The organism is Quatrionicoccus australiensis (assembly GCF_020510425.1).
Classification (GTDB): Bacteria; Pseudomonadota; Gammaproteobacteria; order Burkholderiales; family Rhodocyclaceae; genus Azonexus; species Azonexus australiensis_A.
The window spans coordinates 1770344-1826935 of the sequence record NZ_JAHBAH010000001.1 but is presented as its reverse complement, the minus strand read 5'-3'; the positions used below and the strand labels follow the sequence as shown (position 1 = coordinate 1826935).

The window sequence follows — 56592 nt, the reverse complement described above, 5'->3', positions numbered from 1 at the left end:
CCGGCATCTGGATGCGGATTTTCGTTGCCTGATTTTCGGTCGACCGGAGCGGCCGGCCTGTTGCGGCGGCTTGCAGCCGTCGGTGGAAATGTGCGGCGAATCGCGTGAGCAGGCACTGCACTGGCTGGCGAATCTGGAGGCGGCAACCCGTCCGGAATAGTAGAATGCGGCCTCCCAACACTGGCTGCATCCCATGGACGCGATTCTTCTCCTGAAAGCCCTGATCCTCGGCATTGTCGAGGGGCTGACCGAATTTCTGCCGATTTCCTCGACCGGGCACCTGATCCTGGCCGGCGATCTGCTCGATTTCAACGACGATCGCGGCAAGTTGTTCGAAATTGTCATCCAGTCCGGTGCCATCCTGGCGGTGGTCTGGGAATACCGGGCGCGTCTGCTCACGGTGGCGCGCGGCGCCTTGAACGAAGCTGCGGCACAGAAATTCATCCTCAACCTGTTTGTTGCCTTCCTGCCGCTCGCCGTGCTCGGGCTAGCCTTCGGCAAGGCGATCAAGGCCAATCTGTTCAACCCGTATGCGGTGGCGACGACCTTCATCCTGGGCGCCTTCGTGATTCTCTGGGCGGAAAAGCGCGAGCATAAAATCCGGGTCCAGACGGTAGACGAAATGAGCCTGCTCGATGCGCTGAAGATGGGGCTGGCGCAGGCGGTGGCGCTGATTCCCGGCACCTCGCGCTCGGGCGCGACAATCATCGGCGGCCTGCTGTTCGGGCTGTCGCGCCAGGCGGCGACCGAGTTTTCCTTTTTCCTCGCGATCCCGACCCTGAGTGTGGCGACGGCCTATCAGCTGTACAAGGAGCGCGCCCTGCTCAATGCCGACGATCTCGGCATGTGGGTGGTCGGCTTCATTTCCGCCTTCGTTTCGGCCTTCCTCTGCGTGCGCTGGCTGCTGCGTTACATCTCCAGCCACGATTTCACGGTGTTCGCCTGGTATCGCATCGTTTTCGGCATTGTCGTGCTGTTGACCGCCCAGTTCGGCTGGGTCGAGTGGTCGGCACATTGAAATCGCCCGGCATCATCTATCTGCACGGTTTTTGTTCTTCGCCGGCCTCGTGGAAGTCGCGCCTGCTCGAAGCGGAGATGGCGCGGCGCGGGCTGGCGGAACACTTTGCCTGCCCGCAACTGTCGCCGGTGCCGGATGAAGCGATGGCTGCCGTTTCGGCGCTGATCGAAGCCGCCGATGGCCCGTTGACGCTGGTTGGCTCGTCGTTGGGCGGGCATTACGCCAATCATCTGGCGGAGAAATACGGCTTGAATGCCGTGCTGATCAACCCGGCAACGGTCGACCGCCTGGATCTGGGCAAATTCGTCGGCGAGCATGCCAACTTCCACAGCGGTGAACCCTTCGTTTTCACGGAAAACCATGCGGCACAACTGAAGGCGCAGGTCGGCCGGCCAACGCCGGCGCGCTACTGGGTGCTGCTGGAAGAGGGCGACGAGGTGCTCGATTACCGGCTGGCGCAGTCCTTTTACGCCGCTTGCCGGCAAACGGTCTTGCCGGATGGCGACCACGGCTTCACGAAGTTTCCTGATTTCGTGCCGCAAATCATTGAATACGCTGGGTTATAATCCGCCGATGAATGTATTGTTCGAAGAAGATGGCGGCTTCAAGGCCGGCAATGTGATGGCCGACAACGACAGCTCGTTGCAGGTCGAGTTGCCGACGGGCAAGCGCAGCAAGATCAAGGCGGCAACCGTGTTGCTGCGGTTCGAGAAGCCCTCGCCGGCGGCCCTGCTGGAGCAGGCTGCGCCGCTGGCCGAAGAGATCGAACCGGATTTCCTCTGGGAGTGTGTCAACGATGGCGAATTTTCGTTTCTTGATTTTGCCCGTGATTACTACGGACACGAGCCCAACCCGGTCGAAGCGACGGCGGTGCTGCTTGCCGTGCACGCCGCGCCCGTCTATTTCCATCGCAAAGGCAAGGGCCGCTTCCGCAAGGCGCCTGCCGACATTCTCGCAGCTGCTCTGGCCAGTCTTGAAAAAAAGCGTCAGCAAGCGCTCACGGTTGAAAGCTGGATCGCAGAACTGAAGGAATTCCGGCTGCCGGCGGCGATCGGTGCGCTCACCGATGCGCTGCTCTACGCGCCGGACCGCAACAAGCCGGAAACCAAGGCTTTCGAGACGGCCTGCGCCGAACTCGGTCTGTCGGCGGCGCAGATGCTGTTCAAGTGCGGCGCGATCAAGTCGGCCTACTTCCTGCACTACCGCCGCTTCCTGCACGAGCAGTTCCCCAAGGGCGTCAATTTCCCGGCGCTCGATGCGCCGAAATTGCCGCGCGACCTGCCGCGCGCCGACGTGCGCGCCTTCTCGATCGACGATGCCAACACCACGGAAATCGACGACGCGCTTTCCGTCGTCAAATTGCCCGGCATCGGCTCACGCATCGGCATCCACATCGCCGCGCCCGGCCTGGCCATCGAACACGGTTCGCCGCTCGATGGTGTGGCGCGTGCCCGCCTGTCCACGGTTTACATGCCGGGCAACAAGATCACCATGCTGCCCGATGCCGTGGTCCAGAACTACACGCTGGCCGGTGGTGTCGATTGCCCGGCGGTGTCGCTCTACCTGACGGTCAACGACTCGCTGGAGATCGTTTCGCACGAATCGCGGCTGGAGATGGTGCACATCGCCGCCAATCTGCGCCATCACGAAATCGAGCCCTGGTTCAACGCCGAAACCATCAACGGCCCGCTGCCCGATGCGCCGTTCAAGGACGAACTGGTGCATCTCTGGCATTTCGCCAATGCCTGTGAAGGTCGCCGCGGCAAGCCGTCGGCGATGCAGGGCATCAACGACTACAACTTCGAGATCGTCGGCGATCTGGCCGATCCGGACGCGTGTACCGTCGGCATTTCCGAAAGGAAGCGTGGCAGCCCGCTCGACAAGCTGGTTGCCGAACTGATGATCGTCGCCAACTCGACCTGGGGCGGCCTGCTCGCCGAGAAGAACGTCGCCTGCCTGTATCGTGCCCAGACGCAGGGCAAGGTGCGCATGACGACCTCGCCGCTGCCGCACGAAGGTCTGGGTGTGCCGCAATACGCCTGGATGACTTCGCCGCTGCGCCGCTACTGCGATCTGGTCAATCAATGGCAGCTGATCGCCTGTTTGAAGGGCGAAACCCCGGCTTTTGCCCAGAAATCGGCCGAATTGTTCGGTGCCATGCGCGATTTCGAGCTGACTTATGCCGCCTACGCCGATTTTCAGCGTCAGATGGAGCGTTACTGGTGCCTGCGCTGGCTGCAGCAGCACGACATCACGGAAATCGACGCCACCGTCCGCCGCGAGCAGAGCGTCAAGCTCGACCATCTGCCGCTGCTGTTGCGCGTGCCGTCCCTGCCCGGCGATTTGCCGCCCGGCCAGCGCGTGCGTTTGGCCGTGGAAAGCATCGACCTGCTGGCACCGGAAGTGAGCTGCCGTTTCGCCAGTTTGCTGGGTGATACGACGGCTGCCGAAGAGGCGGTGGAGGACGAGGCGCCGTGAAAGCGCGCAACGCCAGCCTGCGGCAACGTGTGACCTCCGTGTTTTCGGATGTGTCGCCGTTGGCGCTCGGCATCGGCGTGTCCGTTTTCCTGCACGCCGCCGTGCTGGCCGTGCAGTTCCAGTTTCCGGATGCCGCCAGCGCAATGCGCGAAAAGGCGCTCGATATCATCCTGGTCAATGCCAAATCGGCGAAGAAGCCGCACGATGCGCAGGCGCTGGCGCAGAGCAATCTCGACGGCGGCGGCAATACCGATGAAAACCGGCGCGCCAAGACGCCGCTGCCGCCGACGCAGCAGCAAGTGGTCGGCAACGATATCCAGCAGATGCAGCGCCGCGTGCAGGAGCTGGAAGCGGCACAGCAGAAGATGCTGGTCCAGGCACGCAGCCTGCACAAGGTGGCGACCGGCCAGACGAGCAGCGAGCAGCCGACGCCGGTGCCCAGCCTGAGCGGTCTCGATCTCGCCGAGTCGGCGCGCGCGATGGCCCGCCTGGAGGGCGAAATCAACAAGTCGGTCGATGAGTACAACAAGCGGCCGCGCAAGAAGTTCATCGGTGCTCGCGCCGAGGAGTACCGTTTTGCCCAGTACATCGAGGACTGGCGGCAGAAGATCGAGCGCATCGGCACGCTGAACTATCCGGATGCGGCGCGCGGCAAGTTGTACGGCACGCTGGTGCTGACCGTGATCATCACCGCCGATGGCCATGTTTCACGCGTCGATATCAACCGTTCTTCCGGTCACAAGCTGCTCGATGACGCGGCGCGCCGCATCGTCCAGATGGCTTCGCCCTATTCGCCGTTCCCGCCGGATATCCGGCGCGATACCGATGTTCTCGAAATCACCCGCACCTGGTATTTTGCCCAGGGCGATCAGCTCTCCGCCAAGTGAGCGCCGGCCGCCGGGCGCGTCCTGCTGCGGTCATCCAGTCAATCAACCTTGTTAGTTACCGCTGATGCCTGATCTCTATGCTGTCTTCGGCAATCCGATTGCCCATTCCAAATCGCCGGCCATCCACACTGCCTTTGCCGCGCTGACGGTGCAGGATTTGCGCTACGAAGCCCGGCTCGCACCGGTCGACGCCTTTGCAAAGGCAATTTTCGATTTTGTCGCGGCCGGCGGCAAGGGGGCCAATGTCACGGTGCCCTTCAAGGAAGAAGCCTTTCGCCTGAGCACCCGGCTTAGCGAGCGGGCGGCGCGGGCGGGGGCGGTCAATACGCTGCAGTTTGCCGGTGGCGAAATCTTCGGTGACAACACCGATGGCGCCGGACTGGTTCGCGACATCACGCACAATCTCGGCTGTTCGCTCGCCGGCAAGCGCATCCTGCTGCTCGGCGCCGGCGGTGCGGCGCGCGGCGTCATTGCGCCGCTGCTGGCCGGGCGGCCGGCCAGCCTGTGCATCGCCAACCGCAGCGCCGACAAGGCACTGGCGCTGGCGGCGGCTTTTGCCGATCTGGCCGTGGTCGACGCCGGTAGTTTTGGCGAAACGGCGGGCAAGTCCTTCGATCTGGTAATCAACGCGACGTCGGCCAGTCTGGCCGGTGCCAGCCTGCCCTTGCCGGCCGGTATCTTCGCGCCGGGCAGCCTGGCTTACGACATGATGTACGGCAAGGGCGAAACGCCTTTCCTGGCATTGGCGCGTGAACAGGGCGCCGTGCGTCTGGCGGATGGTCTCGGCATGCTGGCCGAGCAGGCGGCCGAAGCCTTTTTCGTCTGGCGCGGCGTGCGGCCGGAAACGGCCAGCGTTCTCGCCGAACTGCGCGCCGGGCTGGCTGCATGAAAACCCTGGGCCGCTGGCTGAAATACGGCCTGCTCGGCATTCTCGGCCTGTTCACCCTGTGGCAGCTCTGGCTGCTGTGCTGGGTGCTGCTGTGGGGCTGGGTGAATCCGGGCACAACGCGGTTCATGGAGATCCGCCTCGCCGAGCTAAGGGAAAAAAAGCCGGATGCCCAGTTGAAGCAGCAATGGGTGCCGTACGAGCGAATTTCGGTGCATCTGAAACGCGCCATCATCGCGGCCGAAGATGCCAAGTTCGTCGATCATGAAGGCTTCGACTGGGATGGTATTCAGAAAGCCATGGAAAAGAACCAGAAGAAGGGGCGTTTTGTCGCCGGCGGCTCGACGATCAGCCAGCAACTGGCGAAGAACCTGTTCCTGACGCCGAACAAGTCCTATTTCCGCAAGGCCGAGGAAGCCATCATCACCCTGATGCTGGAAAACCTGTGGAGCAAGGAACGGATTTTCGAGGTCTATCTGAACGTGATCGAATGGGGCAACGGCGTTTTCGGGGCCGAGGCGGCGGCACGGCATTACTACAACATCGGCGCGGCCCAGCTCGGGCCGGAGCAGGCGGCCCGTCTGGCCGGCATGGTGCCCAATCCGCGCTACTACGATCGCAACCGCGGCGCCCCCGGATTGGGGCGCAAAACGGGGATCATTCTCGGCCGCATGCCGGGTGCCGAAATTCCTTGATGGTCAGCTTGGCGGCACCTTTGCGGTGCTAAAATCGCGGTTTTGCAGCGCAGCATTGGGTCGCCATGAACGACGATATCGCCCTGAATGAAGTTGATGAACTGAAGGATCAACTGGCCGAGGTGCAAAACCTTCTGGGCAAGCATCGACTCGTCGAAGACATGGTGCGGCGCCAGGAAATGCCGCGCCACGACATCGTCGAAGGCATGGTGCAGAAGCAGCATATCGCCGAGTTGCACATGCTGTTCGGCCGCCTGCCGACTGTCTCGGTCGCCCTCATTCTTTCCGCGCTCTCCGAAGAGGATCGCCTGACCGCCTGGAAGGAAGTCGGCGAAGAACACCAGGACGACATTCTCGAATTGCTCTCGGACGAAGTGCGCGAAGCGCTGGTCGGCGATGGTCACCGGCCGAGCCGCAAGATCATGGTCAATGCCTTCAGCCTGCAGGGCGGGCGTCTGAAGCAGATCACCGTCGAGCGTTCGACCGATTTCGCCAGCATCAAGCCGATCTGGGTCGACCTGGTGGCACCGACGCCGCGCGTGCGCGAGTGGGTCGGCCAGCAGTTCGGTCTCGAACTGCCCGATCCGGCCAGCCTGACCGACCTTGAGGCGAGCGCCCGTTTCTACATCGAGGACAACGGCGAACTCCACCTGCACTCCGACTTCCTGCTCGACATGGCCGACGAGTCGCGCAACGTCGCGGTGGCCTTCATCCTGCACGATGACATCCTGTTCTCGGTGCGTTCCGAAGAACTGCCGGTTTTCCGCCTGCAGCGCCACCGGGCACGCACGCGGCCGGGTTACGTGACCGATGCCAAGGACGTGCTGCTCGACCTCTACGCGGCCGATGCCGAATACTCCGCCGATGCGCTGGAAGACGTCTACGCCTCGCTCGAGTCGGTCGCCAAGCACGTGTTGTCCACGCATCTGCCCGACGAGGAAGCCGGTTCCATCCTGGCCGAAATCGCCCGCCAGGAAGACTTGAACGGACGCATCCGGCGCAATGTGCTGGATACCCGCCGTGCCGTCTCCTTCCTGATGCGCGGCAAGTTGCTCGAAGCTGCCCAGCAGGAAGATGCGCGTCAGATCATGCGCGACATCGAGTCGCTCGATGGCCACACCTCCTTCCTGTTCGGCAAGATCAACTTCCTGATGGATGCCGTCGTCGGTTTCATCAACATCAACCAGAATCAGCGCGTGTCGAAGCTGACCAAGCTGTCCATCGTCTTCATGCCGATCAACATCGTCGCCGGCATCGGCGGCATGTCCGAATTTTCGATGATGACGCAGGGGGTTCCCTGGCCGATGGCTTACGGCGTGTTCACCATTGGCATGGCGATCGTCGGCTGGCTGACCTATCTGGCACTGCGCCAGGGCGAACAGCGCGAAGCCCGGCGCAAACTCAAGGAAGCCAGCCAGTTGACCGGTCGACCGGCGTCGACGAACTGATTTCAATGGTCGGCAGACAGACAAAAGGCCAGTCATGCGACTGGCCTTTTTGTTGTTCACCGTAGCCGGGGTGGCGTTCAGTATTCCTGCAGGATCGCGATTTCGCTGTCGGCGTGGCGCAGGCGCAATGCCAGCGAGCGGGCGAGTGACTGGAGCAGTGTCAGCGCCAGCCTCTTGTGCTCGTCGGTGAGACGGATGAATTGCACCTGCGACAGGATGAAGAATTCAGTCGGGGTGGCTGCCACGGCTTCGTTGTCGTGCGGCAGGCCGTCGAGGAAGGCGAGTCCGCCAAAGAAGTCGCCGCGGCCAAAGGTGGCGATGTGGCGGTTTCGTCCGCCGCCGAGCGGGGCAAAAATCTTCACCGTGCCCTGGCGGATGAGGTAGATCGCATCACCCGGTTCGCCGCAGGAATAGACGACTTCGCCGGGCTTGAAGGAGCGCTTGACCAGGCAGGCTTCGAGATCGGCCAGGGTTTCGTCCTTGCGCTCCTTGAACAGCTCCATTTCGTGCAATTCGAGCGGGGTTTCCTCTTCCGGTCCGGCGAGCTCGCTTTCGCCGAGCAGACGGTCTTCGACCCATTCGATGGCGTTGTCCAGTTCGGCGAACAGGCGGACGGTTTCGGGGTTTTCGGTGACGCCTGTCTGTTCGAGGAATTTGCGCAGGTTGCGTTTGTTCGGCAGGTTTTCGCGGACGCTGGAGAGCAGCAGCTGGGCGCCGCGCTCGGCCAGCGCATCGCGCACCTGACAGAGCATGTGGGCGGCCGTGACATCGACCGATTGCACGCGTTTCAGGTCGAGGATGACGAAACGCCGGTCTTTCAGTTCGGGATCGATCTGGGCGTAGAGCTGCTGCGTCGTGCCGAAGAAAAGACTGCCCTGCAGTTCGAAAATCACTGCCTGATCACCCTTTTGTTCGAGGATGCGGGTTTCGGCTTCGGGGCGGTGCCAGTTCGACGACATCTGATTGACGTAGAACTTGTGACGGATCACCGAGCCGCCGATCTGTTCGCGCAGGAAGAGCAGGATGGAGAGCGCGACGCCGACGCCGGAAGCGGCGATCAGGCCGATGCTGAGCGCGACGATGACGACGGTGACGACGACGCCGAAGTCGAAGACGGTGGCCGATGACTGCACGAAGCGCAGCGGGTCGCGGTCGATCATGCGGACACCGACGACGATCAGGATGCCGGCAAGGGTGGCGACCGGAATCCAGGCAATGAAACTGCTCAGCACCAGCGCGAAGACGAGCGCCGAGATACCTTCGATCAGCCCCGAGGCGCGCGTCGTGGCGCCGCTCGACAGGTTGACCAGGGTCGCGCCCATGGTGCCGGCGCCGGGAATGCCACCGACGGCGCTGGAAGCGACATTGGCGATGCCCTGGGCGACCAGTTCGCGGTTCGGCTCATGCTGCGAGCGGGTTAGCTGGTCAAGCACGACGCAGGTCTTCAGTGTGTCGATCGAGAGCAGCACGGCCAGCGTCAGTGCGTTGCCGAGCAGGGCGGCAACCTGGGACAGGCGCAGGTCGCCGATCTCGTGCCAGCGCCCGGTGATTTCCTTGAGATAGCCTGCGCTGCTGGCGCCGAGCGGGCCGATCACGAGATCGTTGCCGGTCAGTTTGAACAGGCTGTCATCCTGGCTGGCGAGCAGGAAATAGCAGGCGATGCCGGCGGCGATGCCGAGGATGGTGCCGGGCAGACGGCGGGTCAGCAGCGGCGCGACCAGCATGACGACGATGGTTGCCGCACCGATGGCGAGGGCGCGCCAGTCCCAGAGTTCGGGAGAGCTGGCCGCCTCGTACCAGTGCAGTTCGCCCGGCGTGCTGAGCAGTTTGCCGAGCTGGCTGCCGATGATGATCAGGCCGACCCCGGTCAGGTAGCCGCTGACCACCGGGTAGGGAATGTATTTGATCAGGCGGCCGATGCCGACAAAGCCGAAGAGGATCTGGAAGAGTCCGGCCAGGATGCCGAGCAGAAGCAGCATCAGGATGATGTTGCCGCCCGGCACGCCATCGTGCACCAGTTCGATGGCAAAGGCCGAGAGCAGTGCGGCGGCCGGGGCGCAGGGGGCGCTGATCAGGCGGTCGGTGCCGCCCAGCATCGAGGCGAGCAGGCCGATCACGGCGGCGCCGATGATGCCGGCCATGGCGCCGAGGGCGGCATGCATCGGCGCGATCGCCGAGTAGATGGTGACGCCGAAGGCGATCGCGGCCGGCAGGGCAACCAGCATGGCGGCCAGGCCGCCCCAGAAATCGCCGCTCTGGTAAAGCTTTCTGAATATTTCGCGCATGCTGCGTCTCCCCTTTTTCCGGGAATATTACAGCGCTTTTACGTGCCCGGGCGCTTGCTGCAGCCGCTGTACGGCATGAGCGGCGGCTGGCCGTTCATGCCGTGGTGGCTCTCAGGCTTGCGTGGCAAACCAGGCGTCGGCCGCGGCGATCGTCGCGGCGATGTCGGCATCGCTGTGTGCCGCCGAGACGAAGCCGGCTTCGAAGGCCGACGGTGCGAAGTAATGTCCGGCCTCGAGCATGGCGTGGAAGAAGCGGTTAAAGGCTTCCTTGTCGCAGGCCAGCACTTCGTCGTAGGTGCCCGGGCATTTTTCGGCGAAATAGAGGCCGAACATGCCACCGACGTTCTGCGCGCTGAAAGCGATGCCATGCTTTTTCGCGGCAGCAACCAGTCCGTCGCATAGCGCCTTGGTCTTTACGGTCAACGCTTCGTAAAAGCCTTTTTCCTGGACCAGCTTGAGCGTAGCGAGGCCGGCCGCGGTGGCGATCGGGTTGCCGGACAGCGTGCCGGCCTGATAGACCGGGCCGAGTGGGGCGATCTTTTCCATGATTTCGCGTTTGCCGCCGAAGGCGCCGAGCGGCATGCCGCCGCCGACCACCTTGCCGAAGGTCGACAGGTCGGGCGTGATGCCGAACAGGCCCTGGGCGCTCTTCAGGCCGACGCGGAAGCCGGTCATCACTTCGTCGAAAATCAGCACGGCGCCGTACTGCGTCGTCAGCTCGCGCATTGCCTTGAGGAATTCCGGCGTCGGTGCGATCAGGTTCATGTTGCCGACCACCGGCTCGACGATCACCGTGGCGATCTGGTCGCCGTAGGTCTTGAAGGCCTCGACCAGCGCCTGCGGATCGTTGTAGGGCAGGACCAGGGTGGTGGCGACGGTGCCGGCCGGCACGCCGCTCGAGGACGGGTTGCCGAAGGTCAGTGCGCCCGAGCCGGCCTTGACCAGCAGCGAGTCGGAATGGCCGTGGTAGCAGCCTTCGAATTTGACCAGCAGGTCGCGCCCGGTATAGCCGCGCGCCAGACGGATGGCGCTCATCGTCGCCTCGGTGCCGGAGGAAACCAGGCGGACCATTTCCATCGACGGAACGAGTTCGCAGAGCAGGTCGGCGATATCGACTTCGCGTTCGGTCGGCGCACCGAAAGACAGGCCGTCGACAACGGCGGCCTGGACGGCGGCGATTACGTCGGGATGGGCGTGGCCGAGAATCATCGGGCCCCACGAGCCGACGTAATCGGTGTACCACTTGCCGTCGGCATCCTGGACGCGTGGGCCGACGCCCTTCTGGAAGAACAGCGGCGTGCCGCCGACCGAGCGGAAGGCGCGTACCGGCGAATTGACGCCGCCGGGAATGTGTTTCTGGGCACGTTCGAACAATTGCTGGTTGCGTGAGGTCATGACTGGGCTTCCTCGAATAGGCGTTGATAGGCGGCGGCACGGGCAGCGATGTCCGGCGCGTTGAACAGGTCGGTGATGACGGCGAGCAGGTCAGCGCCGGCCGCGATGAGCGGCGCGGCATTGGCCAGCGTGATGCCGCCGATGGCGCAGGTCGGCACGGTCAACGCCGTTTTTGCCTGCAAAAACAGGTCGACCGTAGCGCGCGCGGCGAGCGGCTTGGTCGGCGACGGATAGACGGCGCCGAAGGCGATATAGTCGGCGCCGGCCGCGGCGGCAGATTGCGCGGCGCTGAAGTCGGCATAGCAGGAGGCGCCGAGGATTTTTTCCGGGCCGAGGATGGCACGTGCCGCCGCCAGATTGCCGTCATCGCTGCCGAGATGAGTGCCGTCGGCGTCAACCAGGCGAGTCAGTGCCAGGTCGTCGTTGATCAGCAGGCAAGCGTCGAAGCGCCGGGTCAGGGCGCGCAGCGCGTGGGCGCGGGCGACCTGCTCGGGCATGGCCGAAATCTTGTCGCGGTACTGCACGATGCGGCAGCCGCCGGCCAGCGCCGCCTCGACGTCGCGCAACAGGCCGGCGCCGTCGGGCTGTTCGGGCGTGATCGCGTAGAGGCCGCGCAGCTTATGCATCGGCTTTGGGCTCATCTGATCCGGTTGTCGGCTCGGCCGATTCTTCGCCGCCGCGCGCCCAGAAGAAGCGGTCGGGAATGAACTGGCCCATGCCGCCGCGGAAACCGTTCTTCAGCGTCTGCCAGGTGTAGTCCTGGGCGTCGCGCACGGCATCCTCGATGCTGGCGCCGCCGGCAATGCAGCCGGCAATCGCCGAGGCCAGCGTGCAGCCCGAGCCGTGGTAACTGCCCGGTAGGCGCTCCCACTCGTCGCGGCGAATGACGCCGTCCGGGCCGTACAAGGTGTTGATGACCTGTGCCGTATTTTCGTGCGTGCCGGTGATCAATACATATTGCGCGCCCATCTCGATCAGGCGCTTGGCGCAGACCTCGATCGAGGGTTCTTCTTCGTCTTCATCGCTTTCGGCCAGGCGGCGGGCTTCCGGCGCATTGGGGGTGAGCAGCGTGGTCTGCGGCAACAGCAGTTCGCGCATCGCACCGATGATTTCCTCGCCGGACAGTTCGTCGCCGCGGCCCGAAGCGAGCACCGGGTCGAAGACGAGCGGGATTTCCGGATAGTCGGAAAGGATTTCGGCAACGGCAACGACATTCTCGACACTGCCCAGCACGCCGATCTTGAAGGCATGCACCGGCATGTCTTCGAGTACGGTGCGTGCCTGTTGTTCGAGCAGGTCGGCGGCGACCGGGTGCACACTCTGCACGCCGGTCGTGTCCTGCACGGTGAGGGCGGTCAGGGCGGTCAGCGGATGGCAGCCGAGGCTGGCGAGGGTGAGCAGGTCGGCCTGGATGCCGGCGCCGGAAGAGGGATCGCTGGCGGCAAAGACAAGAACCTGGGGCAGGCTGGGTGAAACCGGGGTGGAAGTCATGAAATCTCGTGCCCTTGGCGGGCGCGAAGGGGATTGGGTAAGATGGCCGCGATTTTATCCGAATCTTGGGTCGATCGCCTTTGCCCGTGGCAAGCCGTAACAGTGTTTTCAGGATGATGGCGAATTGCGACTTCCGTAGTATGATGCAGCGATAGCGAAAGTACCCAACAAGGGGCCGGGGGAGCGGGAATTGGCTGATTTGTCCAGACTGCGTGGCGTCAGGGTTATGGTCATTGACGACAGCAATACGATACGGCGCAGTGCCGAGATTTTTCTCGTCCAGGCCGGCTGTCAGGTCGTCCTGGCTGAAGATGGCTTCGATGCCCTGGCCAAGATTGCCGATCATCAGCCCAACGTGATCTTCTGCGACATCATGATGCCGCGCCTTGACGGTTATCAAACCTGTTCGCTGATCAAGAAAAATGCCCGCTTCAAAAGTACGCCGGTGATCATGCTGTCCTCCAAGGACGGCCTGTTTGACCGGGCGCGCGGGCGCATGGTCGGCTCCGACCAGTATCTGACCAAACCATTTACCAAAGACAGCCTGCTGCAAACGGTCGCCACCTTTGCGCTGCCGGCCGAAACAGAAACCAACCAGTAGTCCAGGGAGCAAAGATGCCCGTCAAGAACATCCTCGTTGTCGACGATTCCCCAACCGAACGTTTTTTTGTCGTCGATCTGCTGACCAAGGCCGGTTACCAGGTAAGCACCGCCGAGAACGGTGAAGAAGGCATTGCCAAGGCCAAGGCCGGCAAGCCCGACCTGATCCTGATGGATGTCGTGATGCCCGGCCTCAATGGCTACCAGGCGACCCGTACGCTGACGCGCGACGAAGAGACCAAGGGGATTCCGGTCATCGTGTGCACCTCGAAGGGGCAGGAAACCGACAAGATCTGGGGCTTGCGTCAGGGCGCCGTCGACTATCTCGTCAAGCCGCTCAATCCGGAAGAACTGTTGCAGCGCGTCGCCGCCATTCCCTGATCTGTATGGCCAAAAAAACAAGTCTTCGCGATTTTCAGGCCTACCTCGCCGGGCGTCTGAAAACAGCGGCGCTGGGCAAGGGGGGCGCTTCGTGGCTGGGTATCCAGGCCGGTGAAGATTCCTGGCTGGTCGATCTTTCCGATAGCGGCGAAATCGTCCAGGCGCCACAGCTGACCAGCGTGCCGCTGGCCCGGCCATGGTTTGCCGGCATCGCGAATATTCGCGGCAACCTGCATGCCGTGACCGATTTTTCATTGTTTTGTGGCGGTCAACCGACGCCGCAAAACGCCAGCACGCGTTTGCTGCTGGTCGGCGTCAAGCATGGCTCGAATGCGGCGCTGCTCGTTTCGCGCATGCTTGGTCTGAAGAATCCGGAAGATTTCACCCCGGCGCCGGCTGGCGGCAAATTGCCGGGCTGGGCTGCTGCGTCCTATACCGATCGTCAGGGCAAGGTCTGGCACAAGCTTTCCGTGCGTGATCTGCTGGTCGACCAAGATTTCATGAATATCGGGGCTTGATCGGGGAGTGCCCCGAACCCCTAGCGGAGGAATTCCATGGCTTTCAGCTTCAAACTTCCTAAATTCGGCGCTGGTGCCAAGCCGTCTGCACCAATGACGGTCTTGACCGGCATGACAGAAGGTGCGGCCGCATCTGCCGGGAAGTCGCTGTTGCCGGAGTTTCTCGCGCAACAGCCGGTGATCCAGCAAATGAAGATCCTGGGCGGCGTCTTCGTCACCCTCTTCGTGCTGATTGCTGCCCTGGTCTTCCACGACAATCGCGAATCGACCAACGGTACCGCGTATATCGCGGCATCCGGCGAAATGCGCATGCTGTCGCAACGTCTCGCGAAAGCATCCTCGCTGGCCCTGCAGGGTAACCAGGTGGCTTTCAAGCAGCTCAAGGAGTCGCGCGATACCTTCGCCCTGCTGCTTGATCGTCTGAGCAACGGTGGTGAAGTGGGCGGTGTCGACGTGCCGGCTTCGCCGGGTGAGGTTTCCACCCAGTTGGCCGCGCTGACTGAGCGTTGGGCGATGACCGACAAGGATGCGATGACCGTGGTTGCCCAGGAGAAGACCTTGGTCGAGCTCGGCAAGAACGTTGCCACCATCGACAACAAAAATGCCGTGATGCTCGAGTTGACCGAACAGCTGGCCGCCCTGAAGCTGCAGTCGGGCGGTTCGGCGCGGGAAATCGCCGCCGCCAACCAGCTGGTGATGTTGACGCAGCGGATCGCCAAGAATGCTTCGGCGCTGCTGGTCGGTGACGAAATCAACCCTGAAGTGGCCTTCCTGCTCGGCAAGGACACCAACGGCTTCCGCGACTTGCTGGTCGGCTTGAGCAAGGGCAATGAAATGCTGCGCCTGACCGCCAGCAACGATGCCGCGAGCAAGGAAAAGCTGGCCGATCTGGATGTCGCCTTCAAGGAATACCAGTCGGCGATTGGCAACATTCTCGGCAACATGCAGCCGCTGGTGCTTTCCAAGCAGGCCGGCGCACGCATCTTCCGCGAGAGTGAGGACCTGCTGAAGGCAACCGATGATCTGGCGCTCGGCTATCAGGCGACGCTGTCGGAACGTGGCCTGTACATCTTCCTGGTGATTGTCATGACCCTGCTGGCGCTGGGTGCGCTGGCCCTGCTTGCCAAGATCTATCTCGAAGATACCGGCCGCCGCGCGCTCGAAGCCGAACATCAGCGTCAGGCTTCGGAAATGACCAATCGCGAGAACCAGGACGCCATTCTGCGCCTGATGAACGAACTGGGCGACCTCGCCGACGGCGACCTGACGGTGACCGCGACGGTGAGCGAAAACATTACCGGCGCCATTGCCGACTCGATCAACTACACGATTGAAGAACTGCGCGTGCTGGTCGGCCGGATCAATGACGCGGCGAACCGGGTGACGGCGGCGACCGAAATCGCCCGTCTGACCTCCGCCGAGCTGCTCACCGCTGCCGAACGTCAATCGAGCGAAATTCAGGAAGTCGGCCAGTCCGCGCTGGCCATGGCGCGTTCGATGAACCAGGTGTCGGGCGATGCAACGCAGTCGGCCCAGGTGGCGCGCCAGTCGCTGATGGCTGCTGAAAAGGGTACGCAGGCCGTGCATGACTCGATCAAGGGCATGAACGAAATTCGCAACCAGATTCAGGAAACCTCGAAGCGCATCAAGCGCCTCGGCGAAAGCTCGCAGGAAATTGGCGAAATCGTGGAACTGATTTCCGACATTACCGAACAGACCAACGTGCTGGCTTTGAACGCCGCCATCCAGGCCGCGTCGGCCGGTGACGCCGGGCGCGGCTTTACCGTGGTTGCGGAAGAGGTGCAGCGACTGGCCGAACGTTCGGCCGAAGCAACCAAGCAGATCGGTGCGATCGTGAAGACCATTCAGACCGATACGCAGGATGCCGTGTCCGCGATGGAACAATCGACGCAGGGTGTGGTCGAGGGCGCCAAGCTGTCCGACGCCGCCGGTCAGGCACTGACCGAAATTTCGCAGGTGTCGCGCGATCTGGCCGACCTGATTCAGAACATTTCGACCTCGACGCAGGCCCAGGCCGACTCCGCCACCCAGGTGGCAACGCTGATGCAGGACATTCTGCGCGTAACCGAGCAGACGACGGCCGGTACGCAGCGTACGGCCGAGGCGGTGGATGAGCTGACCGCCCTGGCTTCCGAACTGAAGGGTTCGGTTGCCGGCTTCAAGGTGGACTGACCGAAATCGATCACGAGAGATTATGAGCGCCGCAACTGAATTTGATTTGGCCCCACTGACCTGGGTCAAGAGCGAGATCGATCTGGCGCTGGAGCGTGCCGAAGAGGCGCTGACCCAGTACGAATCGGTTGCGGATAACACCCAGTTCAAGTTCTGCCGCACGCATGTGCACCAGGTGCACGGTGCCCTGGCCATCGTCGGTCTGGATGGGGTGACGCAGATCACCGAGTCGCTCGAGGCTGCATTGCTGGCCCTCGAAGAAGGCAACCTGTCGGCCGACGGCGAGGTGGTGCCCGTCCTGCGTCAGGCGATGCTGGCGATTCGCCAGTATCTCGACGAATTGATGGCCGGCGAGCCGAACCAGCCGCTGCGCCTGCTGCCGGCCCATCTGGCGCTGGCCGGTCTGCGCGGCTCGGTGCGTGCGCAGCCGAGCGACCTGTTTTTCCCCGATCTTTCGTTGCGTCCGCCCAAACGTGCCGAAGCCGTTGCGCCGCTCAGCCCGGAAGTGCTGCAGCGCGTGCTCAAGGCTGAGCGCATGCGTTACGAAAAGGGCTTGCTCAGATGGTTGACCAAACCGGCTGAGGCCGAGGCTGGTCGCCAGTTGATGCTCGATGCGCTGGCCCGTATCGAGGCAACCCAGGATACGCCCGCTGCCCGTTCCTTCTGGTGGGCGGCGCAGGCTTTTGTCGAAGCGCTGGCCGATCCGGGGGTCAGCGGTACCGCCGGCATCAATCAGGTCAGTTCGCGCATCGACCTGCAGATCCGCCGCCTGCTGGAAGGCTCCAGCAATGTTGCCGAGCGCCTGATGCGCGAGGCGCTTTATCACGTCGCCCAGGCGCCGGCTGACCTCAAGCCGCTGATCGCCCAAGTGCAAAGCATCTTTGAACTGCCGGCCCTGGTGCCGCCGGTTGTCGCCGATGCCAGCCAGCAACCGCGCGATGCCGTCCTGCGTCGTCTGCGCGAAATCCTGGCGACCACGGAAGAACTCTGGAACAAGGTATGTACCGGTGGAACGGCCAGTCTGCCAGGCTTTGCCGAACACGCCCGCAACATCGCCGTGCTCACCGAAGAAATCGGCTTGACCGATCTCAAGCGGCTTGGCCAGGGTCTGGCCGCGATTGCCAACTGGCTGCAGGAAGAATCCGGGCGTTATTCCGATACCGTTGCGATGGAAGTCGCGACAGCGATCCTGCTGCTGCAGAACGCGCAGGAAAACTTCAAGCGTCTGGGTACCGATTTCGCGCAGCAGGTCGACCTCATGGTTGCCCGCCTTTATGCCTGCATCGCCGGCCGTCCGGCGGCGGCCGACGAGGAAATTCCGCTGCTTGACGAGATGACCCGGCGCGCCCAGGAAAAGCTCCTGATCAGTCAGGTCGCGCGCGAGATCCAGAACAATCTGGCGCAGGTTGAGCAGGCGCTCGATGCCTTCTTCCGTGATCCGGCCAAGGCCCACGACCTGTCCGGCCTGAATGGCCAGATCAAGCAGATCGGTGGCGCACTGGCGATGCTTGGTCACATGGGCGCCGCCGCCAGCCTGAAGGATTGTGGCGAACGCATCCAGCGCTTTGCGGAGCCTGACTACACGCCGCAGGCGGATGACTTCGAGGCGGTGGCCCAGCAGTTGTCGCAACTCGGCTTCTTTGTCGATGCCTTGCCCAGCGGCGAAAAGGATTTCGAGTCGTTTGTCCGGCGTCTGCAGGGCGAAGAGCCGGTGCGCGATGAGGACAGCGATCTTGTTCCCGAGACTATTTCGGCGCCCAGCGTCGAAACCCAGCTCGCCCAGCAGGCCCGCGAAACGCACGCCCTGGTCGAAGCCCTCAAGGATGCACCGGAAGACAGTCGCCTGCAGGCCGAACTCAAGCAGAATCTGCAGTCCATCCAGAAGGACGCCGACCTGGTCGCCGACCATGCCCTCGGCGAAACCGCCAAGGCGGCGCTGGAAGCTCTGCAGAGCGGCGATGTCGCCAGCGTCGATGTCGATGCCGCGCTTTCCGGCCTCAAACCGCAGTTGACCGAAGCGCCGCAGCCGTCGGCCGCGACCTTGCTGCTCGCCCAGTCGAGTCACGAAGAAATCGACGCCGAACTGCTGGCGATCTTCCTCGAAGAAGCCGGCGAAGTGCTGGCAACGATCAGCGAGCAGTCTGCCTTGCTCGCTGCCGAGCCGCATAACGACGAGGCCCTGACCACCATCCGCCGTTCGGTGCACACCCTGAAGGGCAGCGGCCGCATGGTCGGCTTGCGCGATCTGGGCGAAACCGCCTGGGAGCTCGAACAGACGCTCAATCTGTGGCTGCGCCAGGATCTGGCTGCCAGTCCGGAACTGCTGGCCATGATTGCCAACGCTCATGCGCTGTTCGCCGAGTGGGTCAAGCACCTGGAAAGCGGCGATGGCCTGGCGCCTGACCCGAGTGAGCTGGTCGCACAGGCGATTCGCTTGCGTGGTGTTGAAACCCTGCCGGAAGTCGCTCCGCTGGCAGCGCCAGCGGCTGAGGCTGAGCCTGAGGTCGTTGCACAGCCCGAGCCCGATCTGGATGAGCAATTTGTCAGCACGCTGATCGCGATGCCTTTGCCGGAAGTCGAGGAAGACCCGCTGTCCGTCGTGCTCGACCTGCCGCTGCTCGACATGGACGAAGCGGCACCGGACGTCATCGATCTATCCGAAATTCCCGAACTGTCGGACATGCCTGCGCTGGAAGAGGCGCCGGCCGCGGCCGAAGCCGAAGAAATCGGGGACGTCGAAGAAATCGTCGCGCCGGAAGAAGAGATCATCTTCTCCGACGCCGAAGAAATGCTGCTCGACGAGGCGCCACGGTCAACGCCGGAAAATGAGGCAATTCCGTCTGCCACCCCGAGTTCGCCGACGCTCTACGACATCTTCCGCGAAGAAGCGCGCGGCCATCTGCAGACCCTGCTCGACAGCTACGCCCAGCTTGAGGCGGCGCCTGCCGGGCCGACCACCTTCGAGATGACGCGCGCCGCGCACACGCTGGGCGGCATCGCCGCCACGGTCGGCCTGATGCCGCTGCATCACCTGTCGATTGCGCTCGAACACGCCCTGCTGCGGCGCGACGGTTCGGCCCATCCGGCCAGCATCGAAGGTCTGGAAACCGTACGCCAGAGCATCATCACGCTCGAAGAAATGTTCGTCGCGCTGGCCGATCAGCTGCCGCCGGCCGAGCAACCGCAACTGATTGCGGCGCTGGACGAGATTTTCCAGCCGGCCCCGGCCGTTGAAGAAGCCCCCGAGCCGGTTGCACCGGTCAGTGCCGAAATCATTCCGCTGCATGCCGTGGCCGAGCCGGTCGAAGCCCTGCCGGAAGCGCCGGTACGTGAACTGCCGCAACTCACCGACGAGCTGGACGAGCAATTGCTCCCCATCTTCCTCGAAGAGGCGGCCGACCAACTGCGTGACCTGACCAGCCAGCTGCGTGCCTGGCGTGCCGAACCGGCCGCCGAGGCGCCGCCGCATGCGATTGCCCGCCTGCTCCACACCTTCAAGGGCAACGCGCGGATGGCCGGCGCGATGAATCTTGGCGAGCTGACCCACCTGTTGGAAACGCGCTTCCAGGATCTGCTGCGTTCCGGCCAGCCGTCGTCGGCCTTCATCGATGAAATCGAGAACGGCTGCGACACGCTGGAACAGGCCGTCGAGTTGCTGCGTTCCGGTCCGCCCGAAGAAATTGCCGCTGCCGAGACGTCGACCGCTACGGCGGATATCGTTCAGCATCCGGCCGCCGTACATGCGCCGGCCGCCGAGGCCGACGCCGAGCACGAGCATGGCCAGCGTGCCACGCTGCGCGTGCGCGCCGACCTGATTGACCGCCTGGTCAACGAAGCCGGCGAGCTGTCGATTGCCCGTGCCCGGATCGAAGGCGAAATGCGCAGCCTGAAGGGCTCGCTGCTCGAACTGACCGAAAACGTCATCCGCCTGCGTCGTCAGTTGCGTGAAATCGAAATCCAGGCCGAAGGCCAGATCCAGGCGCGCGTTGCCAGCACGCCGGAAGGCGAGGCGCAGTTCGATCCGCTCGAACTCGACCGCTTCACGCGCTTCCAGGAACTGACCCGCTTCATGGCCGAGTCGGTCAACGACGTCGCGACCGTGCAGCAGAATCTGCTCAAGAACCTCGATGACGCCAATGCCGCCATCCTTGCCCAGTCACGTCTGAACCGCAGCCTGCAACAGGAACTGATGGGCGTGCGCATGATTCCGTTCGCCAGCCAGACCGAGCGTCTCTACCGCATCGTGCGGCAGACCGCGAAGGACGTCGGCAAGCGCGCCAATCTCGACATCGTCGGCGGTCAGGTTGAAATGGACCGCTCGGTGCTCGACAAGATGCTGGCGCCGCTCGAGCACATGCTGCGCAACGCCGTGACGCACGGTGTCGAGTCGCTCGAAGCACGCCAGGCCGCCGGCAAGTCCGACGTCGGTGAAATCACCGTCGCCCTGGCCCAGGAAGGCAATGAAATCATCCTGACCATGGCCGACGACGGCAAGGGTCTGGATGCCGCACGCATCCGCGCCCGCGCCGAGGCGCTCGGCCTGCTCCAGCCCGGCCAGACGGTCGACGACACAACTTTGTACGATTTCATCTTCCAGCCCGGTTTCTCGACGGCGGAAGAACTGACCCAGGTTTCCGGGCGCGGCGTCGGCATGGACGTGGTCAAGACGGAAGTCGGCGAACTCGGCGGCCGGATCGAAATTTCCTCGCAGCCAGGTGTCGGCACGACTTTCCGCCTCTACCTGCCGCTGACGCTGGCCGTAACGCAAACCCTGCTGGTTCGCGCCGGCGCCCAGCAATATGCGGTGCCGTCGACGATGATCGAACAGGTGCTGGAGCTCAAGGACAAGGCGCTCGCCATCCTGCGCGACAAGGGCGCTGCCGAATGGCAGGGCAACCGTTATCCGCTGCATTACCTGTCGCATCTGCTCGGCAATGCCGATGCGGTGCCGGAAGCGCACCGCCGCTACTGGGTGCTGCTGCTGCGCTCGGGTACGCAGCGCGTTGCCGTGCTGATCGACGAAATGAAGGGCAACCAGGAAGTCGTCGTCAAGAACATCGGCAGCCAGCTTGCCCGTGTCGTCGGTATTGCCGGTGCGACGGTGCTGGCCGATGGCCAGGTCGTGCTCATCCTCAATCCGGTGGCGCTGGCCAGCCGTCTGGTTACTGCCAGCAGCGCACAGTCGACCGTGCCGGTTGCGGCCGAGCCGGAAGCCGGTGCGAAGCGCGTGCCGACCATCATGGTGGTCGACGATTCGCTGACCGTGCGCAAGATCACCAGCCGTCTGCTCAATCGCGAAGGCTACCAGGTGGTCCTCGCCAAGGACGGCGTCGATGCGCTCGAGCAACTGATCGACGTGCTGCCGGACGTCATCCTGTCCGACATCGAGATGCCGCGCATGGACGGTTTCGACCTGCTGCGCAACATCCGCGCCGACGACCGCCTGAAGCAGCTGCCGGTGATCATGATCACCTCGCGGACTGCCGACAAGCACCGCAATTACGCCGAGTCGATCGGCGCCAACAACTATCTCGGCAAGCCCTACGACGAAGACGAACTGCTCGGCCTGATCGCCGGCTACGTCAGCGCCGGCAAGGCTTAAACCGACGTTTTGACGATCGCGTAACGGGCCAGGGTTTGTTCCCTGGCTTGGGCGTGATCGACGATCGGTGCCGGATAATCGCGACCGATCACCATCCCCTGGCTTTCCTGCTCGAGCCGCCCCATCAGCCAGGGGGCGTGGATGTATTTGTTGCTGACGGCGGCGAGTTCCGGCACATAGCGGCGGATGAACTTGCCGTCCGGGTCGAATTTCTCCGACTGGGTCACCGGATTGAAAATGCGGAAGTAAGGCTGCGCGTCGCAACCGCTCGACGCCGCCCACTGCCAGCCGCCGTTGTTGGCCGAGAGGTCGAAGTCGTTGAGTTTTTCCGCGAAGTAGCGCTCGCCGAGCCGCCAGTCGAGGCCGAGATCCTTGCTCAAAAACGAGGCGACGACCATGCGCAGGCGGTTGTGCATCCAGCCGCTGAAATTGAGCTGGCGCATCGCCGCATCGACCAGCGGATAACCGGTCCGGCCTTCGCACCAGGCGGCGAAACCGGCCGGCCAGTCGGCCCAGGTGATGGCATCGTAGGCCGGCTTGAAGGCGTGGCCGACGACGTGCGGAAAACGGTCGAGGATCATGAAATAGAAATCGCGCCAGATCAGTTCGCTGAGCCAGACATCGGCTTGCTGGGCGAGTGCGGTACGCACCAGTTCGCGGATGGAAATGGTGCCGAAACGCAGGTGGACCGACAGGTAGGACACGCCTTTCACGGCAGGGAAGTCGCGCAGCGTGCCATAGCGCGTGATGCGGCCGGCGCGGAAATCATCCCACAGCGCCTGTGCGCCGGACATGCCGGGGCGGATGCCGACGGCGGCCAGGTCGGTCGCGGTGAAACCGATTTCCTCCAGGGTCGGCACGCCGCTCAGGCCGCTATCGGTCAACGCGCCGGCACAGGCAAAAATGCCGTGGTCGGCCGCAGTCAGGCGTTTCAGCCAGGCATTCTTGTAGGGGGTGAAGACTGAAAACGGCTTGCCGGCCTGGGTCAGCACTTCGTCGCCATCGAAGATCGCCTGGTCCTTGCAGGCATGGAAGGCGATGCCCTGCGTCTGCAGGCGGGCGGCGACCGCGCCATCGCGTTGCTTGGCAGCCGGTTCGTAATCGCGATTGGCAAAAACGGCCGTGACGCCGAGTTGACCGGCGAGCCGCGGAATTTCTTCGCTCGCCTTGCCGTGCCGGACGATCAGCCCACCGCCGCGGGCACGCAGCGCAGCATCGAGCTCCAGCAGCGAGGCGTGGATGAAATCGACGCGCCTGTCCTGGCGCGTCGGCAGCGCATCGAGAATCTCGCTGTCGAAAACAAAGGCGCAATAAACCTGCGGCGCGGCGTGGATTGCCGCGGCAAGGGCGGCGTGGTCATGGTCGCGCAGGTCGCGGCGGAACCAGACGAGGGCTTTGGTGGCAGTCATGCTTTGCTTGTACCCGTTTCGCACTGGAAATTCCAGTCGCCCCGGTCAACGCAAAAGGGCCGGATCGCTCCGGCCCTGCTGGGGTGCTGTTTCGCTCAGGGCAGGGTATAGCTGCCCAGCGCCTGCGGCAGGCGGAACAGCCAGAGGCGGGTCGGTCGCTCGCTGTCGCTGCCGCGGGTGACGCGCCCGCTCACCGCACCGGCCGCGCAATTGCCGTCGTTTACGATGCTGCCATTGACGTCGACGGTACAGGACGTGATGTCGCCGGCGACTTCTTTGCCTGAACTGTCGAGCAGGATGGTACGCAGGCCGAAATCGTTGTCGTTGATCAGTGCGATGGTGTTGCCATTGACCAGGGCCAGGCCTTCTGCCTTTTCGGCGCTCCAGCCGAGGGCGTTGAGGTCGAGCAGTACGGTCTTCTTCAGCTTGACGACGGAAGACCACGGATGCGGCGTGGCGGTGCTGCCGTCGATGCTGTTCTTCTCCAGCTCGATGCCGTCACTGGCGATGTCGGTGACGTTGCTAGGGATTTCGACCAGCATGACGAAATTGCGGACCTTGCCGGTGCTGTCGGCACCCTGCTCGATGACCAGGAACTTGCCGTTGGGCAAGGCGAGCAGGTCGCCGAGCTTGGCGCTGCCGGTGCGGTTGCGGTCCCATTTTTCACCGTTGGCGCTGAGCGGATAGTTGAGCGGGTAGGCGTAGAGCTTCGATGTGCCCGTCGTCGGGTTGAATTCCAGCCAGCGGGCAAACTGCGCGAAGTCCTTGAGCTTGACCTTGTCGGTGTTCTTGCTGTCCTGGTCGAAGTCGGAGGCATCGATGGTCTCGACCGACTTGCCATTGGCGTCGAACGGGTCGATCGGGCTTTGCAGGAAGCCGTGCAGGATGCCGCTGCTGCTCATCGCCAGGCCTTCCATGCCGCGGTTGGCGCGGCGGTACTTGAGGACTTCCGGCAAGTCGCCGGCAGCGCTGCCGGGCTGGTATTTGGCGAGGATGACGCCAGTCTTGGCGTCGATCTTGACGATGAACGGCCCGTATTCATCGGAGGTCCAGAAGACCTTGTTGGCCGCGTCGTAGACCAGGCTTTCCGGGTCGAGGCCATGACTGTCGAAATTGGCCTTGGCGACGTCGAACTTGAGTTCGTCGGTGAGCGGGATTTCACCGCTGCTGCCGGTCGTGCCGGCGGGCAGCGGGCGGCCGCTGATCTTGTTCGTCGCATCGGACTTGATGGGCAGCAGCGACTTGATCACGGCACCTTTCTTGCCGACCGAGATCAGGCCGATCGATGGTGTGAAGGACGGCGCCGGGAACATCTTGCTGATGCTGCTGACGGCGGTGTTGCCCGGCACCGGTGCAAGCGGGCTGTCACCGTTCGGGCCGCGGTCGGTAATCGCGTAGAACTCAAGATCACCGTTGGCGGCAGTGCCTTTGAAGGCGAGTCCGGAGCCGACAGCAGGGAAGAAGCCTTTGGCGAAATCCTTGCCCGCAGCGACATTGATGCCGTCGTAAGGGATGAACAGGCCGCTGTCGGCATCGAGGGTGTATTTGGTGATTCCCACTTCACCGCCTGCCGAAGCCTGGCTCAGCTTGGTGGTTTCGGTCTCGCCAAGAACGCTGGCCAGGCTGCCTTCGAAGTGATCCTTGGCCAGCGTGCGCCGGGCATCGGTCGGGGTGCGGTCGTTGTAATGAATGCCAAAGGCATCGCTGAGCGCCGGCAGTGCAGCGCCCAGCGCGCTGTCGAAGTTACTGGCGCTCAGCGTGAAATCGAGCGTGGCACCGGCCAGGGCGCTGGCGACTGCCGGTGTGATGCGGATGCCGTTGGCCGGATTGTCGTCATCGTCGAGCGACTGCAGGAAGAGCAGGCGGTTGTTGACCTTGTCGTCGCTACCGGTCCACGCCGCAATATTGGCCAATTCGAGCGGCGTCACCGTGGCGCTGCAAGCGCTGCTGCCAAGCAGGATGCCGCCGATCCGGAAACTGACCTGGTCGCCCGGATTGCAGGAAAAGGTGCCGGCGCTGTCGGTGGTGCCGGATTTGCCGGAAGGGCTGGCCGAGTAGGCAACACCTTCGACGGCGGAGTCGAGCAGTTTGCCTGACCCGCCGGAACTGCCGCCGTCGTCGAAACAGCCGGCCAGGCCGCAGGCTGCCGCAACGGCCAGCACGCTGATTTTCTTGTTCATCATTTGCCCTGAAATATCGAAAAGCCGAACGGCCCGCAGGGCGGGCCTTCGGTGGTTAAAAAATGCTCCTAAGGTGACTTGCGCAATGGCAATGCCATATCCGGATTATCCGGTGCGGCTGATGACAGGCTTGTGACAGGAGCATCGCTCAACGGCAAACACGCCATGGCCGGCAGGTGGTGCGTTTTTCCATTAAAATTCCAGCCATGAACAGCATCAATCTGACCGACAACTTCCTGATCGCCATGCCGGCGCTGGAAGACCCGTATTTCGCGCATGCCCTCGTCTATATCTGCGAACACAACGAGAACGGGGCGCTGGGCGTGATCGTCAATCGACCGATCGACATGGACCTGGCCGGGTTGTTCGAGAAAATCGACATCAAGCTCGACGCCGGCGACATGGCCGGCCGGCCGGTCTATTTCGGTGGCCCAGTGCAGCTCGATCGCGGTTTCGTGCTGCATCGTCCGGTCGGGCAGTGGCAATCGACGCTGGCGGTCAATGAGGAAGTCGGCCTGACCAGTTCGCGCGATGTGCTGGCGGCAGTGGCCAGTGATGGTCTGCCGTCGGAGATCATCGTCACCCTCGGCTATGCCGGCTGGGATGCCGGTCAGCTCGAGGCGGAATTGGCCCAGAATTCATGGTTGACCGTGCCGGCCAAGGCCAGCATCCTGTTCGACCTGCCGCCGGAAGAGCGCCTGCCGGCGGCGATGCAGAAGCTGGGCATCAGCTTCACGCAGCTCTCCGACGTGGCCGGGCACGCCTAGGTGGGTACTGTCCTCGCCTTTGATTTCGGTGAAAAGCGCATCGGTGTGGCGACCGGCGAAACCCTGCTCGGTACGGCGCATCCGCTGACCACCATCCATGCCGAATCGAACGACGACCGCTTCGCCGCGATCGCCAAACTGGTTGCCGAATGGCAGCCTGAGCAGTTGGTGGTCGGCCTGCCCACCCATGCCGACGGCACGCCGCACGAAATGACCCGGCTGGCGACCAAGTTCGCCGAGCGCCTGAAACGTCGCTACAACATCCCGGTCGGCTTTGCCGACGAGCGCCTGACTTCGCTCGATGCCGAAGCCCGCCTGCGCGAAACCGGCCGCAACAGCAAATCCGCCAAGCCGCTGCTCGACGCGGTGGCCGCCCAACTCATTCTCCAAACCTGGTTTGAAAGTCCGCATGTCCCAACAACTTGATTCCCTGCCCGATGCCGAGGCGCAGTGCCGCCAACTGGCCGAGCTGATCCGGCCGCAACTGCACAAGAATCCGGCGCTGGTCGGCATTTACAGCGGTGGTGCCTGGATCGCCGAGCGCCTGAAGGAGCTGCTTGGCCTGCCGGAAGAAATCGGCATGATCGACGTTTCCTTCTACCGCGACGACTTCGCCGAAAAAGGCCTGCATCCGCAGTGTCGACCGACGCTGATTCCCTTCGATGTCGAAGGTCGTCACCTGATCCTGGTCGATGACGTGCTCTACACCGGACGTACGACGCGCGCCGCGATCAACGAACTGTTCGACTACGGTCGTCCGGCTTCGATCGATCTCGCCGTGCTCGCCGACCGCGGTGGCCGCGAACTGCCGGTGGCGCCGACCTGGGGTGTCTGGGATGTGACTTTGCAGGATGGTCAGAATCTGGTTCTTGATCGCAACGCCAGCGGTCAACTCGCCTGGAGGCTGGAAAATGTATAACCCGCAGTTGAACAAGAACGGCGAGCTCGCCCATCTGTTGTCGATCGAGGGCCTGCCCAAGGCCATCCTCACCCAGATTCTCGATACCGCCGAATCCTTCATGGAAGTTTCGGCGCGTGAAGTGAAGAAGGTGCCGCTGCTGCGCGGCAAGAGCGTCTTCAACCTGTTCTTCGAGAACTCGACGCGTACCCGTACCACCTTCGAGATTGCCGCCAAGCGCCTGTCCGCCGACGTCATCAACCTCGACATCAACAAGTCGTCGGCGAGCAAGGGCGAGACCCTGCTCGACACCATCGACAACCTGTGTGCGATGCACGCCAACCTGTTCGTCGTACGGCATGCCTCCTCCGGCGCGCCCTACCTGATCGCCGAACACCTGCAGCGCGTCGGGCGCGATGACATCCACGTCGTCAATGCCGGCGACGGGCGGCATGCGCATCCGACGCAGGGCCTGCTCGACATGTACACCATCCGCCATTACAAGAAGGACTTCACGCAACTGCGCGTCGCCATCGTCGGCGACATCCTGCACTCGCGCGTCGCCCGCTCCGACATCCACGCCCTGACCACGCTCGGTGTGCCGGAAGTGCGTGCGATCGGTCCGGAAACGCTGCTCCCCAAATATATGGACAAGCTCGGCGTGCGGGTCTTCCACGACATGGAAGAAGGCCTCAAGGATTGCGACGTGGTGATCATGCTGCGCCTGCAGAACGAGCGCATGACCGGCGCCCTGCTGCCGTCGGCCGGCGAGTATTTCCGTCACTACGGCCTGACGCCGCAGAAACTGGCGCGCGCCAAGCCGGACGCCATCGTCATGCACCCGGGGCCGATGAACCGCGGTGTCGAAATCCACTCGGCCGTTGCCGACGGTTCGCAGGCCGTGATCCTGCCCCAGGTCACTTTCGGTATTGCCGTGCGCATGGCCGTCATGAGCATCGTTGCGGGGAATTGAGATGAACACAGTCATTCTGAACGGCCGCGTTATTGACCCGAAAAACGGCGTCGACCGTCTGGCCAGTCTTTACATTGCCGATGGCAAGATCGCCGCAGTCGGCGATGCGCCGGCCGGTTTCGTTGCCGACAAGAGCATCGACGCGAGCGGCTGCATCGTCTGCCCCGGCCTGATCGACCTCGGTGCCCGCCTCAACAGCATCCAGGCCGAACTGGCGGCCGCCGTTGCCGGCGGTGTGACCTCGGTCGTCGTGCCGCCGGATGCCGATCCGCCGCTCGACGAGCCGGAACTGGCCGACCGCCTGGTGCATCGCGGCGAGGAAATCGGCAAGGCACGCATCCTGCCGCTCGGCGCCCTGACCCTGGGTTTGAACGGCGAACGTCTGGCCGAACTGGCCGGCCTGAAAAAGGCGGGCTGCGTGGCTTTCTCGCAGGCCAACAAGCCGGTGGTCGATACCGAAGCGCTGCTGCGCGCCATGGAATATGCCGCCACCTTCGGTTTTGCCGTCTGGCTGCAGCCGCAGGACCACTGGCTGTCGCGCAACGGCATCGCGCATGAGGGCGAAGTTGCCAGCCGGCTCGGTCTGGCCGGCATTCCGGTCGCCGCCGAAACCATCGCGATTGCCACTATCGTCCAGCTGGTGCGCGACACCGGCTGTCGCGTCCATCTGACCCGACTCTCCTCGGCGGCCGGTGTTGCGCTGCTCAAGGCGGCGCGTGACGAAGGCCTGCCGGTGACTTTCGATATCGGCATCCATCACCTGCTGCTGACCGAAAACGACATCGGCTTCTTCAATCCGCACGCCCGCTTCTGCCCGCCCTTGCGCGCGCAAAGCGATCGTCTGGCGCTGTCGAATGCCGCCGGCGCCGGTCTGGCAGCGATTTGTTCCGACCATACGCCGGTCGGTGCCGATGACAAGCTGCTGCCCTTCGGTGAAGCCAAGCCAGGCGCCACCGGCTTGGAGCTCCTGCTGCCGCTGACCCTGAAATGGGCCGAAGCGGCCGGGGTATCGCTGTCCGCTGCGCTCGCCCGCATCACTTCGGCTCCGGCCGAAGTGCTCGGTCTGCCGCTTGGCCAGCTCGGCGTGGGGACGACGGCGGATGTCTGCGTTTTCGATCCGGCTGCCAGCTGGCTGGTGACCCCGGAGGCCCTGAAGAGCCGCGGCAAGAATTCGCCCTGGCTGGGTTATGCGATGAGCGGACAGGTCAGGCTGACCCTGGCCGAAGGGCGTGTTGTTTATACGGCGTAATGCTCGCGGCATTACAAAAATTGACAAATCAAGCACCTGTGTTTTTGTCGGTTGGTCACTAGTATGTCATTTGCATCGCCTGCCTTGCGGTGGCGCTGCAAATGACGAAGATCAATCACACACTGACAATCACGGAGGTGAGCATTCATGAAGCATGTTCTGTTGCTGATTCTTGCCGTACTGGCGAGCATCAATCTGGCCTTTGCCGCAGTCAACATCAACACGGCAACGCAGGAAGAACTCGATACGGTAAAAGGTATCGGCCCCGGCAAGGCCAAGGCCATCATCGATTACCGGAGCAAGAACGGTCCATTCAAGAGCGTCGACGACCTCAAGGCCGTCAAGGGCTTCGGTACGAAGACCCTGGACAAGCTGCGCAGCGAGCTGACGGTGGGCGGGGGTGAAGCACCGCCGGCCCCCAAGGCCGCTGCAAAGGCTGTTCCACCGGCGCCCGCCGCCGCAGTGCCCAAGCCGGCGGCACCGGTGAAGTAAAGTCGGGAAAGCAAGCGAAAAGCGGGCAATTGCCCGCTTTTTTGTTGCCTCAGATGCCGCTCAGTGCGCTGATGCGTGCGCTATCGCTGCCGCTTACTTCGAGCACCTTGCGGCGTGAAGTCTGGCCGCTTTTCAGGACGACAGCCGATTTCGGCAGGTCGAGCACGTCGGCGAGAAAGCGAACCAGCGCTTCATTCGCCTTGCCGTCCACCGGCGGTGCGGCAAGCCGGATTTTCAGGGCATCGCCATGCAGGCCGGCAAATTCCGTCTTCTTGGCGCCGGGCTGGATGTGCAGGGTCAGCGTGATGCGCCCGTCCCCAGCCTGGCGAAACCACTCGCTCACAGGAACATCAGGGCTGCCTGGAGCAGCAGGATGGCGACCAGCGGCGACAGGTCGATGCCGGAAATCAGCGGTACGATGCGCCGGATCGGATCGAGCAGCGGCCGGGTCAGCTGATGGGCCGGTGCTGCGAACGGCGAGTAGGGGTTGATCCAGGACAGCACGGCTTGCAGGATCAGGGTGCCGATCAGGATGTAGATCGCCAGGCGGAGCAGGCTGCGCAGTGCGAACCAGAGTGCCATCAGGGCGAGCGTGCCGCCGTCGCTGCCCGGGTCGCGCCCCGAGATGGCGACAAGGAATATGGCGAGCAACAGTTGCAGGGCGAGTGCGGCAAGCAGGCTGGCCCAGTCGAAGCCGCCAATGCCGGGAATGATGCGGCGCAGCGGTTTGACTGCCCAATTGGTCAGCGCAACGACGAAACTGCCGATCTGGCCGGCGAACGAAACACGCATCGCCTGCATCATGAAGCGCAGCAGGAACAGCGTGCAGAAAAAACCGATAACGGTGTCGACCAGAAAGAGAAGGGCTTGCATCAATCGGCTCCGAGTATCTTGCCGAGTTCCTGGCCGCGGGCGGCAGCGGCCATGCAGCCAGCGACTATGCCTTCCTTGACGCCGGTGTCGGCCATGACCTGCAGGGCGGCAGCGGTGGTGCCACCCTTGGAGGTCACGCGTTCGCGCAGCACGGATGCCGGCTCGGCAGAGTTGGCAGCCAGCGCGGCGGCACCCTGCACCGTTTCGATGGCCAGCAGGCGGCCCTGTTCCGGCGTGAAGCCGAGATCGGCGGCGGCCTGCTGCAGGGCTTCGATGAACAGGAAAACGTAGGCCGGACCGCTGCCTGAAATGGCGGTGACGCCGTCGATTTTTGCTTCGTCCTCGATCCAGACCGTGGTGCCGACGGTGCGCAAAACGCGGTCAGCGGTAGCGCGCTGCTCAGTGCTGACTTCCGGGCGGGCACACAGCCCGGTGATGCCGGCGCCGATCAGGGCCGGCGTGTTGGGCATGCAGCGGACGATCTGGCGATGGCCGCCCAGCCAGCGCGACAGGGCGGTCATGTCGAGGCCGGCGGCGATGCTGATGACCAGCGCGTTGCCCAGTTTGCCGGCGAGCGGCGCAAGGGCCTCCTTCATCTGCTGCGGCTTGACCGCGAGGAGCAGCACGTCGCCGGCCGCGGCGAGCATTTCGGCCGATTCCAGGCAGTTGACCGCGTAGCTTTGTGCCAGCTTGGCACGTGCTTCGCTGCCCGGGTCGATGACCGTGATGTCAGCCGCGGCGAAGCCCTGCTTGAGCATGCCGCCGATCAGCGCGTTGGCCATGTTGCCGCCGCCAAGGAATGTAATCTTCATGTGTAGTTTCTCTCACCAAAAATGGCCGTGCCGACGCGGACGATGGTCGCACCTTCGGCAATGGCTGCTTCAAGATCGTGGGTCATGCCCATGGACAAGGTATCGAGCGGCAAGCCGGCCGCCCGGATCGATTCGTAAATTTCACGCAACTGGCGCAACGGCGCGCGCTGCATAGCAACGTCGTCGGTCGGCTCGGGAATGGTCATCAGGCCGCGCAGGCGCAAATTCGGCAGGGTGGCGACGGCCTGGCACAAGGCGAGCGCTTCGTCCGGCGTGCAACCGCTCTTGCTCGCTTCGCCGGAGACATTGACCTGGACGCAGACCTGGAGCGGCGGCAGGTCGGCCGGGCGCTGTGCCGACAGCCTTTCGGCGATTTTCAGGCGGTCGACCGAGTGCACCCAGGCAAAATGCTCGGCGACCAGCCGCGTCTTGTTGCTTTGCAGCGGGCCGATGAAATGCCACTCGAGAGAGCGGCCGACCGTTGCGGCTGCCTTTTCGCAGCCTTCCTGGACGTAGTTTTCGCCAAAGGCGATCTGTCCGGCGGCGGCAGCGGTCAGTACGTCGGCCAGTGGCTTGGTCTTGCTGACGGCCAGCAGCGCGATGCTTTCCGGCGTCCGGCCGGCCGCGCTTGCCGCAGTGGCGATGCGGGCCCGGACAGCTTGCAGGTTGGTGGCGATTGCGCTCATAATCCATTGGAATTGCGTCTGCCCCCAGTATACACGCGCCTTAAGGACGATCCGTATGGACATTACCGAACTGCTGGCCTTTGGTGTCAAGAACAAGGCCTCCGACCTCCACCTGTCGTCCGGCCTGCCGCCGATGATCCGCGTCCATGGCGACGTGCGCCGCATCAACCTGCCGGCGATGGAGCACAAGGATGTGCACGGCATGGTGTACGACATCATGAACGACGGTCAGCGCAAGATTTATGAAGAAACGCTGGAGTGCGACTTCTCCTTCGAAATTCCCAATCTCGCCCGTTTCCGGGTCAATGCCTTCAACCAGCAGCGCGGCGCCGGTGCCGTTTTCCGGACCATTCCGTCCAAGGTGCTGACGCTTGAAGAACTGAACTGTCCGAAGATTTTCAAGGAAATCTCCGAGTACCCGCGCGGCATCGTGCTGGTCACCGGGCCGACCGGTTCCGGCAAGTCGACGACGCTGGCGGCGATGGTCAATCACGTCAATGAAAACGACTACGGCCACATCCTGACCGTCGAAGATCCGATCGAGTTCGTGCATGAGGCGAAGAAGTGCCTGATCAACCAGCGCGAAGTCGGGCCGCACACGCTGTCCTTCTCGAACGCCTTGCGCTCGGCGCTGCGCGAGGATCCGGACGTCATCCTGGTCGGCGAACTGCGTGACCTGGAAACCATCCGCCTGGCACTGACCGCGGCGGAAACGGGTCACCTGGTGTTCGGCACGCTGCACACGTCTTCGGCGGCCAAGACGGTCGACCGTATCGTCGACGTGTTTCCGGCGGCGGAAAAGGAAATGGTCCGCTCGATGCTGTCCGAATCGCTGCGTGCCGTCATTTCGCAGACCCTGCTCAAGACCAAGGATGGCACCGGCCGGGTCGCGGCGCACGAAATCCTGATCGGCACGCCGGCCATCCGCAACCTGATTCGCGAGAACAAGGTGGCGCAGATGTATTCGGCGATCCAGACCGGCCAGAACTACGGCATGCAGACGCTGGACCAGAATCTGCTCGACATGGTGCGACGCAATATCGTTTCGAGCAATGAAGCACGCAACAAGGCAGCCAACAAGGATGCGTTCCCGGTCTGATCCGGTGCATTACAACTGAAAGGCAGGGAATGGAACGCGATCAGGCAATGAAATTCATGCACGACCTGCTGCGGCTGATGTCGCAGAAAAAAGGGTCGGATTTGTTCATCACCGCCGGCTTTCCGCCGGCGATCAAGATCGACGGCAAGATCACGCCGGTCTCCAATCAGGTGCTGACGGCCTCGCATACCGCCGAGCTGGCGCGCTCGATCATGAACGACCGCCAGGCCGCCGAATTCGAAGCGACCAAGGAATGCAATTTCGCCATTTCGCCGAGCGGCATCGGCCGTTTCCGGGTCAATGCGCTGGTCCAGCAGGGGCGAGTCGGCGTCGTCTGCCGCACCATCAACATGAGCATTCCAACCCTGGACGAGCTGCAATTGCCGCCGGTGCTCAAGGATCTGGCAATGACCAAGCGCGGCCTGATCATCATGGTCGGCGGCACCGGTACCGGCAAATCGACGTCGCTGGCGGCGGTGGTCGATTACCGCAACGAGAACTCCTACGGCCACATCATCACCGTCGAGGATCCGATCGAATACGTGCACGAGCACAAGAACTGCATCATCACCCAGCGCGAAGTCGGGGTGGATACCGATGACTGGGGCCCGGCCCTGCGCAACACGCTGCGCCAGGCGCCGGACGTCATCATGATGGGCGAAATCCGTGATCGCAACACCATGGATTACGCCATTGCCTTCGCCGAAACCGGCCACCTTGCGCTGGCCACCCTGCATGCCAACAGCGCCAACCAGGCAATCGACCGGATCATCAACTTCTTCCCGGAAGAGCGCCGGCAGCAGTTGCTGATGGATCTGTCGCTCAACCTGCGCGCCATGGTCTCGCAGCGCCTGCTGCCCAAGAAGGACGGCAAGGGCCGGGTCGCCGCGGTCGAGATCCTGCTCAATTCGCCGCTGATTTCCGACCTGATCTTCAAGGGTGAGGTGCATGAAATCAAGGAAATCATGAAGAAGTCGCGCGAACTCGGCATGCAGACCTTCGACCAGGCGCTGTTCGACCTCTACGAGGCTGGCAAGATCACCTACGAGGATGCCCTGCGCAATGCCGATTCGCTGAACGACCTGCGTCTGCAGATCAAGTTGCTCGGCAAGGATGCCAAGGATCGCGATCTGACCAGCGGTCTCGGCCACCTCGATATTGTCTGACCCATACAGGAGAACCCCATGCGCCACCTGCTCAATTCGATTTTTGCCCTTTTTCTGTTGTTGACCGCTGCGCTGGCTCAGGCCGGCGCGCTTGATGCCATCTCGACCGGCGATGCCAGTGCCGGGGTCAAGGAAGCGCTGGCCAAGGGGGCCGACTACGCGGTCGCCTCGCTCGGCAAGGATGGCGGCTTCATGGGCAACAGCAAGGTCAAGATTCCGCTGCCCGGCTACCTGCAGAAGGCCGAGAAGGGCCTGCGCATGTTCGGCATGGGCAAGCAGGCCGACCAGCTGATCGAGACGATGAACCATGCTGCCGAGGATGCCGTGGCCGAAGCCAAGCCCATTCTGGTCGAGTCGATCAAGAAGATGAGCGTGCAGGACGCCAAGGGCATCCTGACCGGCGGCGAAGGCAGCGTCACGCAGTACTTCAAGCGCACCTCGTCGACGCAGCTCGGCGAGAAGTTCATGCCCATCGTCAAGGCTTCGACCAGCAAGCTGAAGCTCGCCGACAAGTACAACCAGTTTGCCGGCAAGGCCGCGAGCAGCGGCCTGATCGACCAGAAGGATGCCGACCTTGACGGCTACGTCACGCAAAAGGCGATGGATGGCCTGTTCCTGATGATTGCCGAAGAGGAACAGAAGCTGCGTTCGAACCCGGTCGGTGCCGGCAGTGACCTGCTGAAGAAGGTGTTCGGCGCGCTGTAAACTCAAGTCGGGCGGCTCAGCGGTCGTTAGATGACTCAAGGAGTCCATCTTATGAAACTGAGCCGCCTTGAATCAACCACCCAGTCACCTGTTCGCGAATCCGGCGAGCGGGTGCGCCATGCCGCCGACGAGCAGGTGCGGCGGGTGGAGGCGGCGGAAGGCATCGAAGGCGACCGCCAGCGCAGCCTGCAGCAGGAAATCGCCGAGGTTGATCCGCGTGCGATCGGGCCGTTTGAAGGTGGCGAACAGGTACTGGCCGATGCGCGCGCGGTGGCGGCGCAGTTGAGCCTGCTCGGCGCTGCGGCTGACGAATTGCTGCGCCAGCCAGCGCAAACCCCGGATTTTCACCAGGTCGACGACACGGCCTGACGGTCGACCTCGTCCAGATAGCGATTTTCAACCCTCCGCCGGCCTGGGTTAGAATTGGCCCATCGAATTCACAGGCGCCCCGCATCGTCGGGGCGCTGTTTTTTGCAGAGACATGTCCGGCCTCAATCCGCAGCAGCGCGAAGCAATTCATTACCTGGACGGCCCCTTGCTGGTGCTGGCCGGTGCCGGCTCGGGCAAAACGCGGGTCATCACGCAGAAGATCGCCTACCTGGTGCAGGACTGCGGTTACCAGCCGCGCAACGTGGCGGCGATCACCTTCACCAACAAGGCGGCGAAGGAAATGCAGGAGCGCATCGGCAAGATCCTGTCGAAACCGCAGGCCGACCAGTTGCAGATCTCCACCTTCCATTCGCTGGGCGTGCGCATCCTGCGCGAGGAAGCCAAGGCGCTTGGCTACAAGCCGCGTTTCTCGATCTTCGATTCGGCCGACTGTGCCGGCATCATCAGCGAAGTCGCCAAGACCGTGGACAAGGCGACGCTGCGCAACCTGCAGTCGATCATCTCGAACTGGAAGAACGCGCTGGTCTCGCCGGAAGCGGCCCGCCACCTGGCGCGCGACGAGCACGAAAAGCTCGCGGCGCATGCCTTCCTGTCCTACGAGGCGACGCTCAAGGCCTACCAGGCGGTCGATTTCGACGACCTGATCGGCCTGCCGGTGAAGCTGTTCAGCGAGCATCCGGACATTGCCGACAAGTGGCAGAACCGCCTGCGCTACCTGCTGGTCGACGAGTACCAGGACACCAATGCCTGCCAGTACCAGGTGCTCAAGCTGTTGACCGGCGTCCGCCAGCAATTCACCGCGGTCGGCGACGACGACCAGGCGATCTACGGCTGGCGCGGTGCCGATATCGAGAACCTGAAGAAGTTGCCGAACGAGTTTCCGGCCCTCAAGGTGATCAAGCTCGAACAGAATTACCGCTCGACGGTGCGCATCCTGAAGGCAGCCAACAACGTCATTGCAAACAACGAGAAGCTGTTCGACAAAAAGCTCTGGTCGGAGCTTGGGCTCGGCGAGCAGATCAGCGTCACCGCCTGCCGTGACAACGACGCCGAAGCCGAGGGCGTGGTCATGAAACTGCAGGCGCACCGCTTCGAGTACCGCGCCAAGTTCAAGGACTACGCCATCCTCTATCGCTCGAATCACCAGGCGCGCGGCTTCGAGGAATACCTGCGCGACCACCGCATTCCCTATCTGCTGTCGGGCGGCAAGTCCTTCTTCGACAAGGCCGAGATCAAGGACATCACCGCTTATCTGCGCCTGCTCACCAACGAGGACGACGATCCGGCCTTCATCCGCGCCGCGACGACGCCCAAGCGCGGCATCGGTGCGGCGACGCTGCAGGTGCTCGGTACCTACGCCGGCGAACGCCATATCTCGCTGTTCCAGGCCGCCTTCGAAGAGGGCTTCGCGATGCGCGTCCAGGCGCGCCAGCTCGAGCCGCTGCTCGAGTTCTGCCAGTTCATCAACCGTACCCAGGAACGTGCGATACGCGAGCCGGCACACCAGGTGCTGCCCGACCTGATCAAGGCGATCGACTACGAAACCTACCTCTACGACCAGGAAGAGGAACGCACCGCGCAGACGCGCTGGGGCAATGTCTGCGAATTCTGCAACTGGCTCAACCGCAAGGGCGAGCAGGACGGCAAGACGCTGATCGACCTGACCCAGAGCATCGCGCTGATCAACATGCTCGACAAGCAGAACGACGAGGAAGTCGATGCCGTGCAGTTGTCGACCCTGCATGCGTCGAAGGGGCTGGAGTACAAGCATGTCTTCCTGGTCGGCGTCGAGGAAGGCATCCTGCCGCACCGCGAATCGACCGATCCGACCAAGATCGAGGAAGAACGTCGCCTGATGTACGTCGGCATCACCCGTGCCCAGCAGACGCTGAACATTTCCTGGTGCGAGCGGCGCAAGCAGGCGCGCGAGTTCGTGCCCTGCGAGCCGTCGCGCTTCATCGACGAAATGGGGCGCGACGACATCCGCTTTGCCGGCGGCAAAGCCGATACCCCGCCCGACAAGGCAACCGGCAATGCCCGGCTCGATGCGATGAAGGCGATGCTGGCCGGCAAACGCTGATTTTTGCCCTTTTCCAGCGGTCGACCGCTGCAGAACGGCAAAATCCGGACGTAAAAAAGGAGGCCGAAGCCTCCTTTTTTATTGGTCTGAACCGGCTTACTTGGCCTTGCTCATGACGTATTCGACGACGTTCTTGATTTCCTCGTCGGACAGCGTGGCGCCGCCCTTGGCCGGCATGGCGTTCTTGCCGTTGGTGACGCTGTTGGTCAGCGCAGCCTTGCCGGTGGCCAGACGCGGTGCCCAGGCGGCCTTGTCGTCGATCTTCGGTGCGCCGGCTGCGCCGGTGTTGTGGCAGGCGCCACAGATGCTGTTGTAGATCGTCGCGCCATCGCGCGGGCCACTGGCAGCGGCGGCAGCCGCCTTGGCCAGTTCGAACTTGGCGACCGGCTGGATGCGGACATCGGCTTCGTCATTGCCGCCGACGGCATCGGCCGCGGAGCTGGAGTTCTTGACGGTGAGCGGGAAGATGACTGCGATAAGGGCGATGGCAATACCGATCACTGCCCACATGATGCTCGTTGAAGAGTGCTTCTCGGCCATGCTGAATACCTCATTGCGGAAAAATAAAAGTGCGCAATTATAACGGCTTGAGTTCGATTTCCGGGCAAAAAAAACCCCGCCAGCGGCGGGGTTGAAATTCTCGAAAGGGGGGATTTCGAGAGGAGGGGTTCAATGCACAACTGCAGTGTAAATTTTTGCCCTTCCTTCGTCTGTCGTCCTTTCGTAGCCTTGTGTAACCGAATGTGTTCATCGCAATGTCATTTTTGTTGCGGTTTTGGCCGAGATGCCGGCTAGTGCTCGATTCGGCAGATTTCGACGGCACTTTGCGGGATCTGGTAATCCGTTGCCAGTTCCAGTCGCGCCATATCTTCAATGACTTGCCCTTCGCTGACGGCAAAACGGCGGGCGCCGCTAAAGTCCTGCGGAATGCCAGCCCTGTCCTGGGTGATGCGATAGTGAATCTTGACCTGCATTTTGCTGTACTCCAATTATGATTTTTGATCCTGCGCGCGAAGTATAGGCAAAACATGTTGCGCCGCAATATCGGTTTTCCACAGGTTGGAGACAGTGTGTCGTAAGGTGGATCAGCGCTTGGCCGCCGGCTTTTTGCCGCCAGTGGCCGGTCGAGCGCTGCCGCGCCGGCCGCCCTTGGCCGGGCCATCGTCGAAGCCGACCCAGTTGCTCGGTACGCCCTTGCCGGCACGGCCGCCCGGCACCTTGGGCTTTTTCGGCTTTTTGACCAGTTGACCGGCGCCGTTGGTCATCGGTACGCGATGATCCGGCTCGAAGCCGGGTTCTTCGTCGCGACTCAGCGTTTGTTTGGTCAGGGTTTCGATGGCGGCGAGCAGCGGTGCCTCGTCGGCGCAGACCAGCGAGATCGCCTCGCCGCTGGCGCCGGCCCGGCCGGTGCGGCCGATACGGTGGATGTAATCCTCGGCGACGATGGGTAGGTCGAAATTGACCACTTGCGGCAGGTCGTCGATATCGAGGCCGCGCGCCGCGACGTCGGTGGCGACGAGAATCTGCACCTCGCCTGCCTTGAAGCTGTCGAGCGCGCGCTGGCGGCTGGCCTGCGGCTTGTCGCCGTGGATCGCATCGGCCTTGATCTTCTTGGCGAGCAGCGTGGCGACCAGTTCGTCGGCGCCTTTCTTGGTCTTCACGAAGACCAGCACCTGGCCCCATTTGCGGTCTTTCAGCAGGCGCAGGAACAATTCCGGCTTGCGCTTCTTGTCGACCGGTACGACCCACTGCTTGACCGCCTTGACGGTGCTGTTGCGCGGACTGACCTCGATCGACAGCGGATCGCGCAGGCGGCCCTTGGCCAGGCTGCGGATTTCGTCGGAGAAGGTGGCCGAGAAGAGCAGGGTCTGGCGCTGTTTCGGCAGCGCGGCGAACACGGTGGACAGCTCCTGGGCGAAGCCGAGGTCGAGCATGCGGTCGGCCTCGTCGAGGACCAGGGTCTGCACCTGCTTGAACTTGATGGCGTTCTGGCGGAACAGGTCGAGCAGGCGGCCGGGCGTCGCGACCAGCACATCGACGCCGCGGCGCAGGCGCATCATCTGCGGATTGATGCTGACACCGCCGTAGGCCGCGTAGGTGCTGACCGGCAGATGCTCGCCATACTGGCGGAAGCTGGCATGCACCTGCTCGGCCAGCTCGCGGGTCGGCACCAGGACGAGGGCGCGGATCGAGTTGCTGGCGACCTTTTCTTCGGCCTCGCTCAGGCGCTGCAGGATGGGCAGCGCGAAGCCGGCCGTCTTGCCGGTACCGGTCTGCGCCGCCGCCATCAGGTCGCGGCCGGCGAGCACGGCGGGAATGGCTTTTTCCTGCACCGGGGTCGGCGTCTTGTAGCCGAGCGTTTCGAGGGCCTGCAGGAGCGGGGCGGCGAGGCCCAGGGAAGCGAAGGTCATGGCGGTGGCCGAAGGGGGAAAGGCGGGAGTTTACCTGCTTCCGCCGCCGTCGGCTTCAGGCAGACTCAATCGGCGAGTTCGATTTCCCCGCTGACCGTCGTGCTGACCTGGCTTTCACCGGCTTCGATCGGGGTCGGTGCCATGGCGCTGGCCATTTCCATCCTGGCGGCGCGCAGCATCGGCATCGGTTGTGCGAAGCCGCTCTGCTGGATCGACAGGCGCTTGATGCGGTAACTCTTGCCGAGCGTCTCGGCAATCACGGCGGCCTTGGCTTCAAAGGCGCGGATGGCATCGCGCGTCACGCCGGCTTCGACTTCCTTGCGCGTTGCCGGCGATGGCATCTGGCTGACATTGCCGAGCGCCAGCTTCATTTGCTGCAGGCGCGCGAGCAGTTCCGAGATGGCGGCGCTGTCCTTCGATTCGAGCAGCAGATCGGCGCGCATGCGCCAGCCTTCGATGCGGCGGCCATTGCCGTAGATCGGGTAAGTGTTCTGGTTGCCGCTCTTGACGGTGACGCCGCTTGTTTTCTTGATCACTTGCAAGGCCTCGCCAAGGTCGCGATTGACCTGACGCGCGACCTCGGCCGGATTGCCGGCATTGGCTTCGGCATACACCTGGGCCTGGATCAGGTCATTGGCGGCCGGGCGGCTGGCTTCGGCAGAAAGCTCGATCAAGGTGCCGGCGGTGGCAAGCGGCAGGTTGCCGGCGAGCAGGGCAACAAGGGCGAAATGGCGGAAGGACATGGTGTTTCTCCTGGTCAGCGGGTGCGTGCATTATCCGCGTCGGCACGCCGGCTGTGGCCGGCCGAATGTTAAGATTTGTTGCATGAACGAACTTGAAATCCTCGCCGAGCGACTCGGCACAAGCCTGCTGGCGCGCGGCGAGTGGCTGACCGCAGCCGAGTCCTGTACCGGTGGCTGGCTGGCCCAGTCGGTGACGGCAATTGCCGGCAGTTCCGGCTGGTTCGAACGCGGTTTCGTGACTTATTCGAATGCCGCCAAGGTCGACATGCTGGGCGTGCCGGAAACGACGCTGGCGCGCCAGGGGGCCGTCTCGGAAGCAACGGCACGCGCCATGGCGCAGGGCGCGCTGGCGCACAGCCGGGCCGACTGGGCGGTGGCGATCACCGGCATCGCCGGGCCGGGCGGCGGCACGCCGGAAAAGCCGGTCGGTACCGTCTGTTTTGCCTGGGCCGGCAAGGACGGCGGCTGTACCGCGCAAACCTGCCACTTTGTCGGCGAACGGGCGGTGGTGCGTGAGCAGGCAGTGCGGCATGCCCTGCTTGGCCTGCAATCGTGTCTGGATGCCGCGATCAGCGTGGCTTGAGTCGGCGGCAAAGCGCCGCACCTGCTAAAAAAAACCTTACAATCTGGGGCGGGAGATAACGATGCGTTACATTGAACTGGAGGCGGGGCGAGCCGAGCAGGCTCTTGACGCGTGGCAGGCTGAAATGCCGTTGGCCGGGGTTCTCGTATTGCTGGCCGAAGCCGACAAGGACAAATTGCCTTTGTTGCAGTCGGCCTGCCGTAGCCGTGGCATCGAGCTGGCGGGCGCGATTTTCCCGGCCTTGATCGTCGATCAGCAATTTGTCGGCACTGGCGCCTGGTTGCTGCCTTTTCCGGTCATGCCGCCGGTTTTCCTCCTGCCTGAATTGAATACCGGGGATCAACCGGCACTGGCCCGGATGGTCGCGGCGGTGCGCACCGGTTTGCAAGAGTTGCCGGCCGACTCGGCCAAGCCGACGCTGTTCCTGCTGTTCGACAGCATGCTGCCGAATGTCGCCAGCCTGCTCGACGATCTCTACCTCGACATTGCGAATCGTGTCGATTACGCTGGCGTCAATGCCGGCAGCGAAACCTTCCAGCCCATGCCCTGTCTGTTCGATGCCGAGCAGGTCGTCGGCAACGGTGTGCTGGGTCTGTTGTTGTCCGGTAATGCACGCACGGTGCTCGAACATGGTTTTCGTTCGCCGGAAAAGGCGATGAGCGCGACGTCGACCGCTGGCAACCGGATCGCGATGATCGACTGGCGCCCGGCTTTCGCCGTTTATCAGGAAATCATCAAGGCCAACTATGGCATCGAGCTGACTCGCGCCAATTTCTACCAATACGCGGTGCATTTCCCGTTTGGCATTCTCTGCGCCAATGGCGAAGTGGTCGTGCGCATTCCCGTTGCCGTGGCTGAAGACGATGCGCTGTTCTGCGTCGGCGAGGTTCCGGAAAATGCCATGCTGGTCCTGCTCAAGGCCCCGTCTGCTGGCGAAAATGACTGCATCCGGCGACTGGCCGGGAAACTGCACGCCGGAAATGGCGGCATCGAAAATGCGTCCCTGCTGACCTTCTACTGCGCCGGCCGGCGCATGCACCTGGGTGAAACGGCGCCGAGCGAGCTGGCTGAGTTGTACGCCGACAGCCGGGCTGCAACGATGGCCGGTGCGCTTTCGCTGGGCGAAATCGGCAGTACCGTGCGGCGTGGCTATCCGCTGTTCCACAATGCGACGCTGGTCAGCATGCCCTGGCGGCCGGCATGAACCGCGAACAGATACTCAACATTCTCTATGATCTGTCGCTGGCGATCGGCAGCGAGATTCATCTTGATGCCCTGCTCAAGCGGACCTTGCAGCGCCTGCTCTTTCATACCTCCTTTCCGGCCGGTGTCGTGCTGGTCGATCAGGACAGTACTGAATTCGGGATGGCGGCGACGCTTGCTGCTGCCGTCGGCGACCATGTTCTGGCCGAGCGTTGCGGCAGCCGCTTCAACCTGCCTGACGGCCTGCTCGGCGGCAAGGTCGAGATGCTGGCCGATGCGGCGCTACTCGACGTCCTGTCGCTCGATCAGCGTTATGGCCATTGCCTGCGCCTGCCGGTCGACACGCGGATTTCGATACTTTTGCTCTCGCCCGAGGCATTTGTCAGCGTTCTGCCGCTGACCCGGATCTTTCAGCCGGTGCTCGCCAATCTGGCGCGCGCGATCACCCTGTGCCGCAATAACGAGCGCCTGACCGTGGCGCTGGCGGCAGACCGCGACGACGCCCGTGCCGAACTGGCCGTGGCTCTGGCGCAAAGCGAGCGCGAGCGGGCCTTTCTCGACAGCCTTTACGAAGCGATCCCCGATCTGGTCTGGGTCAAGGATCCGAATGGCGTTTATCTGTCGTGCAATCCGACCTTCTCGCGACTTTACAACGCCAGCGCGCACGAGATCGTCGGACGTCGGGATATCGATTTCGTCAGCCAGGAGCTCGCCGATTTTTTCCGGGAAAATGATCGTGCGGCGGCGGCTGCCGGCGTTCCGACGATCAACGAAGAGTGGCTGACTTTTGCTGATAACGGCTATCGCGGCCTGTTTGAAACGATCAAGACACCGATGCGTGGCGATGATGGCCACCTGATCGGGATTCTCGGCATCTCCCGCGAAATCACCGAGCGGCGACGGATCGAGGAGGCCTTGCGCAACAGCGAGGCGGAACTGGCGCGGCACCACCAGCAACTGGAAAGCCAGGTTGCCGAACGCACGCGCGATCTGGCTGCGGCCAATGCCCGCCTGGAGCAGACGCAGTTCGCGATGGACCGCGTCGGCATCGGCATTCACTGGGTCGACTGTGCGACCGGGCATCTGCTCTATGTCAATCAGGCGGCGGCCGACATGCTGGGTTACAGCCGCGCCGAAATGCAGACGCTCAATGTGGCGGACATCGATCCCGCTTTCCCTGTCAAGGGGTTCGCCGAAGCAACGGCACGAATGCAGTTGCAGGAGATGAACAGCTTCGATACCGAGAACCGGCATCGCGACGGTCGCCTGATCCCGGTCAATATCACTCTGCACTACCATGCTGCGACTGAGGTCGAGCCGGCCTGTTTCATTTCCTTCGTGCGTGACATCAGCGAGCTGAAGAAGGCCGAGCAGCATCTGCTGCTTGCCAAGGAAGCCGCCGAGGCAGCAACGCGGGCGAAGAGCGTTTTCCTGGCCAACATGAGCCACGAGATCCGGACGCCGATGAATGCCATCCTTGGCACCGTGCATCTGCTGCGCCGGGCCGGACTGAGCGAGGAGCAAGCCGGCCAGATGGGGCGGATCGAAAGCGCCAGCCAGCATCTGCTCTCGGTGATCGATGACATTCTCGACCTGTCCAAGATCGAGGCCGGCAAGCTGGAGCTGGAAGAGGTTCCGCTCGTGCCGGCAAGCATCATGCGCGAGGTGGCCCAGATGCTGGCCGAGCGCGCCCGTTCGGCCGGGCTGAGCGTGCGGGTCGAAGGCGATGCCCTGCCGGCCGGTTTGCTCGGCGATGCGACGCGGCTCAAGCAGGCGCTGATCAACTACGCCAACAATGCGATCAAGTTCACCGAACAGGGTTCGATCTGTCTGCGCGGGCGCGTGCTGGAAGACTCTCCTGACAGCGTGCTGCTGCGTTTCGAGGTCGAGGACACCGGCATCGGCATCGCGCCGGCGGCGCTGGGACGACTGTTCAATCCGTTCGCGCAGGCCGATGCCTCAACCACCCGCAAATATGGCGGCACCGGGCTCGGCTTGGCGATCACCAAGCATATTGCCGAACTGATGGGCGGCGAGACCGGCGCGGTCAGCACGCCGGGGCGGGGCAGTGTGTTCTGGATCTCCGCCCGTCTGAAGCGGCAGGCCGTGGTGACCGCCGTGCCCGAGACAATCCGGGAAGGCGATGCCGAAGCGGTGCTGCTCAGGGACTTCGCCGGCAGCCATATCCTGCTGGTCGAGGATGATCCGATCAATCGCGAGGTGGCGATCATGCTGCTCGAGGATGTCGGCCTGCTCATCGATATTGCCGAAGACGGCATTGCGGCGATCGAGCAACTCGAGCGGCATGCCTATGACCTGATCCTGATGGACATGCAGATGCCGCGTCTGGATGGTCTGGGCGCCACGGCCCGCATCCGGCAGATGGCTTGCGGCCAGTCGGTGCCGATTCTGGCGATGACTGCCAACGTTTTTGCCGAGGACAAGGAGAATTGCCTGGCCGCCGGCATGAATGACTTTGTCAGCAAGCCGGTCGATCCGGCCGTGCTCTACCAGACGCTGCTGCACTGGCTGCGACACGCGCGTCAGGCCACCGGCAAGGGCTGAGCGGCGGCTATCGGTCGACCTCTGGAAAAGGGCAAAAATGCCCTTTTTTTACAGTCGACCGTCTAGCCTGGCAGCGGCTCGAACAATGCTGCCAGGTCGTCGGTGCCGAACTTGACGTCCACGCGGTGGTCGTCGGAGAGGATGCCGGCCGCGAGTTCGGCCTTGCGTTCCTGCAGGGCGAGAATCTTTTCCTCGATGCTGCCGCCGACAATCAGTTTGTAGACGAAGACCGGCTTGTCCTGGCCGAGGCGGTGCGCCCGGTCGGTGGCCTGGTTTTCGACCGCCGGATTCCACCACGGATCGTAGTGGATGACGGTGTCGGCGGCGGTCAGGTTGAGACCGACGCCGCCTGCCTTCAGGCTGATCAGGAAGACCGGTACTTCGCCCTCCTGGAAGCGGCGGATTGGCGCCTCGCGGTCGTCGGTGCTGCCGGTGAGCAGCGCGTAGGGAATGCCGATCGCGTTCAGTTCGTCCTCGATCAGCGCCAGCATGCTGGTGAATTGCGAGAAGACGAGAATCTTGCGGCCCTCATCGACCAGCTCCGGCAGCATCGCCATCAGCAGGTCGAGCTTGGCTCTTTCCCTGACCTTGGTGGCCGCCGTCGCCTTGACCAGGCGCGGATCGCAGCAGACCTGGCGCAGCTTGAGCAGCGCATCGAGAATGACGATCTGGCTGCGCGCAAAGCCGCGCTGGGCGATTTCGTCGCGCACCTTGGCATCCATCGCGGCGCGTACGGTTTCGTAGAGGTCGCGCTGGCTGCCTTCGAGCTCGACCGAGCGGATGATGATGGTCTTGGGCGGCAGTTCCTGCGCCACGTCTTCCTTCTTGCGGCGCAGGATGAAGGGGCGGATGCGGCGGGCGAGCAGGGCGCGGCGCTGGGTGTCGCCGAGTTTTTCGATCGGCGTGCGCCAGTGCTTGGTGAATTGCTTGCTGGTGCCCAGGAAGCCGGGCAGCAGGAAGTCGAACTGGCTCCACAACTCGCCGAGGTGGTTTTCCAGCGGCGTACCGGTCAGGCACAGGCGATGCCGCGCATCGATCTTGCGAACCGCTTCGGCGCTCTGGCTTTGGGCATTCTTGACCGTCTGCGCCTCGTCGAGGATGAGCAGATGGTAGCTGTGCTGCATCAGCACGTCGGCATCGCGCCAGAGCAGCGGATAAGTGGTCATCACGACATCGTGTTCGGCGATTTCGCCGAAGCGGCTCTTGCGTTCCGGGCCGTGCAGCGACAGCACCTTGAGGGCCGGGGCGAAGCGAGCCGCCTCGTTCTTCCAGTTGAAGATCAGCGAGGTCGGCAGGACGATCAGAGCCGGCTTGTCGAGGCGGCCGGCTTCCTTTTCGAGCAGAAGATGGGCCAGCGTCTGGGCCGTCTTGCCGAGGCCCATGTCGTCGGCGAGGATGCCGGACAGGTTCTGCTGGCGCAGGAACTGCAGCCAGGCAAGACCTTCCTTCTGGTAAGGACGCAATTCGAGGCCGAGACCGGCCGGCGGCTCGATATCGACGATGCCCTGCGCCAGGCGCAGCTTGTCGGCAAGCGCCAGAATGTCGCCCTGGCCCTTGAACTGCCAGCGGCTGATGTCGTTGAGTTCGGCCAGGCGCGGTGCGTCGAAGCGTGACAGGCGCAGCGTGTTGCCGCCGCTGAAACCGTCGAACAGGTCGATCAGCGTTGCGGCGAGCGGCTTGATGCGCCCGGCCGGGACGCGCAGGCGCTTGCCGTTGGCGGTTTGCAGTTCGACCGGCTCGTCGTCGGGGATGAAGGTCAGCTGCAGGGCTTCCAGCCAGCGCGCGTCGCGCCGGAAGAGGCCGGCCAGCAGCGGCGCCAGCGGCAGGCGCTGGCCTTCGACGATGATGCCCATGTCGAGGTTGAACCAGCCGTTGTCGGCCTCGACGAGGTCGGCTTCCCAGCCGTCGACATCGAGCACGTGGTGGCGGAAATCCTCGGGGAATTCGATCTGCCAGCCGGCGGTCTTGAGGCGTTCGCAGCCGTCCTGCATGAAGCTCGACCAGTAGCCTTCTTCGGCCAGGCCATAGATGCCCTGCGGCGGGCTGCCGAAGGTGGATAGCGTGTGGCCGGGAATCTTCTCCAGGCCGCTGCCGGAAAGCACCTTGAGTGCGGCAGCTTCGGCTTCCGGGCGGCGTTTCAGGCGCACCGTCTCGCCTTCGGGCAGGGTGATGAATTCGTGGCGCTCATCCGGCCGAATGTCGGCATCGGCGTAGCGGAAGACGACGCGGGCGATGTCGAACGGGCCGCCGTTGAAATTCTGCGGATAGCCGCGCCAGGCGCGGTTGCCGTGCGTATGCAGGGTGTCGAGCTGGAGGATGGCCTGCAGCGGCGCGTCGATCAGGCGCAGGCGGGCGCTGGCATCTTCGGCCGGCGGCGGCAGTTCCGGCGCCAGTTCGCACAGGGCTTCGGCGACCAGCGCCGCTTCCTTGGCGGAGAGCGGCGGCAGGCTGAACAGGCGGCTGACCACCGACGGATTGCCGGTGACTTCGAGCGGGCCGGTTTCGCCGGCGTTGAAATCGAGATACCAGGGCGGGTCGACCGTCACGACCATGTCGGCCGTCGGTTCCGGCTTGAGGAAGGGGCGCTGGAAGCCGGCGGTGTCGATCTGCCAGCCGATGCCGGCCGGGCGTACCGGGCCGGCGTGCAGCGGCAGGCTGAGGTCGTCGCCGGAATACAGGCGATGGCTGGCGGCGATGCGTTGCAGTGCTTCGGCGCCGTGTTTCGGGCCGAGGGCGAAGGCGCGCAGGCCGCTTTCGTGGCCGCGATCGGCCCACAGCAGGCGCAGGATGACCAGGTCTTCCTCGTTGACGAATTGCGGCGGCGTGACCAGGGCGCGGTCGATCTTCCACCATTCCTCGGCGTTTTCCGGGTACTTGCCCTTGCGGATCTCGACGCCGAAATGGCGCTGGTCGGCGGTCCATTTCAGGATGTAGAACAGTTGCTGCCGGGCGCCGCTCGGCCTGGCTTTCTTCTTGGCGACGGCGACCGAGGCGCGGCGCAGGTCTTCGACCCAGGAGAGGACGCCGGGGCTGACCCGTTCGACCGGGTTGCGCTCTTCGATGGTCTTCAGCAGGATGGCCGCGACGTGCTTGCAATCGACACCGGCGGCGCAGGTGCAGCCGCTGATCAGCGACACGTTGCCATCCTTGTGCTGCACGATGCGGGCGATCGAGGTGTAGGGCTTGCGTGCCGAGCCGGGGACGATGGCGCGGACGCGCTCGCTTTCGATGTCCAGGTCCTGGACCAGATCAACGTAGGAGCGGGCCTTGGCGAGTTCGTCTTCGCCCAGCCAGTCGATCAGGTCGTCTTCGGTGAAGTTGTCCAGGGTGGTGGCGGTCATTCCGGTTCAGTGAAAAAGCGCGGCGGCGAGACAGGCAAGCAGCAGGGCGATGATCGCCAGCCAGCGGTTCTGCTGGCGCTGGACGGCAATCAGTTGTTCGAGTTGCGGCTGCAGGTCGGCCTGGTGGGGCTGGCTGAGCGCCTGATGCACGAGCCGCGGCAGTTGCGGAATGCTGCGCGCCAGATAAGGCGCTTCCTGCTTGAAGGTCTTGACCAGGCCGCGCCAGCCGATTTGCTCGCTCATCCAGCGTTCGAGGAAGGGCTTGGCGGTTTTCCAGAGGTCGAGTTCGGGGTCGAGCTGGCGGCCGAGGCCTTCGATGTTGAGCAGGGTTTTCTGCAGCATCACCAGTTGCGGCTGGATCTCGACATTGAAGCGGCGCGAGGTCTGGAACAGCCGGAGCAGGATTTTCCCGAAGGAAATGTCCTTGAGCGGCCGATCGAAGATCGGTTCGCAGACGGCGCGGATGGCGGCCTCGAACTCGTCGACGCGGGTTTCCTTGGGCGCCCAGCCCGATTCGATGTGCGCTTCGGCAACGCGCTTGTAGTCGCGGCGGAAGAAGGCGAGGAAGTTCTGGGCGAGGTAATTCTTGTCGCTATCGGTCAACGTGCCGACGATGCCGAAATCCAGCGCGATGTAGCGGCCGTCGGCATGCACGAAGATGTTGCCGGGATGCATGTCGGCATGGAAGAAGCCGTCGCGGAAAACCTGCGTGAAGAAAATCTCGACGCCGGCGGCGGAGAGTTTCGACAGGTCGATGCCGTCGGCGCGCAGCTTGTCGATCTGCGAGATCGGCGTGCCGTGCATGCGCTCCATGACCATCACGGTCGAGGTGCACCAGTCCCAGTGCACTTCCGGCACGATCAGCAGTTGGGAGTCGACGAAATTGCGGCGCAATTGCGAAGCGTTGGCCGCTTCGCGCATCAGGTCGAGCTCGTCGCGCAGGTACTTGGCGAATTCGGCGACCACTTCGCGCGGCTTCAGGCGCTTGCCGTCGGCCCACAGCGTTTCGAGGAGCAGCGCGAAATTGTCCATCAGCGCCAGGTCGTGCTCGATCACCGACAGCATATTGGGGCGCAGGATCTTGACGGCAACTTCGTGTCCGCCATCCTCGTCCTTCAGTTTGGCGAAATGCACCTGGGCAATCGAGGCCGAGGCGACCGGCACCGGGTCGAATTCGGCAAATACCTCGCTGGCCGGTCGACCGTAGGCTTTTTCGATTTCTGCCAGAGCCAGTGCGGAGTCGAAAGGCGGTACGCGATCCTGCAGGCGGGCCAGTTCGTCGGCGATGTCGGCCGGCATCAGGTCGCGCCGGGTGGACAGCACCTGGCCGAACTTGACGAAAATCGGGCCGAGCGCTTCGAGGGCCAGGCGCAGACGGACGGCACGCGGAGCCGACAGGTCGCGCCAGAACTGCAGGGCGTTGGCGAGGCGGACCAGGCGACCGCTCGGCTCATGTTCGAGCACCATCTCGTCCAGGCCGAAACGGCTGGCCACGGAGGCGATCTTGAGCAGGCGGAGGAGACGCATGGCGGCAGTCGATGCCGGGCGGGCCGGGCAGTTGGGTCAAACGAGCATGTTAACACGTGCCCGCCGGTTGTGGCCCCGTGTTTTGTGCTTTTGCCGACTGCCCCGGCCTTGCTTTCGCGAGCTTGCAAGGTTCTTGATGCCAGACGGGCATCTTGCGATAAACTCGTCAGACAGGCACGCAAGCCGTGCGTCCTGTTTGTTGAAAGTTGCCCTGGCCTGCGCTCATGAACGAATCAAAAAATCCTTCCGAAATCGCCCGGGAAGCGCTCAGGTGTCTGGCGGTACGGCATATGGCGCCGACCCCGGCCAATTTTCAGGCCTGTTACAACGAAATTGCCAATCTGCCGAATGTGGCGCCATTTCCTGATCAGCAATTGCGTCAGCTGGCGATCGAGCTGAAGGCGCGCAACGAGGCGCAGGAGAAGGCGCTGAGCGAGCTTGATGCAGCCATCGGCCGGCGCACCTGGAGTGGTGTGCAGGAAGCCTTTCTCGGCTTTGTCGCGGCCGGCGAAAAAAGCAATTCCCTGGCGCTTGCCCCGCCGGTCTTGCCGGCCGAACTGGCGGCCAAGCTGGCGCGCTTTGTCGAGTGCATCCTGCCGGCGCTGGGCGATGAAAACGAGCGGGTCACGGCGACTGCCGCCGACTTTCTGCTGGCCTTGCGGCAGCCGGCGGTTGAAATTCCCGTGGTCCAGGGCAAGTTGGCCCTGATGACGCACCAGGTGCTGTTTGCGGCCGAGGAACAGGTCGAAATCAAGGAATCCCTGCTCAACCTGCTGCACCTGATCATCGAAAACATCGGTGAGTTGAGCCTTGACGATCGCTGGCTCAAGGGACAGATCGACGGTCTGCTGGTTGCCGTTGCGCCACCGCTGACACTGCGTCATCTGGATGAGATGGAGCGACGCCTGCGTGACGTGCTGGTCAGGCAGCACGAGGCCAAGACCCGTTCGATCGAGGTGCAGGAAGAAATGCGCCAGATGCTGGCGGCCTTCATCGAGCGCCTGTCGACGATGAATGCGTCGAGCGAGTCCTTCCAGGGCAAGATCGAGGAAAGCGCCCGCCAGATCGAGAAGGTCGAGCGCATCGAGGAGCTGGCGCCGCTGCTCAAGGATGTCATCGTCGCGACCCGCTCGATGGCCGAAGAATCGGCGCGCTCGCGCGAGCAATTACGCTGCCTGCAGGACAAGGTGCTGAGTACCGAAGCCGAACTCGCCCACCTGCATCGCGAGCTTGATAGCGCCAGTGCGCTGGCCCGCCACGATCCGCTGACCGATGCGCTCAACCGCAAGGGGTTGGACGAGGCGCTGGCGCGCGAGATCGCCAGCATGCAGCGCAAGGAAACGCCGCTCTCGGTCTGTCTGCTCGACATCGATAATTTCAAGAAGCTCAACGACCGGCTCGGGCATGAGGCGGGTGATAACGCGCTGGTCCATCTCGCCAATGTTGCCCGGCGTTGCATGCGCCCGACCGATACGCTGGCCCGTTACGGCGGCGAGGAATTCATCATCCTGATGCCGGATACCCTGCTCGAGCAGGGCATCGAGGCGATGGTGCGCCTGCAGCGCGAGCTGACCCGCGCCTTTTTCCTGTCCGGCAAGGACAAGGTGCTGATCACCTTCAGCGCCGGCGTTGCCCAGTTGCAGCCGAACGAGTCCGGTGCCGATGCGATCAAGCGCGCCGACCAGGCAATGTATCTCGCCAAGCGCGCCGGCAAGAACCGCGTCATGGGCGATTGAGTCGTCCGCAAATTCGTCCGCAAACCGGCATGTCCCTGGCGCAAGGTTTTCCTCCTGTGGTCGCGGCCGATGCCCGTCTGCTGATTCTCGGCAGCATGCCGGGCCAGGCTTCGTTGCTTGCCAATCAGTACTACGCGCATGAGCGCAACGCCTTCTGGCGCATCATGGGCGATCTGTTCGGGGCCGGCCCGGAGTTGCCCTACGCGCAGCGCCTGGAAAAACTGCAGGCCACTGGCGTCTCCTTGTGGGACGTAATGGCCGCCTGTGAACGCCCGGGCAGCCTGGATGCGGATATTGTCGCCGCGAGTGTGCAGGCCAATGATTTTGCCGCTTTCTTGGCGGTCAACCGCTGCATAAGGCACATTTTCTTCAACGGTGCCGCGGCCGAGACAGCCTTTCGCCGGCTGGTGCTGCCGACGCTGGCCGATGGCGGTCTGGTTTTGCAGCGTTTGCCGTCGACCAGTCCGGCGCATGCCGCGCTCGCTTATGACAAGAAGCTGGCGACCTGGTCGCAGATCATCAGCCAGGCCAATATCTAGCCGCGGGCAGCGTATAATCGCCGTTTTGGATTTTTAGCTGCAAATCAATGGCCCACGACGTCAAATCCCGGCTGACCGCCCTGTTGCAACAGGCGCTGGACAGCGTTGCCCCGAGCGCAACCGATACTCCCATTCAACTTGAACGCCCGCGCGACCCGACGCACGGCGACTTCGCGACCAATCTGGCGATGCAGCTGGCCAAGGCGCTGAAGAAGAATCCGCGCGAAATTGCGCAGCAACTGGTCAATGAGCTGCCGGTCTCGGCACTGGTGACCAAGGCCGAAGTGGCCGGCGCCGGTTTCATCAATTTCACGCTCGACGCCGGCGCCAAGACCAGCGCCGTCAGGCAGGTGCTGATCGAAGGCGAAAATTACGGCCGCTCGACCCAGGGCGGCTGGCAAAAGGTGCAGGTCGAGTTCGTCTCCGCCAATCCGACCGGTCCGCTGCACGTCGGCCATGGCCGCGGCGCCGCCTACGGTGCTTCGCTGTCCAGTCTGCTGACCTTCGCCGGCTGGGATGTGACGCGCGAGTATTACGTCAATGACGCCGGCCGCCAGATGGATATCCTCGGCCTGTCGACCTGGCTGCGCTATCTCGAACAGCACGGCGTTTCCGTCCAGTTCCCGCCCAACGGTTATCAGGGCGACTACGTGCGCGGCATGGCCGAGCAACTGACGCATGCCCACGGCGACAAGTTCGTGCGCAGCGCAGAAGCCGTTGTCGCCGGTACGCCGGGGCAGCCGGAAGCCGGTCGTGCCGATGACGAGGCCAAGAAGCAGCGCGAAACGCAGCTCGATGCCCTGATCGCCAACGCCAAGGAACTGCTCGGCCCGGACTGGGATTACGTGCACCAGCACGCACTCAACGAACAACTCGCCGGTTGCCGCGACGACCTCAAGGAATTCGGCGTCGAATTCGAAGTCTGGTATTCCGAAAAAGCCTTGTACGACACCGGCCTGGTCGCACGCTGTGTCGACCTGCTCGAACAGAAGGGCCATCTTTACGTGCAGAACGGCGCCCGCTGGTTCCGTTCGACCACCTTCGGCGACGAGAAGGATCGTGTCGTGCAGCGCGAGAACGGTCTCTACACCTACTTCGCCTCCGACATCGCCTATCACCTGAACAAGTTCGAGCGCGGTTTCGACAAGGTCATCAACATCTGGGGCGCCGACCACCACGGCTACATCCCGCGTGTCACCGGTGCGATCAAGGCGCTCGATCTCGATCCCGACAAGCTGCAGGTTGCCCTGGTCCAGTTCGCGGTGCTCTACCGCAACGGCCAGAAGGCGTCGATGTCGACGCGTTCGGGCGAGTTCGTGACGCTGCGCGAACTGCGCAACGAAGTCGGCAACGATGCCTGCCGTTTCTTCTACGCGCTGCGCAAGTCCGACCAGCACCTCGATTTCGACCTCGATCTGGCGAAGAGCCAGACCAACGAAAACCCGGTCTATTACATCCAGTACGCCCACGCCCGCGTCTGCTCGGTGATCAACCAGTGGCTCGACAGCCATGCCGGCGACCCGGCCACGCTGGCCGAAGCCAACCTGGCGCTGCTGGTCAATCCGCGCGAACTGGCGATTGCCAACAAGCTGGTCGAGTTCAAGGATGTCATCGCCAACGCCGCCCGCGATCTGGCGCCGCACCTGATCGCCTTCTACCTGAAGGATCTGGCCGGCGAATTCCACGGCTGGTACAACGCCGAACGCATGCTGGTCGATGATGCCGCCCTGCGCGATGCCCGCGTCGCGCTGGCGACGGCGGTCCGTCAGGTGATCCGCAACGGTCTGGCCATTCTGGGTGTGAGCTGCCCGGAATCGATGTAAGGAAAAACATGAGTCGCGATATGAAATCCCGCCGCAACCAGCCGGCCAAGAAGAAATCCGGCGGCGGTACGCTGGTCGGCATGTTCATCGGCCTGGTGCTCGGGGTGGCTGTTGCGGCCGGGGTGGTCTGGTACATGAACAAGTCGCCGCTGCCCTTTGCCAACAAGGGGCCGGCGCCGACCAGGCCGGAGCCGGTTGCCGCCGCCGGCAAGCCGGTCGAGCCGATGGCCTTGCCCGGCAAGCCGGGTGATCCGATTCCGGAAAAACGCTTCCAGTTCTACGACATCCTGCCCGGCAAGGCCGACGCCGTGCCGGACAAGGCCGCCAAGCCGGAGGCGAAGAAGGAAGAGCCCAAGAAGGACGAAGCGAAGAAGGAAGAGTCGAAGGAGAGCAAGACGCCGCTCTTCCTGCAGGCCGGTTCCTTCAGCACGGCACAGGATGCTGACAACCAAAAGGCGAAGCTCGCGTTTATGGGGGTGGAGGCTGTCATCCAGCAGGTGATGATCCAGGACAAGACCCTGTATCGCGTCCGGGTTGGCCCCTATACGAAGATCGATGAATTGAACAAAACCCGCGCCGATCTTGCCAAAGCTGGCATCGACGCCCAACTTGCCAAAAACAAGGAGTAACGCATGAGTCTTGCCCGCCGCAGTTTCGTTGCCGCCATTTTTGCCTTTGGTACGGCGTTGACCGTCGCCAGCTCTGCCTTTGCGCAGACCGCCGGCAGCGATTACACGCCCATCGTCCCGGCCCAGCCGACGGAGAATTCTGCCAAGATCGAAGTGCTCGAGTTCTTCAGCTACGGTTGCCCGCACTGTGCCGATTTCAATCCGCTGCTGGCCGCCTGGGTGGCCAGGCAGCCGGGCGATGTGGTCGTCAAGAAGGTGCCGGTCAGCTTTGGGCGTGCTGCCTGGGCGAATGTTGCCAAGCTCTTCTACGCGCTGGAAATCACCGGTGACCAGGCGCGCCTCGAAGCCGACATCTTCAAGGCCATTCACCAGGAGCGCGTCAGTCTGTTCGACGACAAGGTGATGCTCGAGTGGGTGGTCAAGAAGGGCGTCGATCAGAAGAAGTTCAGCGAGGCCTACGCTTCCTTCGGCGTCATGAGCAAGCTCAAGCGCGCCGAGCAGATGACCCAGTCGTACAAGATCAGCGGTGTCCCGACCCTGGTCATCGAAGGCAAGTATCAGGTCGGCGGACGTGACTTCAATGAAGCCCTGGCGATTGCCGACAAGTTGGTGGTCAAGGCGCGTGCCGAGAAGTCCGGCAAGAAATAATTGTCCCTGAAAGTCTTCATCACGGGCGCCTCGTCGGGTATCGGCGAGGCGCTTGCCGTTTACTACGCCGCACAAGGCGCCACGCTCGGTCTCGCGGCCCGGCGTGGCGATAGCCTGGCGGCGCTCAACGCCCGTCTTGGCGGCCGGCATGCCTGCTATCCGCTCGATGTGGCCGACGCGCCCGCCCTGCATGCGGCGGCTGCCGATTTCCTGCAGCGTTTCGGTGCGCCCGACATCGTGATCGCCAGCGCCGGCGTCTCGGCCGGCACGCTGAGCGAATGCGAAGAAGACCTCGCGGTGTTCAGGCGGGTCATGGACATCAATGTTTTCGGCATGGCGGCGACCTTCGCGCCCTTCATCCCGGCCATCAAGGCGGCCGGAAGTGGGGCGCGCCTGGTCGGCATTGCCTCGGTCGCCGGCATTCGCGGCCTGCCGGGGGCGGAAGCCTATTCGGCCTCGAAGGCGGCGGCGATCGCCTATCTCGAAAGCCTGCGCCTGGAAATGCGGCCCTACGGCATCAAGGTGGTGACCATTGCGCCCGGCTACATCGCGACGCCGATGACAGCGGTCAACCCCTACAAAATGCCTTTTTTGCTGCCGGCGGCACAGGCGGCCGAGCGTTTCGCGGCAGCCATCGCGCGCGGCACGACTTACACGGTGATTCCCTGGCAGATGGGTGTTGTCGCCAAAGTGCTGCGCCTGTTGCCCAACTGGCTGTATGACCGACTGTTCACAAGCGCGCCGAGAAAGCCGCGCAGCTTGTTAAAATAGCCCGATGTTCGAACTCAAGATCAATGGCGAAAGCCGCCAGTTTCCCGCCCCGCTGAGCGTGGCCGGCCTTGTCGAGGCGCTCGGCTACGCCGGCAAGCGCATCGCCATCGAGCGCAACGGCGAAATCGTCCCGAAAAGCCAGCACGCGACGACCTCCCTGGTGGCCGGCGACCAGCTCGAAATCGTCGTTGCCGTCGGTGGCGGCTGAGGCGAGGACCGAGCGGTGAGCTGTTAGGATCGAGTAATCGCGCCGCAGACCAACCGCTTGACCAATCACTAGCAGCTAATCGCTAATAACTGGATCCTAAAAAAATGCACCAACTGACTATTGCCGGTAAGACCTACCGTTCCCGCTTGCTGGTCGGCACCGGCAAGTACAAGGATTTTGCCGAAACCCGCGCCGCGCTCGATGCTTCC

At 63.3% G+C, this 56592-nt stretch carries 51 protein-coding genes (2 of these 51 only partly in view); 35 read left to right on the top strand and 16 right to left on the bottom strand.

Features of this window, described 5'->3' with window-relative positions:
- The 8 genes from KIG99_RS08740 to KIG99_RS08705 all read left to right on the top strand — a co-directional run.
- Positions 1 to 160 carry the 3' portion of a YkgJ family cysteine cluster protein gene (locus tag KIG99_RS08740; RefSeq protein WP_226459812.1) on the top strand. Its footprint begins 137 nt before the window's first position, so only the last 160 of its 297 coding nucleotides appear in the window; its start codon lies off the left edge, out of view; it ends in the stop codon at positions 158 to 160.
- A 33-nt stretch (positions 161 to 193) separates the two neighbouring features.
- Positions 194 to 1018 (top strand): undecaprenyl-diphosphate phosphatase, encoded by an 825-nt coding sequence (locus KIG99_RS08735; protein WP_226441523.1) that lies wholly within the window; start codon positions 194 to 196, stop codon positions 1016 to 1018.
- Complete coding sequence (locus KIG99_RS08730) at positions 1015 to 1584, top strand: YqiA/YcfP family alpha/beta fold hydrolase (protein ID WP_226459811.1); 570 nt, start codon at positions 1015 to 1017, stop codon at positions 1582 to 1584. The genes KIG99_RS08735 and KIG99_RS08730 overlap by 4 nt, the downstream gene beginning before the upstream one ends.
- A 7-nt stretch (positions 1585 to 1591) precedes the next feature.
- Positions 1592 to 3496: a ribonuclease catalytic domain-containing protein gene (locus tag KIG99_RS08725; RefSeq protein WP_226459810.1), complete on the top strand. Its 1905-nt coding sequence runs from the start codon at positions 1592 to 1594 to the stop codon at positions 3494 to 3496.
- A complete protein-coding gene (locus KIG99_RS08720; RefSeq protein ID WP_226459809.1) occupies positions 3493 to 4383 on the top strand; it encodes an energy transducer TonB in 891 nt (296 codons plus the stop codon). The genes KIG99_RS08725 and KIG99_RS08720 overlap by 4 nt, the downstream gene beginning before the upstream one ends.
- Positions 4384 to 4447: 64 nt before the next feature.
- Positions 4448 to 5272, top strand: a complete 825-nt coding sequence (gene aroE / locus KIG99_RS08715) for a shikimate dehydrogenase (protein ID WP_226459808.1) — start codon at positions 4448 to 4450, stop codon at positions 5270 to 5272.
- Positions 5269 to 5964, top strand: coding sequence for a monofunctional biosynthetic peptidoglycan transglycosylase (gene mtgA, locus KIG99_RS08710; protein WP_226459807.1), 696 nt, complete (start codon positions 5269 to 5271; stop codon positions 5962 to 5964). The genes aroE and mtgA overlap by 4 nt, the downstream gene beginning before the upstream one ends.
- 65 nt (positions 5965 to 6029) lie before the next feature.
- A complete protein-coding gene (locus KIG99_RS08705; protein ID WP_226459806.1) occupies positions 6030 to 7412 on the top strand; it encodes a magnesium and cobalt transport protein CorA in 1383 nt (460 codons plus the stop codon).
- Between the two features lie 77 nt (positions 7413 to 7489).
- On the opposite strand, the gene KIG99_RS08700 is transcribed toward KIG99_RS08705, so the two are convergent.
- From KIG99_RS08700 to thiD, 4 genes are all read right to left on the bottom strand, one after another.
- A complete protein-coding gene (locus tag KIG99_RS08700; protein WP_226459805.1) occupies positions 7490 to 9697 on the bottom strand; it encodes a SulP family inorganic anion transporter in 2208 nt (735 codons plus the stop codon).
- Between the two features lie 111 nt (positions 9698 to 9808).
- Entirely contained in the window at positions 9809 to 11092 is a 1284-nt protein-coding gene (hemL, locus tag KIG99_RS08695; RefSeq protein WP_226459804.1) for a glutamate-1-semialdehyde 2,1-aminomutase, read from the bottom strand.
- A complete protein-coding gene (thiE, locus tag KIG99_RS08690) occupies positions 11089 to 11718 on the bottom strand; it encodes a thiamine phosphate synthase (RefSeq protein WP_226459803.1) in 630 nt (209 codons plus the stop codon). The genes hemL and thiE overlap by 4 nt, the downstream gene beginning before the upstream one ends.
- Positions 11711 to 12583 (bottom strand): bifunctional hydroxymethylpyrimidine kinase/phosphomethylpyrimidine kinase, encoded by an 873-nt coding sequence (gene thiD, locus KIG99_RS08685; RefSeq protein ID WP_226459802.1) that lies wholly within the window; start codon positions 12581 to 12583, stop codon positions 11711 to 11713. Before thiD ends, thiE begins: the two co-directional genes overlap by 8 nt.
- 226 nt (positions 12584 to 12809) lie before the next feature.
- On the opposite strand from thiD, the gene KIG99_RS08680 reads away from it, so the two are divergent.
- Genes KIG99_RS08680 through KIG99_RS08660 form a run of 5 tightly spaced genes read left to right on the top strand, consistent with a single transcriptional unit; the run spans position 12810 to position 21877 of the window.
- Positions 12810 to 13184: a response regulator gene (locus KIG99_RS08680; protein ID WP_226461803.1), complete on the top strand. Its 375-nt coding sequence runs from the start codon at positions 12810 to 12812 to the stop codon at positions 13182 to 13184.
- Positions 13185 to 13198: 14 nt separating this feature from the next.
- Positions 13199 to 13564: a response regulator transcription factor gene (locus tag KIG99_RS08675; protein ID WP_226441512.1), complete on the top strand. Its 366-nt coding sequence runs from the start codon at positions 13199 to 13201 to the stop codon at positions 13562 to 13564.
- 5 nt (positions 13565 to 13569) lie between these two features.
- A complete protein-coding gene (locus tag KIG99_RS08670) occupies positions 13570 to 14082 on the top strand; it encodes a chemotaxis protein CheW (protein ID WP_226459801.1) in 513 nt (170 codons plus the stop codon).
- Between the two features lie 36 nt (positions 14083 to 14118).
- Positions 14119 to 16275, top strand: coding sequence for a methyl-accepting chemotaxis protein (locus KIG99_RS08665; protein WP_226459800.1), 2157 nt, complete (start codon positions 14119 to 14121; stop codon positions 16273 to 16275).
- Between the two features lie 22 nt (positions 16276 to 16297).
- The gene (locus tag KIG99_RS08660; RefSeq protein ID WP_226459799.1) at positions 16298 to 21877 is read left to right on the top strand and encodes a hybrid sensor histidine kinase/response regulator; all 5580 of its coding nucleotides are present in this window, start codon (positions 16298 to 16300) and stop codon (positions 21875 to 21877) included.
- On the opposite strand, the gene KIG99_RS08655 is transcribed toward KIG99_RS08660, so the two are convergent.
- Together KIG99_RS08655 and KIG99_RS08650 are read right to left on the bottom strand one after the other, a co-directional pair.
- Complete coding sequence (locus KIG99_RS08655; RefSeq protein ID WP_226459798.1) at positions 21874 to 23286, bottom strand: cryptochrome/photolyase family protein; 1413 nt, start codon at positions 23284 to 23286, stop codon at positions 21874 to 21876. The two genes, KIG99_RS08660 and KIG99_RS08655, sit on opposite strands and share 4 nt — an antisense overlap.
- A gap of 95 nt (positions 23287 to 23381) precedes the next feature.
- On the bottom strand, positions 23382 to 25469 hold the full coding sequence (locus KIG99_RS08650) for an esterase-like activity of phytase family protein (RefSeq protein ID WP_226459797.1): 2088 nt from the start codon (positions 25467 to 25469) through the stop codon (positions 23382 to 23384).
- Positions 25470 to 25672: 203 nt separating this feature from the next.
- On the opposite strand from KIG99_RS08650, the gene KIG99_RS08645 reads away from it, so the two are divergent.
- From KIG99_RS08645 to KIG99_RS08620, 6 genes are all read left to right on the top strand, one after another.
- A complete protein-coding gene (locus KIG99_RS08645) occupies positions 25673 to 26233 on the top strand; it encodes a YqgE/AlgH family protein (protein WP_226459796.1) in 561 nt (186 codons plus the stop codon).
- Entirely contained in the window at positions 26234 to 26659 is a 426-nt protein-coding gene (ruvX, locus tag KIG99_RS08640; protein ID WP_226441505.1) for a Holliday junction resolvase RuvX, read from the top strand. It begins immediately after the preceding gene.
- On the top strand, positions 26643 to 27152 hold the full coding sequence (gene pyrR, locus KIG99_RS08635; RefSeq protein WP_226459795.1) for a bifunctional pyr operon transcriptional regulator/uracil phosphoribosyltransferase PyrR: 510 nt from the start codon (positions 26643 to 26645) through the stop codon (positions 27150 to 27152). The genes ruvX and pyrR overlap by 17 nt, the downstream gene beginning before the upstream one ends.
- Complete coding sequence (locus tag KIG99_RS08630) at positions 27145 to 28104, top strand: aspartate carbamoyltransferase catalytic subunit (RefSeq protein ID WP_226459794.1); 960 nt, start codon at positions 27145 to 27147, stop codon at positions 28102 to 28104. Before pyrR ends, KIG99_RS08630 begins: the two co-directional genes overlap by 8 nt.
- 1 nt (position 28105) lies before the next feature.
- A complete protein-coding gene (locus KIG99_RS08625) occupies positions 28106 to 29353 on the top strand; it encodes a dihydroorotase (protein WP_226459793.1) in 1248 nt (415 codons plus the stop codon).
- 147 nt (positions 29354 to 29500) lie between these two features.
- Positions 29501 to 29845 carry a ComEA family DNA-binding protein gene (locus tag KIG99_RS08620; RefSeq protein ID WP_226459792.1) on the top strand — a complete coding sequence of 115 codons (345 nt, stop codon included), beginning with the start codon at positions 29501 to 29503 and terminating at the stop codon, positions 29843 to 29845.
- Positions 29846 to 29894: 49 nt separating this feature from the next.
- Here the strand turns inward: KIG99_RS08620 and KIG99_RS08615 are convergent, their stop codons facing one another.
- The 4 genes from KIG99_RS08615 to KIG99_RS08600 are packed head-to-tail and all read right to left on the bottom strand — an operon-like array spanning position 29895 to position 32216.
- Positions 29895 to 30188 carry a DUF167 domain-containing protein gene (locus KIG99_RS08615; RefSeq protein ID WP_226459791.1) on the bottom strand — a complete coding sequence of 98 codons (294 nt, stop codon included), beginning with the start codon at positions 30186 to 30188 and terminating at the stop codon, positions 29895 to 29897.
- Positions 30185 to 30718 carry a YggT family protein gene (locus KIG99_RS08610; protein ID WP_226459790.1) on the bottom strand — a complete coding sequence of 178 codons (534 nt, stop codon included), beginning with the start codon at positions 30716 to 30718 and terminating at the stop codon, positions 30185 to 30187. The genes KIG99_RS08615 and KIG99_RS08610 overlap by 4 nt, the downstream gene beginning before the upstream one ends.
- Complete coding sequence (gene proC, locus KIG99_RS08605; protein WP_226459789.1) at positions 30718 to 31530, bottom strand: pyrroline-5-carboxylate reductase; 813 nt, start codon at positions 31528 to 31530, stop codon at positions 30718 to 30720. The genes KIG99_RS08610 and proC overlap by 1 nt, the downstream gene beginning before the upstream one ends.
- Positions 31527 to 32216: a YggS family pyridoxal phosphate-dependent enzyme gene (locus tag KIG99_RS08600; protein WP_226459788.1), complete on the bottom strand. Its 690-nt coding sequence runs from the start codon at positions 32214 to 32216 to the stop codon at positions 31527 to 31529. Before KIG99_RS08600 ends, proC begins: the two co-directional genes overlap by 4 nt.
- 55 nt (positions 32217 to 32271) lie before the next feature.
- Between KIG99_RS08600 and KIG99_RS08595 the strand changes: the two genes are divergently transcribed.
- From KIG99_RS08595 to KIG99_RS08575, 5 genes are all read left to right on the top strand, one after another.
- The gene (locus KIG99_RS08595) at positions 32272 to 33315 is read left to right on the top strand and encodes a type IV pilus twitching motility protein PilT (protein ID WP_226459787.1); all 1044 of its coding nucleotides are present in this window, start codon (positions 32272 to 32274) and stop codon (positions 33313 to 33315) included.
- Positions 33316 to 33344: 29 nt separating this feature from the next.
- Positions 33345 to 34481: a PilT/PilU family type 4a pilus ATPase gene (locus KIG99_RS08590; protein ID WP_319002366.1), complete on the top strand. Its 1137-nt coding sequence runs from the start codon at positions 33345 to 33347 to the stop codon at positions 34479 to 34481.
- 18 nt (positions 34482 to 34499) lie between these two features.
- Positions 34500 to 35186 carry a DUF4197 domain-containing protein gene (locus KIG99_RS08585; protein ID WP_226459785.1) on the top strand — a complete coding sequence of 229 codons (687 nt, stop codon included), beginning with the start codon at positions 34500 to 34502 and terminating at the stop codon, positions 35184 to 35186.
- A gap of 51 nt (positions 35187 to 35237) precedes the next feature.
- A complete protein-coding gene (locus KIG99_RS08580; protein WP_226459784.1) occupies positions 35238 to 35555 on the top strand; it encodes a hypothetical protein in 318 nt (105 codons plus the stop codon).
- 112 nt (positions 35556 to 35667) lie between these two features.
- The gene (locus tag KIG99_RS08575; RefSeq protein ID WP_226459783.1) at positions 35668 to 37656 is read left to right on the top strand and encodes a UvrD-helicase domain-containing protein; all 1989 of its coding nucleotides are present in this window, start codon (positions 35668 to 35670) and stop codon (positions 37654 to 37656) included.
- A 96-nt stretch (positions 37657 to 37752) separates the two neighbouring features.
- Here KIG99_RS08575 and KIG99_RS08570 read toward each other — a convergent pair whose 3' ends face one another.
- From KIG99_RS08570 to KIG99_RS08555, 4 genes are all read right to left on the bottom strand, one after another.
- Positions 37753 to 38196, bottom strand: coding sequence for a c-type cytochrome (locus tag KIG99_RS08570; protein ID WP_226459782.1), 444 nt, complete (start codon positions 38194 to 38196; stop codon positions 37753 to 37755).
- Between the two features lie 251 nt (positions 38197 to 38447).
- On the bottom strand, positions 38448 to 38630 hold the full coding sequence (locus tag KIG99_RS08565) for a hypothetical protein (RefSeq protein ID WP_226459781.1): 183 nt from the start codon (positions 38628 to 38630) through the stop codon (positions 38448 to 38450).
- A gap of 111 nt (positions 38631 to 38741) precedes the next feature.
- Complete coding sequence (locus KIG99_RS08560; RefSeq protein WP_226459780.1) at positions 38742 to 40067, bottom strand: DEAD/DEAH box helicase; 1326 nt, start codon at positions 40065 to 40067, stop codon at positions 38742 to 38744.
- A 65-nt stretch (positions 40068 to 40132) separates the two neighbouring features.
- Positions 40133 to 40810: an SIMPL domain-containing protein gene (locus KIG99_RS08555; protein WP_226459779.1), complete on the bottom strand. Its 678-nt coding sequence runs from the start codon at positions 40808 to 40810 to the stop codon at positions 40133 to 40135.
- An 82-nt stretch (positions 40811 to 40892) separates the two neighbouring features.
- Between KIG99_RS08555 and KIG99_RS08550 the strand changes: the two genes are divergently transcribed.
- The 3 genes from KIG99_RS08550 (at position 40893) to KIG99_RS08540 (ending at position 45161) form a co-directional block, all read left to right on the top strand.
- Positions 40893 to 41393 carry a CinA family protein gene (locus KIG99_RS08550; protein ID WP_226459778.1) on the top strand — a complete coding sequence of 167 codons (501 nt, stop codon included), beginning with the start codon at positions 40893 to 40895 and terminating at the stop codon, positions 41391 to 41393.
- Between the two features lie 61 nt (positions 41394 to 41454).
- Complete coding sequence (locus KIG99_RS08545; protein WP_226459777.1) at positions 41455 to 42597, top strand: FIST signal transduction protein; 1143 nt, start codon at positions 41455 to 41457, stop codon at positions 42595 to 42597.
- Positions 42594 to 45161, top strand: coding sequence for a PAS domain S-box protein (locus KIG99_RS08540; RefSeq protein WP_226459776.1), 2568 nt, complete (start codon positions 42594 to 42596; stop codon positions 45159 to 45161). Before KIG99_RS08545 ends, KIG99_RS08540 begins: the two co-directional genes overlap by 4 nt.
- Positions 45162 to 45223: 62 nt before the next feature.
- On the opposite strand, the gene KIG99_RS08535 is transcribed toward KIG99_RS08540, so the two are convergent.
- Entirely contained in the window at positions 45224 to 48502 is a 3279-nt protein-coding gene (locus KIG99_RS08535; protein ID WP_226459775.1) for a DEAD/DEAH box helicase, read from the bottom strand.
- Positions 48503 to 48508: 6 nt separating this feature from the next.
- Positions 48509 to 50029: a ubiquinone biosynthesis regulatory protein kinase UbiB gene (ubiB, locus tag KIG99_RS08530; RefSeq protein WP_226459774.1), complete on the bottom strand. Its 1521-nt coding sequence runs from the start codon at positions 50027 to 50029 to the stop codon at positions 48509 to 48511.
- A 224-nt stretch (positions 50030 to 50253) separates the two neighbouring features.
- Here ubiB and KIG99_RS08525 point away from each other — a divergent pair, with 224 nt between their 5' ends.
- The 8 genes from KIG99_RS08525 to KIG99_RS08490 all read left to right on the top strand — a co-directional run.
- Positions 50254 to 51765: a GGDEF domain-containing protein gene (locus tag KIG99_RS08525; RefSeq protein WP_226459773.1), complete on the top strand. Its 1512-nt coding sequence runs from the start codon at positions 50254 to 50256 to the stop codon at positions 51763 to 51765.
- Between the two features lie 29 nt (positions 51766 to 51794).
- The gene (locus KIG99_RS08520; RefSeq protein ID WP_226459772.1) at positions 51795 to 52304 is read left to right on the top strand and encodes a DNA-deoxyinosine glycosylase; all 510 of its coding nucleotides are present in this window, start codon (positions 51795 to 51797) and stop codon (positions 52302 to 52304) included.
- A gap of 47 nt (positions 52305 to 52351) precedes the next feature.
- Positions 52352 to 54127, top strand: coding sequence for an arginine--tRNA ligase (gene argS, locus KIG99_RS08515; protein ID WP_226459771.1), 1776 nt, complete (start codon positions 52352 to 52354; stop codon positions 54125 to 54127).
- Positions 54128 to 54135: 8 nt separating this feature from the next.
- Positions 54136 to 54756, top strand: a complete 621-nt coding sequence (locus KIG99_RS08510) for an SPOR domain-containing protein (protein ID WP_226459770.1) — start codon at positions 54136 to 54138, stop codon at positions 54754 to 54756.
- 3 nt (positions 54757 to 54759) lie between these two features.
- Entirely contained in the window at positions 54760 to 55404 is a 645-nt protein-coding gene (locus KIG99_RS08505) for a thiol:disulfide interchange protein DsbA/DsbL (RefSeq protein ID WP_226459769.1), read from the top strand.
- The gene (locus KIG99_RS08500; RefSeq protein WP_226459768.1) at positions 55405 to 56175 is read left to right on the top strand and encodes an SDR family oxidoreductase; all 771 of its coding nucleotides are present in this window, start codon (positions 55405 to 55407) and stop codon (positions 56173 to 56175) included.
- Between the two features lie 4 nt (positions 56176 to 56179).
- Positions 56180 to 56383 (top strand): sulfur carrier protein ThiS, encoded by a 204-nt coding sequence (gene thiS, locus KIG99_RS08495; RefSeq protein WP_226459767.1) that lies wholly within the window; start codon positions 56180 to 56182, stop codon positions 56381 to 56383.
- Positions 56384 to 56487: 104 nt separating this feature from the next.
- Positions 56488 to 56592, top strand: the beginning of a protein-coding gene (locus KIG99_RS08490) for a thiazole synthase (RefSeq protein ID WP_226459766.1). The gene runs 678 nt beyond the window's last position; the window shows 105 of its 783 coding nt (coding positions 1-105); it begins with the start codon at positions 56488 to 56490; its stop codon lies beyond the right edge, outside the window.

Excerpts from the sequence above, each read along its gene's own strand:
- KIG99_RS08735 (WP_226441523.1), top strand. The coding sequence starts at position 194 with ATGGACGCGATTCTTCTCCTGAAAGCCCTGATCCTCGGCATTGTCGAG.
- KIG99_RS08725 (WP_226459810.1), top strand. The coding sequence starts at position 1,592 with ATGAATGTATTGTTCGAAGAAGATGGCGGCTTCAAGGCCGGCAATGTG.
- aroE (WP_226459808.1), top strand. The coding sequence starts at position 4,448 with ATGCCTGATCTCTATGCTGTCTTCGGCAATCCGATTGCCCATTCCAAA.
- mtgA (WP_226459807.1), top strand. The coding sequence starts at position 5,269 with ATGAAAACCCTGGGCCGCTGGCTGAAATACGGCCTGCTCGGCATTCTC.
- KIG99_RS08705 (WP_226459806.1), top strand. The coding sequence starts at position 6,030 with ATGAACGACGATATCGCCCTGAATGAAGTTGATGAACTGAAGGATCAA.
- KIG99_RS08700 (WP_226459805.1), bottom strand. The coding sequence starts at position 9,697 with ATGCGCGAAATATTCAGAAAGCTTTACCAGAGCGGCGATTTCTGGGGC.
- hemL (WP_226459804.1), bottom strand. The coding sequence starts at position 11,092 with ATGACCTCACGCAACCAGCAATTGTTCGAACGTGCCCAGAAACACATT.
- thiE (WP_226459803.1), bottom strand. The coding sequence starts at position 11,718 with ATGCATAAGCTGCGCGGCCTCTACGCGATCACGCCCGAACAGCCCGAC.
- thiD (WP_226459802.1), bottom strand. The coding sequence starts at position 12,583 with ATGACTTCCACCCCGGTTTCACCCAGCCTGCCCCAGGTTCTTGTCTTT.
- KIG99_RS08680 (WP_226461803.1), top strand. The coding sequence starts at position 12,810 with ATGGTCATTGACGACAGCAATACGATACGGCGCAGTGCCGAGATTTTT.
- KIG99_RS08675 (WP_226441512.1), top strand. The coding sequence starts at position 13,199 with ATGCCCGTCAAGAACATCCTCGTTGTCGACGATTCCCCAACCGAACGT.
- KIG99_RS08670 (WP_226459801.1), top strand. The coding sequence starts at position 13,570 with ATGGCCAAAAAAACAAGTCTTCGCGATTTTCAGGCCTACCTCGCCGGG.
- KIG99_RS08665 (WP_226459800.1), top strand. The coding sequence starts at position 14,119 with ATGGCTTTCAGCTTCAAACTTCCTAAATTCGGCGCTGGTGCCAAGCCG.
- KIG99_RS08660 (WP_226459799.1), top strand. The coding sequence starts at position 16,298 with ATGAGCGCCGCAACTGAATTTGATTTGGCCCCACTGACCTGGGTCAAG.
- KIG99_RS08655 (WP_226459798.1), bottom strand. The coding sequence starts at position 23,286 with ATGACTGCCACCAAAGCCCTCGTCTGGTTCCGCCGCGACCTGCGCGAC.
- KIG99_RS08650 (WP_226459797.1), bottom strand. The coding sequence starts at position 25,469 with ATGATGAACAAGAAAATCAGCGTGCTGGCCGTTGCGGCAGCCTGCGGC.
- KIG99_RS08645 (WP_226459796.1), top strand. The coding sequence starts at position 25,673 with ATGAACAGCATCAATCTGACCGACAACTTCCTGATCGCCATGCCGGCG.
- pyrR (WP_226459795.1), top strand. The coding sequence starts at position 26,643 with ATGTCCCAACAACTTGATTCCCTGCCCGATGCCGAGGCGCAGTGCCGC.
- KIG99_RS08630 (WP_226459794.1), top strand. The coding sequence starts at position 27,145 with ATGTATAACCCGCAGTTGAACAAGAACGGCGAGCTCGCCCATCTGTTG.
- KIG99_RS08625 (WP_226459793.1), top strand. The coding sequence starts at position 28,106 with ATGAACACAGTCATTCTGAACGGCCGCGTTATTGACCCGAAAAACGGC.
- KIG99_RS08620 (WP_226459792.1), top strand. The coding sequence starts at position 29,501 with ATGAAGCATGTTCTGTTGCTGATTCTTGCCGTACTGGCGAGCATCAAT.
- KIG99_RS08610 (WP_226459790.1), bottom strand. The coding sequence starts at position 30,718 with ATGCAAGCCCTTCTCTTTCTGGTCGACACCGTTATCGGTTTTTTCTGC.
- proC (WP_226459789.1), bottom strand. The coding sequence starts at position 31,530 with ATGAAGATTACATTCCTTGGCGGCGGCAACATGGCCAACGCGCTGATC.
- KIG99_RS08600 (WP_226459788.1), bottom strand. The coding sequence starts at position 32,216 with ATGAGCGCAATCGCCACCAACCTGCAAGCTGTCCGGGCCCGCATCGCC.
- KIG99_RS08595 (WP_226459787.1), top strand. The coding sequence starts at position 32,272 with ATGGACATTACCGAACTGCTGGCCTTTGGTGTCAAGAACAAGGCCTCC.
- KIG99_RS08590 (WP_319002366.1), top strand. The coding sequence starts at position 33,345 with ATGGAACGCGATCAGGCAATGAAATTCATGCACGACCTGCTGCGGCTG.
- KIG99_RS08585 (WP_226459785.1), top strand. The coding sequence starts at position 34,500 with ATGCGCCACCTGCTCAATTCGATTTTTGCCCTTTTTCTGTTGTTGACC.
- KIG99_RS08580 (WP_226459784.1), top strand. The coding sequence starts at position 35,238 with ATGAAACTGAGCCGCCTTGAATCAACCACCCAGTCACCTGTTCGCGAA.
- KIG99_RS08575 (WP_226459783.1), top strand. The coding sequence starts at position 35,668 with ATGTCCGGCCTCAATCCGCAGCAGCGCGAAGCAATTCATTACCTGGAC.
- KIG99_RS08570 (WP_226459782.1), bottom strand. The coding sequence starts at position 38,196 with ATGGCCGAGAAGCACTCTTCAACGAGCATCATGTGGGCAGTGATCGGT.
- KIG99_RS08565 (WP_226459781.1), bottom strand. The coding sequence starts at position 38,630 with ATGCAGGTCAAGATTCACTATCGCATCACCCAGGACAGGGCTGGCATT.
- KIG99_RS08560 (WP_226459780.1), bottom strand. The coding sequence starts at position 40,067 with ATGACCTTCGCTTCCCTGGGCCTCGCCGCCCCGCTCCTGCAGGCCCTC.
- KIG99_RS08555 (WP_226459779.1), bottom strand. The coding sequence starts at position 40,810 with ATGTCCTTCCGCCATTTCGCCCTTGTTGCCCTGCTCGCCGGCAACCTG.
- KIG99_RS08550 (WP_226459778.1), top strand. The coding sequence starts at position 40,893 with ATGAACGAACTTGAAATCCTCGCCGAGCGACTCGGCACAAGCCTGCTG.
- KIG99_RS08545 (WP_226459777.1), top strand. The coding sequence starts at position 41,455 with ATGCGTTACATTGAACTGGAGGCGGGGCGAGCCGAGCAGGCTCTTGAC.
- KIG99_RS08540 (WP_226459776.1), top strand. The coding sequence starts at position 42,594 with ATGAACCGCGAACAGATACTCAACATTCTCTATGATCTGTCGCTGGCG.
- KIG99_RS08535 (WP_226459775.1), bottom strand. The coding sequence starts at position 48,502 with ATGACCGCCACCACCCTGGACAACTTCACCGAAGACGACCTGATCGAC.
- ubiB (WP_226459774.1), bottom strand. The coding sequence starts at position 50,029 with ATGCGTCTCCTCCGCCTGCTCAAGATCGCCTCCGTGGCCAGCCGTTTC.
- KIG99_RS08525 (WP_226459773.1), top strand. The coding sequence starts at position 50,254 with ATGAACGAATCAAAAAATCCTTCCGAAATCGCCCGGGAAGCGCTCAGG.
- KIG99_RS08520 (WP_226459772.1), top strand. The coding sequence starts at position 51,795 with ATGTCCCTGGCGCAAGGTTTTCCTCCTGTGGTCGCGGCCGATGCCCGT.
- argS (WP_226459771.1), top strand. The coding sequence starts at position 52,352 with ATGGCCCACGACGTCAAATCCCGGCTGACCGCCCTGTTGCAACAGGCG.
- KIG99_RS08510 (WP_226459770.1), top strand. The coding sequence starts at position 54,136 with ATGAGTCGCGATATGAAATCCCGCCGCAACCAGCCGGCCAAGAAGAAA.
- KIG99_RS08505 (WP_226459769.1), top strand. The coding sequence starts at position 54,760 with ATGAGTCTTGCCCGCCGCAGTTTCGTTGCCGCCATTTTTGCCTTTGGT.
- thiS (WP_226459767.1), top strand. The coding sequence starts at position 56,180 with ATGTTCGAACTCAAGATCAATGGCGAAAGCCGCCAGTTTCCCGCCCCG.